The organism is Amycolatopsis taiwanensis DSM 45107 (assembly GCF_000519205.1).
Taxonomy (GTDB): Bacteria; Actinomycetota; Actinomycetes; order Mycobacteriales; family Pseudonocardiaceae; genus Amycolatopsis_E; species Amycolatopsis_E taiwanensis.
Genome location: NZ_JAFB01000004.1, coordinates 112,055 through 169,725, shown reverse-complemented (window position 1 = coordinate 169,725; position 57,671 = coordinate 112,055). Strand labels below are relative to the sequence as shown.

52 protein-coding genes and 3 tRNA genes (2 of these 55 running past the window's edge) are annotated in these 57,671 nt (G+C 67.7%); 42 read left to right on the top strand and 13 right to left on the bottom strand.

Annotated features, from left to right (window positions below; all coding sequences use genetic code 11):
* Positions 1–89 carry the end of an FAD-dependent monooxygenase gene (locus tag A3CU_RS0103240; RefSeq protein ID WP_027941045.1) on the top strand. Its footprint begins 1,048 nt before the window's first position, so only the last 89 of its 1,137 coding nucleotides appear in the window; the start codon falls outside the window, past its left edge; the stop codon is at positions 87–89.
* Between the two features lie 9 nt (positions 90–98).
* On the opposite strand, the gene A3CU_RS0103235 is transcribed toward A3CU_RS0103240, so the two are convergent.
* Entirely contained in the window at positions 99–650 is a 552-nt protein-coding gene (locus tag A3CU_RS0103235; protein ID WP_027941044.1) for an RNA 2'-phosphotransferase, read from the bottom strand.
* Between the two features lie 158 nt (positions 651–808).
* On the opposite strand from A3CU_RS0103235, the gene A3CU_RS0103230 reads away from it, so the two are divergent.
* Both A3CU_RS0103230 and ligD read left to right on the top strand, forming a co-directional pair.
* On the top strand, positions 809–1,882 hold the full coding sequence (locus tag A3CU_RS0103230; RefSeq protein ID WP_027941043.1) for an ATP-dependent DNA ligase: 1,074 nt from the start codon (positions 809–811) through the stop codon (positions 1,880–1,882).
* An 85-nt stretch (positions 1,883–1,967) separates the two neighbouring features.
* On the top strand, positions 1,968–2,969 hold the full coding sequence (gene ligD / locus A3CU_RS0103220) for a non-homologous end-joining DNA ligase (protein WP_027941042.1): 1,002 nt from the start codon (positions 1,968–1,970) through the stop codon (positions 2,967–2,969).
* 511 nt (positions 2,970–3,480) lie between these two features.
* Here ligD and A3CU_RS0103210 read toward each other — a convergent pair.
* The 3 genes from A3CU_RS0103210 to A3CU_RS0103195 all read right to left on the bottom strand — a co-directional run bounded on the left by A3CU_RS0103210 (position 3,481) and on the right by A3CU_RS0103195 (position 8,606).
* On the bottom strand, positions 3,481–4,542 hold the full coding sequence (locus tag A3CU_RS0103210) for a threonine aldolase family protein (RefSeq protein ID WP_245616859.1): 1,062 nt from the start codon (positions 4,540–4,542) through the stop codon (positions 3,481–3,483).
* A 98-nt stretch (positions 4,543–4,640) separates the two neighbouring features.
* Complete coding sequence (gene lon / locus A3CU_RS0103205; protein ID WP_027941039.1) at positions 4,641–7,028, bottom strand: endopeptidase La; 2,388 nt, start codon at positions 7,026–7,028, stop codon at positions 4,641–4,643.
* Positions 7,029–7,667: 639 nt separating this feature from the next.
* Entirely contained in the window at positions 7,668–8,606 is a 939-nt protein-coding gene (locus tag A3CU_RS0103195) for a GNAT family N-acetyltransferase (protein ID WP_027941038.1), read from the bottom strand.
* Between the two features lie 278 nt (positions 8,607–8,884).
* Here A3CU_RS0103195 and A3CU_RS0103190 point away from each other — a divergent pair, with 278 nt between their 5' ends.
* From A3CU_RS0103190 to rpmG, 4 genes are all read left to right on the top strand, one after another.
* Positions 8,885–11,518 (top strand): putative bifunctional diguanylate cyclase/phosphodiesterase, encoded by a 2,634-nt coding sequence (locus A3CU_RS0103190; RefSeq protein WP_027941037.1) that lies wholly within the window; start codon positions 8,885–8,887, stop codon positions 11,516–11,518.
* An 85-nt stretch (positions 11,519–11,603) separates the two neighbouring features.
* Positions 11,604–11,676: transfer RNA gene (locus tag A3CU_RS0103185), tRNA-Thr, on the top strand.
* Between the two features lie 139 nt (positions 11,677–11,815).
* Positions 11,816–11,888 (top strand) — tRNA-Met (locus A3CU_RS0103180).
* Between the two features lie 161 nt (positions 11,889–12,049).
* On the top strand, positions 12,050–12,214 hold the full coding sequence (rpmG, locus tag A3CU_RS0103175) for a 50S ribosomal protein L33 (RefSeq protein ID WP_005453176.1): 165 nt from the start codon (positions 12,050–12,052) through the stop codon (positions 12,212–12,214).
* A gap of 70 nt (positions 12,215–12,284) precedes the next feature.
* Here rpmG and A3CU_RS0103170 read toward each other — a convergent pair whose 3' ends face one another.
* Entirely contained in the window at positions 12,285–13,466 is a 1,182-nt protein-coding gene (locus tag A3CU_RS0103170) for an ROK family transcriptional regulator (protein ID WP_027941036.1), read from the bottom strand.
* 122 nt (positions 13,467–13,588) lie between these two features.
* On the opposite strand from A3CU_RS0103170, the gene A3CU_RS0103165 reads away from it, so the two are divergent.
* The 5 genes from A3CU_RS0103165 to A3CU_RS43295 all read left to right on the top strand — a co-directional run bounded on the left by A3CU_RS0103165 (position 13,589) and on the right by A3CU_RS43295 (position 19,847).
* Positions 13,589–14,983 (top strand): APC family permease, encoded by a 1,395-nt coding sequence (locus tag A3CU_RS0103165; RefSeq protein ID WP_027941035.1) that lies wholly within the window; start codon positions 13,589–13,591, stop codon positions 14,981–14,983.
* The gene (locus A3CU_RS0103160) at positions 14,980–17,712 is read left to right on the top strand and encodes a glycoside hydrolase family 2 protein (protein ID WP_052371414.1); all 2,733 of its coding nucleotides are present in this window, start codon (positions 14,980–14,982) and stop codon (positions 17,710–17,712) included. Before A3CU_RS0103165 ends, A3CU_RS0103160 begins: the two co-directional genes overlap by 4 nt.
* Positions 17,713–17,714: 2 nt before the next feature.
* Positions 17,715–18,650: an ROK family protein gene (locus tag A3CU_RS43300; RefSeq protein ID WP_052371448.1), complete on the top strand. Its 936-nt coding sequence runs from the start codon at positions 17,715–17,717 to the stop codon at positions 18,648–18,650.
* 142 nt (positions 18,651–18,792) lie between these two features.
* Positions 18,793–18,948 carry a hypothetical protein gene (locus A3CU_RS52155; RefSeq protein WP_156960207.1) on the top strand — a complete coding sequence of 52 codons (156 nt, stop codon included), beginning with the start codon at positions 18,793–18,795 and terminating at the stop codon, positions 18,946–18,948.
* 143 nt (positions 18,949–19,091) lie between these two features.
* Positions 19,092–19,847, top strand: coding sequence for an NAD(P)H-binding protein (locus A3CU_RS43295; RefSeq protein ID WP_211246329.1), 756 nt, complete (start codon positions 19,092–19,094; stop codon positions 19,845–19,847).
* Between the two features lie 97 nt (positions 19,848–19,944).
* Here A3CU_RS43295 and A3CU_RS0103140 read toward each other — a convergent pair whose 3' ends face one another.
* The 4 genes from A3CU_RS0103140 to A3CU_RS0103125 all read right to left on the bottom strand — a co-directional run bounded on the left by A3CU_RS0103140 (position 19,945) and on the right by A3CU_RS0103125 (position 23,226).
* Positions 19,945–20,376 carry a MaoC family dehydratase gene (locus tag A3CU_RS0103140; protein WP_052371413.1) on the bottom strand — a complete coding sequence of 144 codons (432 nt, stop codon included), beginning with the start codon at positions 20,374–20,376 and terminating at the stop codon, positions 19,945–19,947.
* A gap of 70 nt (positions 20,377–20,446) precedes the next feature.
* Positions 20,447–20,896, bottom strand: coding sequence for a MaoC family dehydratase N-terminal domain-containing protein (locus A3CU_RS0103135; protein ID WP_027941032.1), 450 nt, complete (start codon positions 20,894–20,896; stop codon positions 20,447–20,449).
* 73 nt (positions 20,897–20,969) lie between these two features.
* On the bottom strand, positions 20,970–21,872 hold the full coding sequence (locus tag A3CU_RS0103130; protein ID WP_027941031.1) for an SGNH/GDSL hydrolase family protein: 903 nt from the start codon (positions 21,870–21,872) through the stop codon (positions 20,970–20,972).
* 118 nt (positions 21,873–21,990) lie between these two features.
* Positions 21,991–23,226: a pyridoxal phosphate-dependent aminotransferase gene (locus tag A3CU_RS0103125; RefSeq protein ID WP_027941030.1), complete on the bottom strand. Its 1,236-nt coding sequence runs from the start codon at positions 23,224–23,226 to the stop codon at positions 21,991–21,993.
* Between the two features lie 236 nt (positions 23,227–23,462).
* On the opposite strand from A3CU_RS0103125, the gene A3CU_RS0103120 reads away from it, so the two are divergent.
* From A3CU_RS0103120 to rplA, 6 genes are all read left to right on the top strand, one after another.
* Positions 23,463–23,535 (top strand) — tRNA-Trp (locus A3CU_RS0103120).
* 86 nt (positions 23,536–23,621) lie between these two features.
* Positions 23,622–24,053: a preprotein translocase subunit SecE gene (secE, locus tag A3CU_RS0103115; protein ID WP_027941029.1), complete on the top strand. Its 432-nt coding sequence runs from the start codon at positions 23,622–23,624 to the stop codon at positions 24,051–24,053.
* Between the two features lie 53 nt (positions 24,054–24,106).
* The gene (gene nusG / locus A3CU_RS0103110; RefSeq protein WP_027941028.1) at positions 24,107–24,844 is read left to right on the top strand and encodes a transcription termination/antitermination protein NusG; all 738 of its coding nucleotides are present in this window, start codon (positions 24,107–24,109) and stop codon (positions 24,842–24,844) included.
* Between the two features lie 146 nt (positions 24,845–24,990).
* Entirely contained in the window at positions 24,991–25,422 is a 432-nt protein-coding gene (rplK, locus tag A3CU_RS0103105) for a 50S ribosomal protein L11 (protein ID WP_027941027.1), read from the top strand.
* A gap of 21 nt (positions 25,423–25,443) precedes the next feature.
* Positions 25,444–25,500, top strand: a complete 57-nt coding sequence (locus tag A3CU_RS55535; RefSeq protein WP_425388221.1) for a hypothetical protein — start codon at positions 25,444–25,446, stop codon at positions 25,498–25,500.
* 121 nt (positions 25,501–25,621) lie between these two features.
* On the top strand, positions 25,622–26,344 hold the full coding sequence (gene rplA / locus A3CU_RS0103100) for a 50S ribosomal protein L1 (RefSeq protein ID WP_027941026.1): 723 nt from the start codon (positions 25,622–25,624) through the stop codon (positions 26,342–26,344).
* Between the two features lie 61 nt (positions 26,345–26,405).
* On the opposite strand, the gene A3CU_RS0103095 is transcribed toward rplA, so the two are convergent.
* The gene (locus A3CU_RS0103095; protein WP_027941025.1) at positions 26,406–27,260 is read right to left on the bottom strand and encodes a hypothetical protein; all 855 of its coding nucleotides are present in this window, start codon (positions 27,258–27,260) and stop codon (positions 26,406–26,408) included.
* Positions 27,261–27,419: 159 nt separating this feature from the next.
* Here A3CU_RS0103095 and A3CU_RS0103090 point away from each other — a divergent pair, with 159 nt between their 5' ends.
* The 18 genes from A3CU_RS0103090 to A3CU_RS0103005 all read left to right on the top strand — a co-directional run bounded on the left by A3CU_RS0103090 (position 27,420) and on the right by A3CU_RS0103005 (position 49,606).
* A complete protein-coding gene (locus tag A3CU_RS0103090; RefSeq protein WP_027941024.1) occupies positions 27,420–27,644 on the top strand; it encodes a hypothetical protein in 225 nt (74 codons plus the stop codon).
* Positions 27,641–27,976, top strand: a complete 336-nt coding sequence (locus A3CU_RS50845) for a type II toxin-antitoxin system PemK/MazF family toxin (protein ID WP_084143064.1) — start codon at positions 27,641–27,643, stop codon at positions 27,974–27,976. Before A3CU_RS0103090 ends, A3CU_RS50845 begins: the two co-directional genes overlap by 4 nt.
* 249 nt (positions 27,977–28,225) lie before the next feature.
* Complete coding sequence (rplJ, locus tag A3CU_RS0103080; protein WP_027941023.1) at positions 28,226–28,774, top strand: 50S ribosomal protein L10; 549 nt, start codon at positions 28,226–28,228, stop codon at positions 28,772–28,774.
* Positions 28,775–28,812: 38 nt separating this feature from the next.
* On the top strand, positions 28,813–29,202 hold the full coding sequence (gene rplL / locus A3CU_RS0103075; protein WP_027941022.1) for a 50S ribosomal protein L7/L12: 390 nt from the start codon (positions 28,813–28,815) through the stop codon (positions 29,200–29,202).
* A gap of 231 nt (positions 29,203–29,433) precedes the next feature.
* Positions 29,434–30,594, top strand: a complete 1,161-nt coding sequence (locus A3CU_RS0103070; RefSeq protein ID WP_027941021.1) for an ABC transporter ATP-binding protein — start codon at positions 29,434–29,436, stop codon at positions 30,592–30,594.
* Positions 30,595–30,632: 38 nt separating this feature from the next.
* Positions 30,633–31,385: an MlaE family ABC transporter permease gene (locus tag A3CU_RS0103065; RefSeq protein ID WP_156960228.1), complete on the top strand. Its 753-nt coding sequence runs from the start codon at positions 30,633–30,635 to the stop codon at positions 31,383–31,385.
* Between the two features lie 67 nt (positions 31,386–31,452).
* Positions 31,453–32,292, top strand: a complete 840-nt coding sequence (locus A3CU_RS0103060; protein ID WP_027941019.1) for an MlaE family ABC transporter permease — start codon at positions 31,453–31,455, stop codon at positions 32,290–32,292.
* Between the two features lie 80 nt (positions 32,293–32,372).
* Entirely contained in the window at positions 32,373–33,704 is a 1,332-nt protein-coding gene (locus A3CU_RS0103055) for an MCE family protein (RefSeq protein ID WP_027941018.1), read from the top strand.
* Positions 33,705–33,750: 46 nt separating this feature from the next.
* Positions 33,751–34,782: an MCE family protein gene (locus A3CU_RS0103050; protein ID WP_027941017.1), complete on the top strand. Its 1,032-nt coding sequence runs from the start codon at positions 33,751–33,753 to the stop codon at positions 34,780–34,782.
* Positions 34,779–35,765, top strand: coding sequence for an MCE family protein (locus A3CU_RS0103045; protein ID WP_027941016.1), 987 nt, complete (start codon positions 34,779–34,781; stop codon positions 35,763–35,765). The genes A3CU_RS0103050 and A3CU_RS0103045 overlap by 4 nt, the downstream gene beginning before the upstream one ends.
* Before the next feature lie 203 nt (positions 35,766–35,968).
* Complete coding sequence (locus A3CU_RS0103040; RefSeq protein ID WP_245616858.1) at positions 35,969–37,099, top strand: MCE family protein; 1,131 nt, start codon at positions 35,969–35,971, stop codon at positions 37,097–37,099.
* The gene (locus A3CU_RS0103035) at positions 37,096–38,280 is read left to right on the top strand and encodes an MCE family protein (RefSeq protein WP_027941014.1); all 1,185 of its coding nucleotides are present in this window, start codon (positions 37,096–37,098) and stop codon (positions 38,278–38,280) included. The genes A3CU_RS0103040 and A3CU_RS0103035 overlap by 4 nt, the downstream gene beginning before the upstream one ends.
* Positions 38,280–39,536, top strand: coding sequence for an MCE family protein (locus A3CU_RS0103030; RefSeq protein WP_027941013.1), 1,257 nt, complete (start codon positions 38,280–38,282; stop codon positions 39,534–39,536). The genes A3CU_RS0103035 and A3CU_RS0103030 overlap by 1 nt, the downstream gene beginning before the upstream one ends.
* 36 nt (positions 39,537–39,572) lie before the next feature.
* Positions 39,573–40,160: a hypothetical protein gene (locus tag A3CU_RS0103025; RefSeq protein ID WP_027941012.1), complete on the top strand. Its 588-nt coding sequence runs from the start codon at positions 39,573–39,575 to the stop codon at positions 40,158–40,160.
* A gap of 17 nt (positions 40,161–40,177) precedes the next feature.
* The gene (locus A3CU_RS0103020) at positions 40,178–41,086 is read left to right on the top strand and encodes a hypothetical protein (RefSeq protein WP_027941011.1); all 909 of its coding nucleotides are present in this window, start codon (positions 40,178–40,180) and stop codon (positions 41,084–41,086) included.
* A 20-nt stretch (positions 41,087–41,106) separates the two neighbouring features.
* A complete protein-coding gene (locus tag A3CU_RS49620; RefSeq protein ID WP_052371412.1) occupies positions 41,107–41,634 on the top strand; it encodes a hypothetical protein in 528 nt (175 codons plus the stop codon).
* Between the two features lie 472 nt (positions 41,635–42,106).
* Entirely contained in the window at positions 42,107–45,613 is a 3,507-nt protein-coding gene (gene rpoB, locus A3CU_RS0103010; protein ID WP_027941010.1) for a DNA-directed RNA polymerase subunit beta, read from the top strand.
* A gap of 78 nt (positions 45,614–45,691) precedes the next feature.
* Positions 45,692–49,606: a DNA-directed RNA polymerase subunit beta' gene (locus tag A3CU_RS0103005; protein WP_027941009.1), complete on the top strand. Its 3,915-nt coding sequence runs from the start codon at positions 45,692–45,694 to the stop codon at positions 49,604–49,606.
* Between the two features lie 325 nt (positions 49,607–49,931).
* On the opposite strand, the gene A3CU_RS0103000 is transcribed toward A3CU_RS0103005, so the two are convergent.
* Genes A3CU_RS0103000 through A3CU_RS0102990 form a run of 3 tightly spaced genes read right to left on the bottom strand, consistent with a single transcriptional unit; the run spans position 49,932 to position 52,571 of the window.
* Positions 49,932–50,810 carry a nitrilase family protein gene (locus A3CU_RS0103000; RefSeq protein ID WP_027941008.1) on the bottom strand — a complete coding sequence of 293 codons (879 nt, stop codon included), beginning with the start codon at positions 50,808–50,810 and terminating at the stop codon, positions 49,932–49,934.
* A 16-nt stretch (positions 50,811–50,826) separates the two neighbouring features.
* Positions 50,827–52,179 (bottom strand): amidase, encoded by a 1,353-nt coding sequence (locus A3CU_RS0102995; protein WP_027941007.1) that lies wholly within the window; start codon positions 52,177–52,179, stop codon positions 50,827–50,829.
* A 5-nt stretch (positions 52,180–52,184) separates the two neighbouring features.
* Positions 52,185–52,571 (bottom strand): winged helix-turn-helix transcriptional regulator, encoded by a 387-nt coding sequence (locus tag A3CU_RS0102990; protein WP_027941006.1) that lies wholly within the window; start codon positions 52,569–52,571, stop codon positions 52,185–52,187.
* Positions 52,572–52,731: 160 nt separating this feature from the next.
* Here A3CU_RS0102990 and A3CU_RS55060 point away from each other — a divergent pair, with 160 nt between their 5' ends.
* The 6 genes from A3CU_RS55060 to tuf form a co-directional block, all read left to right on the top strand.
* Positions 52,732–52,854: a hypothetical protein gene (locus A3CU_RS55060; protein WP_281174082.1), complete on the top strand. Its 123-nt coding sequence runs from the start codon at positions 52,732–52,734 to the stop codon at positions 52,852–52,854.
* 334 nt (positions 52,855–53,188) lie between these two features.
* Complete coding sequence (locus A3CU_RS53385) at positions 53,189–53,335, top strand: hypothetical protein (RefSeq protein WP_169739587.1); 147 nt, start codon at positions 53,189–53,191, stop codon at positions 53,333–53,335.
* A 477-nt stretch (positions 53,336–53,812) separates the two neighbouring features.
* Positions 53,813–54,187, top strand: coding sequence for a 30S ribosomal protein S12 (gene rpsL, locus A3CU_RS0102975; protein WP_003102113.1), 375 nt, complete (start codon positions 53,813–53,815; stop codon positions 54,185–54,187).
* Positions 54,187–54,657 carry a 30S ribosomal protein S7 gene (rpsG, locus tag A3CU_RS0102970; RefSeq protein WP_027941005.1) on the top strand — a complete coding sequence of 157 codons (471 nt, stop codon included), beginning with the start codon at positions 54,187–54,189 and terminating at the stop codon, positions 54,655–54,657. Before rpsL ends, rpsG begins: the two co-directional genes overlap by 1 nt.
* A gap of 64 nt (positions 54,658–54,721) precedes the next feature.
* Positions 54,722–56,821, top strand: coding sequence for an elongation factor G (gene fusA / locus A3CU_RS0102965; RefSeq protein ID WP_027941004.1), 2,100 nt, complete (start codon positions 54,722–54,724; stop codon positions 56,819–56,821).
* A gap of 111 nt (positions 56,822–56,932) precedes the next feature.
* Positions 56,933–57,671, top strand: partial view of an elongation factor Tu gene (gene tuf / locus A3CU_RS0102960; RefSeq protein ID WP_027941003.1) — the 5' portion only. Its footprint extends 455 nt past the window's final position; only the first 739 of its 1,194 coding nucleotides appear in the window; the start codon lies at positions 56,933–56,935; its stop codon lies off the right edge, out of view.

Here is a 57,671-nt window from a genome sequence, read left to right as displayed (position 1 = left end):
TGTTCAACCGCAGCCTCCTGTTCGGCGCGATGATGAAGATGACGGACAAGTTCGCCACCGACATCAAGCTCCCCGAGTACACCGGGTGAACCGGCCCGTTAGTCCGTGTCCACCACGCGGAGATAGCCAGGCGGCACCGCGTCGGTGAGCCAGACACCGTTGTCCGAGCGGTAGAAGACGTGGCCGTCGGCGTGCATCCGGCCGGCGTCGACCAACAGCACGACGGGACGGCCGTGGCGGCGGCCGACCGTCGTGGCCGTTTCGACGTCACTGGACAGGTGCACGTGATGACGGTCGCGCGGATCGATCCCTTCTCTGCGGATCGCTTCCACGAAACGATGACCGGTCCCGTGGAACAGCTCTTCCGGTGGACGGAGCGGGGCCAGCCCGAGGTCGACGTCGATGCTGTGCCCTTGATTCGCGCGGATCAGGTTGCGCTCGGAGTTCAGTGCGAACCGTTGCTTGTTGTTCTGTTCGACGACCTGTAGCAGGGTTTCCCGCGTGATCGGTGTCCCGGCGGCTGCCGCTTTGTCCAGCAACTCGTCGATATCCGCCCAGCCGGCCGGATCGAGGCGTAACCCGATCCGAGCCGGATCGTGCCGCAGCACCAGGCTCAGAAACTTGCTGATGCGGACGAGCGAAGGCGTCATGTCTCCATCTTGGCGACTCGCCGAGCCAACCCGGCGGCCAGGAGCTGTCTGCGCGATCGGGTGAACGCGCAGTGATGGGCCTGTTCGCGCTGGTCACGCTTGTCGAAACGAGCGCGAAGCCGGCCCGTTGTGTCGGTGGGGCCATCTAGTATCGGGCTGTGGACCTGCCTGTAATGCCACCGGTCAAACCGATGCTCGCCAAGGCCGTGCACGAGGTTCCCCGCGCCGGAGACCTGCGGTACGAGCCGAAATGGGACGGCTTTCGCTGCATCGTGTTCCGCGACGCCGACGAGGTCGAGCTCGGTTCCCGCAATGACCGGCCGCTGACCCGGTACTTCCCGGAGCTGATCGACCTGATCAAGGATGCGCTGCCGGAGCGCTGCGTGGTGGACGGCGAGATCGTGATCGTGACCGCGCGCGGCCTGGACTTCGACAGCCTGCAGCTACGGCTGCATCCGGCCGCCTCGCGGGTGCGGAAGCTGGCCGCCGAGACACCGGCCAGCCTGGTCGTCTTCGACCTGCTCGCGCTCGGTGACCGCGACCTGATGAACGAGCCGTTCGGACAGCGGCGCCGGCTGCTGGAGGGCGTCGTGGACACCCGGCTCGCGCGGGTGCACCTCACCCCGATGACCGAAGACGCCGAGGTGGCCGAGGACTGGTTCAACCGGTTCGAGGGCGCCGGTTTCGACGGGGTGATGGCGAAGCCGGCCGACGAGCCGTACCAGCAGGACCGGCGCGTCATGTGGAAGGTCAAGCACGAGCGCACCGCCGACTGCGTGGTGGCCGGATTCCGGTGGCACAAGGACGGGAAGGGCGTCGGGTCGCTGTTGCTGGGCCTGTACGACGAGGACGGAACCCTGCATCACGTGGGCGTGGCGAGCAGTTTCACCGCGGCACGCCGCCGTGAGCTGGTGGGTGAGCTGGAACCGTTGCGGCACAACGCGCTCGCCGGGCACCCGTGGCGTGACTGGGCCGAGGCGGAGGCGCCCGCGGGCCGGATGCCGGGCATGCAGAGCCGGTGGAACGCGCAGAAGGACCTGAGCTGGGAGCCGTTGCGCATCGAGCGGGTCGCGGAGGTCCGCTACGAACACGTGCAGTCGGGACGGTTCCGGCACGGCACCCGGCTGGCCCGGTTCCGGCCGGACCGGCAGCCGGAGTCGTGCACGTACGGCCAGCTGGAAGAGGTGGCGCCGGCCGAGCTGGCCGCGCTGTTCGAGGAGGCCCGATCATGACTCGGAGCCGGATGGAGCGCCCCGTCGACCGGATAAAGGAGCCCCCACAGGACACGGTCGCGCGCGAACTCGTGGAGGAATAGCGATGAGCGAGTCCGTCACGCTGGAGATCGACGGCCGTGAAGTCACAGTGTCCAATCCGGACAAGGTCTTCTTCTCCCGGCGTGGCGAGACGAAGCTCGACCTCGTTCGCTACTACCAGGCGGTCGCGGAGCCGCTGCTGAGCACGCTGGGTGGGCGCCCGCTGCTGATGGAGCGGTATCCCGAGGGCGCGGGCGGCAAGTCGTGGTTCCAGAAGCGGGTACCGAAGTCGACCCCGTCCTGGGTCAACACGACGGTGGTGGCCACGCCCAACGGGACCACGAGCGACGCGCTCGTCGCGGCCGACCTGGCGCACATCGTCTGGGCGGTCAACCTCGGTTGCCTCGGCTTCCACGTATGGCCGATCCACGCCGCGACCCCGGAGGTCACCGACGAGCTGCGGATCGACCTCGACCCCTCGCCAGGTGTGGTGTTCTCCCAGGTCCGGGAGACTGCCGTGCGCACGAAGGCGCTGCTGGACGAGCTCGGGATCCAGTCGCTGCTGAAGACGACGGGTTCGCGGGGCCTGCACATCTACGTCGGGCTGCAACCCAAGTGGGACGGCTACCAGGTGCGGGCGGCCGCGGTGGCGCTGGCGAGGGAACTCGAACGCCGCCACCCCGACCTGATCACCGCCCAGTGGTGGAAGGAAGAACGCGGCAAACGGGTCTTCGTCGACTTCAACCAGAACGCGCCGCACAAGACCGTTTTCGGGGCCTGGTGCGCGCGGCCTCGGGTCGGCGCGCAGGTGTCGGCGCCGATCGGCTGGGACGAGCTTTCGACGGTGGAGCCGGACGAGTTGACCATCGCGACCGTCCCGGCCCGGCTTGCCGAGCGTGGTGACCCGTGGGCGGCGGCGCAGCCGCAGTCGATCGAGCCGCTGCTCGAGTGGTCGCGCCGGGATCTCGACGCCGGTCTGATGGACGCGCCGTGGCCGCCGGTATATCCCAAGCAGCCGAACGAACCACCGCGCGTCGCCCCCAGCCGTGCCCGAAAAGATTCCTAACCGCCACGCCCCGAAATCTCCCGCCCATCGCCCCAAGCGTCCTGACCAGTACCCCAAAACTCTCCCGCCAGTCGGCCCAAAGCAACCTGACCAGCGCACCCGAAAGTCTCCTGCCCAGACTGTCCTCAATAGACACGTACCCAAGGAACCCGTGTCCCCGCCCCAGGCAACCGAGTTCCCGCCCCAGGCGGCCGAGTTCCCGGTTCAGGCGACCGAGTTCCGGGTTCAGGCGTGCGAGTTCCTGGTTCAGGCGATCGAGTTCCGGGTTCAGGCGTGCGAGTTCCTGGTTCAGGCGTGCGAGTTCCTGGTTCAGGCGACCGAGTTCCGGGTTGCGGCGGCCGAGTTCCCGCTCCAGGCGACCGAGTTCCGGTTCCGGAAGGCGTGTCCCTGGTTAGGTCGTGCGATTCCCAGTTCAGGAAAGTGTGTTCCCGGTTGGGGCGGGCGAGTTCCGGGTTGAGGCGACGAGCAAGCGTCCTACCGCAGCCCGCCCCAGCCAACGGGTCACGCGGCGTTAGGCTCGCGCACGTTTCACCAGTTGCCGCACGAGTTCCACCACTTCCTTGGGGTCGAACTCCATCGCGTTCTCCCCGACCGTGACTTCGAAGGCGCACCGTGACGGGTCCGGGGACGAACGGACTCGCAGGAACATTTGCGTGCCGTGTTCGGCGATCATCTCCTCGCCGACTCGCTCGACCGCGGCCTTGGGAGCGGGCACGTGGACGTGGAACAGCGGGGTCTGCGGCGGGTCCGGGAACACGCGCACGGTCCCGTCGGCGTTGAGCGCGGCGGCGATCGCCACCGCGTGGTCGCGGAACTCTGCCATGCGCGGCACCAGCCGGTCCAACCCCACGAGGGCACCCAGGGCGAGCGGCCAGGCGTCCGGGATCGCGCCACCGAGACGCCGCCGCCACACCGCGGCCTCCGCCATCGTCGCCTCATCTCCGGCCAGCACGGCGCCCCGAGTGCCCTGCAGTCCTTTGTAGAGGGACACGTACACCGTGTCGAACAGTCCCGCGATCTCCGCGTGCGGCCGATCGTAGAACGGCTGTGCCTCGAAGATCCGCCCACCGTCGAGATGCGCTGCCGCACCTCGGGAACGGGCCAACTCGACCTGTTCACACAGCTGCGCCCATTCCGGCAGGAGACCGCCGAGGTCTCGCTGGGGCAGTTCCCACACCACCGCGGCCAGCGGCTCGCCGATCGCCGCCACATCCGCCGTGCTGAGCAACTCGTGCCGGTCCCCGGCGGGGTGGAACCGAAGACCATGCACCGCGTTGTAGCCCTGCAGTTCCCAGTTGTCCAGATGCAGGTAGGGGTGCCCGGCAAAGGTCCACCGGCCCCGTCGCTCGGCGTGCACCCGCAGCGCCACCTGCTGCGCCATGGTGCCGCTCGGGAAGAACAACGCCGCCGGGGTACCCAGCAGTTCGGCGAAGCCGGCCTCCAGCCGCTCCACCGGTTCCTCGGGCGAGGTGTCCGGACCGACCAGGTCGGCCCACTGGCGCAGCAAGTCGAGTGGCTTGCGCCGGACAGGACCGTGCAGAGCCAGCGAACGCCGGATGGCAGGACTATTCACAATCTGCAGTGTGCCAGGTTGGTGGCGTCACGACCCGGCCAACCGCTGGCGGCTTGTGCGGGCCGCCCCCGGGTGCCGACACCCGGGGGCGGTTGCGGTCAGGCCGCCTGCGCGATGCGGGCGGGGGTGAGGGCGAGGTCCAGGACCTCGCGGACTTCGGTGACCGGGTGCACATCGAGCTCCGACAGGATCTCGGCGGGCACGTCGTCGAGGTCCGGTTCGTTGCGCGCCGGGATGATCACCGTCCGCAGCCCGGCGCGGTGCGCGGCGAGCAGTTTCTGCTTGACCCCGCCGATCGGCAGCACGCGTCCGGTGAGCGAGACCTCGCCGGTCATGGCCACGTCCGCGCGCACGACGCGGCCGGACAGCAGCGAAGCCAGCGCGGTGGTCATGGTGATCCCGGCTGACGGCCCGTCCTTGGGCACCGCGCCCGCGGGCACGTGCACGTGGATGCCGCGCTGGGCCAGGTCACCGACCGGCAACTCCAGCTCCGCGCCGTGGGAACGCAGGTAGGACAGCGCGATCTGAGCGGATTCCTTCATCACGTCGCCCAGCTGCCCGGTCAGGGTCAGCCCGGACGCGCCGGACTCCGAGTCCGCCAGCGATGCCTCGACGTAGAGCACGTCGCCGCCCGCGCCGGTCACCGCCAGGCCCGTGGCCACACCGGCTGTCGCGGTCCGCTGGGTGGATTCGGGCAGCGACGACTCCGGCAGGTGCCGGGGACGGCCGAGGTAGTCCGCGAGGTCCGGCGCGTCCACCGTGATCGGCAGCGTCGCCTCGCCCAGCGCCACCCGGGTGGTGACCTTCCGCAGCACCTTGGCGATGGTCCGGTTCGCGTTCCGCACACCGGCCTCGCGGGTGTACTCGGCGGCGATCCGGCTCAGCGCGGCGTCGGTCAGCGAAACGTCGTTCGGACCGAGGCCGGCCCGCTCCAGCTCGCGCGGCAGCAGGTGGTCCCGTCCGATGATCACCTTCTCGTGCTCGGTGTAGCCGTCGAGGGTGACCAGCTCCATCCGGTCCAGCAACGGTCCGGGAATGGTCTCCAGCGCGTTCGCCGTCGCCAGGAACACCACGTCCGACAGGTCGAGCTCGACCTCCAGGTAGTGGTCGCGGAAGGTGTGGTTCTGCTCGGGGTCCAGCACTTCCAGCAGCGCTGCGGTCGGGTCGCCGCGATAGTCCGCGCCCACCTTGTCGACCTCGTCCAGCAGCACCACCGGGTTCATCGACCCGGCTTCCTTGACGGCCCGCACGATCCGGCCCGGCATCGCGCCGACGTAGGTGCGCCGGTGACCGCGGATCTCCGCCTCGTCCCGCACGCCGCCGAGCGCGACCCGGACGAACTCGCGCCCCATGGCCTTGGCGATGGACTCGCCGAGCGACGTCTTGCCGACGCCGGGCGGGCCGACCAGGGCCAGCACGGTGCCGCCTCCCCGCCGGCCGCCACGCTCGGCGGCCTTCTCGCTTTCGGCGCGCCGGGACCGCACGGCCAGGTACTCGATGATCCGCTCCTTGACGTCGTCGAGACCGGCGTGGTCGGCGTCCAGCACGGCCCGCGCCCCGGCGATGTCGTGCACGTCGGTGGTCCTGGTGTGCCACGGCAGGTCGAGCACGGTGTCCAGCCAGGTCCGGATCCAGCCGCCCTCCGGCGACTGGTCGGAGGTCCGCTCCAGCTTGTCCACTTCGGACAGCGCGGCCTTGCGCACGTGGTCGGGCAGGTCGGCGGCCTCTACCCGGGCGCGGTAGTCGCCGGAGTCGTCGCCACCGTCCAGTTCGCCGAGTTCCTTGCGGATCGCCTCCAACTGGCGCCGCAGCAGGAACTCCTTCTGCTGCTTTTCCACGCCTTCCGCGACGTCCTTGTTGATGGTGTCGGTGACCTCCTGCTCGGCCTGGTGCTCGCGGCTCCATTCGAGCGCGCGCTCCAGCCGCGCCGAGACGTCGGTCAGCCGCAGCAGTTCGAGTTTCTGCTCGACGGTCAGGTACGGCGCGTTGCCCGCGAGGTCGGCGATCTCCGACGGGCTTTCGAGTTGCTGCACCGCGTCGATCATCTGCCAGCCACCGCGCTGCTGGAGCACGGCGATCACCGCCGACTTGTACTCCGCGGCCAGTGCGGTGGAACGCTGGTCGGTGACCTCGGCGATCTCCTCCGCCCGCACCCAGCGCGCCGTTCCCGGGCCTTGCCCGGTCTCGCCGACGCGTGCGCGGCGCTGGCCGCGCACGAGTGCAGCGGCCTTGCCGCCGGGCATCCGCCCGACCCGCTCGATGGTGGCGATCGTGCCCAGTTCGGCGTACTCGCCGGACACGCGCGGGACGAGCAGAACTTCGGCGTTGTTCGTCGACCTGATGCCGGGCAGCGCGGGCGCCTTCGCCTGCGCGGACTCGACCGCGGCGCGGACCTCGGTTGCGGAGAGGTCCAGCGGAACGATCATGCCGGGCAGCACGACGTCGTCGTCCAGGGGCAGCAGGGGGAGCAGCCGGTATTCGGTCATGTTCTCGCTCCAAGGGGGTCTGGGGGCTTGCCCCCAGTCGGGGTGTGGGAGCTGGGCCCCCACAAGGAACAGTTGAGCCTGTCATGCTCAACTTTTTCGCCAGCGAGTTTGTTTCCCCAGCTCGTTCGCCTACAGCGGACACCTGAACCGGCAACTCACGTCCCTGGACCCGCAACTCACTCGCCTGAACCAGGAACTCGCGCGCCTGGCCCGGCAACTCACGTCCCTGGACCGGGAACTCGCGTGCCTGGCCCGGGAACTCGCGTGCCTGAGCCCGGAATTCACGCGCCTGGACCGGGAACTGGCGTGCCTGGCCCGGGAACTCGCGTGCCTGAGCCGGGGACACGCCGGGGTCCGGTGTGTCCCCGGTTGGGGAGGGTGAGTTCTGGGTTCAGGTAGCACGGTTACCGGTTCGGTGCGGCGAGTTGCGCGTTCACGAAGTCAGATTCCCGGCGGCCGTTGTCGACGACGCGCCAACCATCCATCGTCGACAACGGCGGTAGCACCATCGTCGACGATGCGCTAACGACCAGCGTCGACACCGCGCTGTAGCGTCAGCGTCGACAACGCGCTGTGGCGCCAGCGACGCGCTGTAGCGGAAGCGTTGACGATGCGTTATTGCATCCTCGTGGAGAACTGCTAGCGCACCGCGGGGCGGCGTTGCCAGTAGGTCCACAGCGGCCGGTACCCCTGCGAGCACCAGAACGGCGTCGAGCGCGGGTTGGCCAGCGCGTGGTGCAGTAGCACGGCTTCCGCCCCCGCCTCGTCGAACAACTGGTGGGCGTGGGTGGCCAGCGCCGAGCCGACACCGGAGGACCGTGCCTGTTCCGCGACGCTCAGCGTGGTCAGGTATCCGACCCGGTCGGCGCGGGTGTACGAGGAGACCCAGTCGGACTCCGGCGGCAGCTGGATCTGCAACAGGCCGAGCGGCCGGCCGTAGAGCTCCGCGATCCACAGCGTCGGGTTGCCGCGCCCGATCTGCCCTGCCACCTCGGCGGCCAGGATCTCGGTCGCGCTCGCGCGCACGCTCACCCCGCCGAACTCGGCGTCGTAGCGCAAAAGTTCGGTATGCAGCCGGACGGCCGTGTCGTGGTCGGCCGCCTCGGCCGGCCGGATCCGGACACCGGGCTCGGCGGGCGGACCGGATGCGGCGAGCCGGTCGGCCGGGCGTACCGCGAGCACGCGGACCGGCGCGAAGCCGTGGCGAAGCAGCTCGGCGGAGCCGATGGTGTCCCGGCTGGGCCGGACCACCACGGCCGCGGTGTCCCAGTCGCCGGGTGCGGCCACGCTGGTGAGGTACTCCTCCCACCTGACGAGAAGATCACCGAGGAGTTCATCGGATTGTGATCCGGCCAATCGCACGCTCAACCGGTGTTCTTTCAAGGCTCGCCACAGAGAGTAACTGATATCAGGAGTGACCTCGGTGTGGGTGGCCCTGCCGGTCGCCCCGGAATCGCCTTTCGTCACCTCGAAGACCGGACCTTCGGCGAAGGTGTCAAGGGGTTCTGACAAGGGCAGCAACGAGTCGGCGGCGCTCAGCCGTGCGGCGTGCTCCGTTGCGATGGCCTCTGCGTTCATCTCCGTATTGAAACCCTTCATGCAGCGGAAAGCACGGTGGGGTCGGTTACCGCACGCAATCACAAGGAATATGAAAGTTTGTCAAGTTTCACCCGTGGGTCGCGTGAGGTCAGCCGAGTTGGCCGTTTGTTCACTATGGGGTGATCTCATGCCGCGTGGAAAGAGGCTCAAGTACGCCCTCCGGGGTACAGTGATGCCCTCATTCGTGCGGAGATCATCCGCGGGGATGACTTGGGTGAGGTGCACACCTGGGGGCGAATGGGCGGGAAGGAGGTTGCATGCCGGACACCGGTGGCGGTCCTGTCACTCCCGTTCCGGCGACAGCCCGGAATTCCGGGGCCGCGCGGCGGCCGACCGGCCAGGCGGACGCCGACGAACGACGTTTCCGGATTTATACGCTGACCGTGCTCACCTTCGGGATCGCGGCGGCCGCGGCGGTCTCGGTGCTGTGGTTGCCTTTCCACGGCAGTGCCGAACTGTGGTGGATCGGACCTGTGCTCGCGCTGGCCTTCCTGCTCGCCGAGCAACTGGGCATCAACGTCGATGTGCGCAGCGGAATCTCCTGGACCATCTCCTTCACCGAGATCCCGCTCGTCATCGGATTCTTCGTGGCCCCGTTCGAGGTCGTGCTCGCCGCCCACCTGGTCGCGGGGATCAGCACTCTGCTGGTCCGGCGCGTCTCCGGCCGAGTGCTCTACAACGCCGGCGCGTTCCTGCTGGAGATCACCGGCGCCTTCGCCGTGGCTGGTCTGGTCCAACATTTCCTCGGCGGCACGGAGTTGACCTGGCCGGCCGCGCTCGCCGGCACGCTGACCGCACCGCTGGCCAGCACGCTGCTCGCGCTGGCCGCGGTTCGGGTGCTGCGCCGCCGCATGCGGGTCGGTACCGCGCTGCGGCTGATGGGCCGGATTCTGGTCGTCGGATTCGTCAACGCCTCAGTGGGATTGAGCGGATACCTGGTCATCACCGGGACTTCGCAGGCGTGGCCGCTCGTGCTCGCGGTCTTTCTCGGACTTTCCGCGCTTTACTGGGCGTATTCGGATTTGCTGCGTGAACAGCGCGATATGGAAGCGCTTTCTGACGTCAGCCTGATGGTGGCGCGTTCCGGTCATCAGGCGGTGGCCCGGCCGGCCAGCCGGATCGACGACCTGGCCAGCGGAGTGAATGTCGGGGAATGGGGCGCGATTGCCGAGCGGATCAAGGATCAGCTCTCCGCTGCCCGGGTCGTGTTGCGGCTCCGGCTCGAACCGACCGCCGCCATGCGCACCGTCGTCGGCGGAGAACCACTGCCCGGCACGGATGCCACCGGCGACGACCCGCTGGTGCGGCTGCCCGGCTCGCACGTCCGGCACTTCCGCATCACCGAGGCGAACTCCGACGTGGCCGCCGCGCTGCTCGACCGGGGTGCGCAGGAGGCGCTCGTCGTCCCGTTGCGCAGCGCGAACCAGTTGCTCGGTGTAGTCGAGGCGCACGACCGGTTGTCCCGCTGGCGCGGCTTCGGCAAGTACGACGTCCAACTGCTCGGCACCATGGCCAGCCACCTGGCGACCGCGCTCGACAACCGCCGCCTGCTCGCCACCCTGCGGCACGACGCGTACCACGACCCGCTTACCGGCCTGCTCAACCGGCCCGGTTTCCGACAGGTCATCCGCGAGCCCGTGCGCGAGCGGCGGGACATCGCGGTCCTCCGGGTCGACCTGGACGTCGTGTCCACCGTGAGCGACGCGCTCGGCTATGTGTGGGCCGACCGGTTGGTGATCGCCGCCGGCCGCCGGATCCGGGACACACTGGGCGTCGATGTGCCGCTGGCACGCCTGGAGGGTGCGTCGTTCGCGATGCTGCTGAGCGGCCTCGACACACCCGGGGTCCACAGGACGGCCGAGCGGCTGCGCGCCGAGTTGTCCGCGCCCTACCCGGTGGACCGGCTCACCGTCGAGGCGAACACGATGGTCGGCTACGCCATGCCCGGCGAGGAGGACGACGGCGAGGACGGTGACGTCGACACCCTGCTCCAGCACGCGGATGTGGCGGTGCGGGCCACGCGCGGCGGCGAGGAGGTGCGCGCCTATGTGCCGAGCATGGGGCAGATCTTCCTCCGGCGGTTCCAGATGGTCACCCAGTTCCGCCAGGCCATCGAGGAGGGCCAGGTCAGCGTCCACTACCAGCCCAAGGTCTCCCTGCCCAGCAAACAGGTGCTCGGCGTCGAGGCGCTGGTGCGCTGGCAGCATCCGGAGTTCGGCCGGCTCGACCCCGACGAGTTCGTGCCCGCGGTCGAGGCCGCCGGGCTGGTCGGGGTGCTCACCGGGTTCGTGCTGAAGGAGGCGCTGATCCGGGTCCGCAAGTGGATGGACGAGGGGCTGCGGATGTCGGTGGCGGTGAACCTGTCGGTACGCTGCCTCGCCGACGAGGACTTCCCGGCCAAGGTGACCAAGGCGCTGCAGGAGTTCGAGGTGCCGCCGGAGTTGCTGACCTTCGAGCTCACCGAGTCCGGGGTGATGGCCGACCCGCAGAAGGCCCTGCCGATCCTGCGGGAGCTGCACACGCTGGGGATCGTGCTGGCCGTCGACGACTTCGGCACCGGTTACTCGTCGCTGGCCTACCTGCGGCAGCTACCGGTCGATGAGGTCAAGATCGACAAAAGTTTCGTGCTGGGCATGGGCACCGATCTCGGGGACCTCGCGGTGGTCCGGTCGATCGTCGAGCTGGGGCACTCGCTCGGGCTGACCGTGGTCGCCGAGGGGGTCGAGGAGGACATCGCCCGTGACCAGCTGGAGGCGATGGGCTGCGACGTGGCGCAGGGCTACCTGATCTCTCGGCCGCTGGCCGAGGACCGGCTCGATGCCTGGCTGCAGGCGCGAACGGCCCGCTCGCCGGGACGGCACACGGAGATGGTCCTGACGCTGCTGACCTGATGGCGAGGCGAACCGACCCCCCGCTGTCGTCCGCCTCGCCCGCGTTGTGTAATCTTTCCAAGGCTTCAAGGTAGAACCTTGATCCGCCCCTTTAGCTCAGTCGGCAGAGCGTCTCCATGGTAAGGAGAAGGTCTACGGTTCGATTCCGTAAAGGGGCTCGCGAGTGGGTGTAGTCTGTCCAGAGCAAGCGTGGACTTGACTCGCTTCGCTGTGTCCTCTGGGGGTCGAACCCCCAGACTCCCGCCAGGGGGCTAGCCTCCTGGGCCCCCAAAGGGTAACGGGGTTGGGCACGAACATGGCGGTGTAGCTCAGTCGGTAGAGCAAGCGGCTCATAATCGCTGTGTCGCCGGTTCAAGTCCGGCCACCGCTACGCGAGTGGGCGGTCTATGTCCGCAGGGAAGCGCGGACCGGACTCGCTCCGCAGTTACACTGGGGGTCGAACCCCCAGACCCCCGCCAGGGGACCAGCCCCCTGGACCCCCACCCGGGGGCCGCCTCGTGGGCGGGCAAGCTTTAGAGAAAGGCTCAAGCAGTGGCTGCCACCGACGTACGACCGAAGATCACGCTGGCGTGCGAGGTTTGCAAGCACCGCAACTACATCACCAAGAAGAACCGGCGCAACGACCCGGACCGCTTGGAGATGAAGAAGTTCTGCCCGAACTGCGGTACGCACCGGGTCCACAAGGAGACCCGCTAACCCCTGGTTTCGCCGAAAGGCCGCTCCCGGTCCCGGGAGCGGCCTTTCGGCTGTGCGGTGACGGCCCGGGCTAGTTGCCACCGGCCGCGCGGCGATCGAAGACGACATCCCGGGCGGTGCGCACGGCGATGGTGATGGCGCCGGTGAGGGCGGCCTCCTCGCCGAGCTGGCTGGGCACGATCTCGGGCCGCAGCGGGGTGGCGTTGGCGAGCGCTCGGTTGAGCGGTTCGGCCAGCAGGTCGATGTTCTTGCCGATGCCGCCGCCGAGCACCACCAGTGCCGGGTCGATCACGGCGGTCACCGAGGACACCACGAAGGCGAGCCGCTCCGCCTCCTCCTCGACCACCCGCAGTGCCCGCGGGTCGCCCTCGCGCGCCAGCTCGAAGACCCCCTTCGCGGTCGGGACGGAAAGCCCCTGCTCCGCGGCCAGCGCCACGACGGAATCCGCTGCGGCGGCGGATTCCAACCTGCCCTGCCGGGGTGGGGTGCCGGGCGGTGGCCAGCCGTAGGGGAGGTAGCCCACCTCGCCGGCCGCGCCGTGCGCGCCCCGGAACAGCGACCCGTTGACCACGATGCCCATGCCGATTCCGGTGCCGACGGTCAGGCACACGAAGACGTCGACCCCGCGGGCTGCACCGGCCTCGTGCTCGCCGATCGCGGCGAGGTTCGCGTCGTTCTCCACGATCAGGTCCGTGCCCATGACCAGGCGAAGTTCGTTGAGCAGGCCGGTGCGCTCCCAGCCCGGCAGGTTCGGCGCCTGGTGCAACGTGGCTGACGACGGGTCTGGAACGCCGGGCGTGCCGACGACGGTGGCCACCAGTTCGGGCAGGCGCAGGCGCGCGGCACCCACCGCCTCCTCTGCGCAGTCACGGACGGTGCGCAGGAGCGCGCTCGACGACCGGGCCTCGTTGGGCCGGTCAAGGCGGGCCACCACGTCGCCGGAGAGGTCCGCTACCGCGGCCCGGATCAACCCGCGCCCGATGTCCACGCCCAGCACGTACCCGGCCGCCGGATTGACTTCGTAGACCACGGCCGCGCGGCCCGGCCCGGCCACCGTGCGGCCCGCGGTGCGGACCAGCCCATGCTGCTCCAGGTCGAGCAGGGCCTGACCGACGGTCGGTTTGGACAGGCCCGTATCCGCGGCGATCCGTGGCCGGGTCGCGGCGCCGCCCGCGCGCAGCCGTTCGAGCACGACGCGCTGGTTCAGCTCGCGCATGCTCGCCGGCGTGCCTACCCCCGGCGCTTTGGGCATACGCGTACTCCCGTCCCTCCGGTTCCCGCCGCGAGGCGAGTGACCACCAGTTTACGGATACGTCTCTTTACCCTGCGTGTGATCTATGTTAAGAAAGTTTCTTAACAAAAGGGAGGCGTGCCATGAGTTCACCCGCCCGAACCGACCCCGGCTTCGACCGGCAGATCGGGCCCCTCCAGGCGACCGCGATCAACATGACCCAGATGTGCGGCATCGGGCCGTTCGTGACCATTCCCGCGATGGTCGCCACAATGCAGGGGCCGCAGGCGATGTTCGGCTGGATCGTCGGCGCCCTCATCGCGCTCGCCGACGGCCTGATCTGGGCCGAGCTGGGCGCGGCGATGCCCGGCGCCGGTGGAACCTACCTCTACCTCCGTGAAGCGTTCCAGTACCGGACCGGCCGGCTGATGCCGTTCCTGTTCGCCTGGAGCGCGGTGCTGTTCATCCCGCTGATCATGTCGACCGGCGTGATCGGCCTGGTCAGCTACCTCGGGTACCTGGTGCCCGGCGTGGTCGACGCCGACGGTGCGACCACCTGGCTCGGCCACCTCATCGGGATCGGGATCGTGGTGGTCGTCGTGTTCGCGCTGTACCGCAAGATCAGCCAGATCGGCAAGCTGACCACCGTGCTGTTCGGGGTCATGCTGTTCTCGGTGCTCGCGGTCATCCTCGCCGCCTTCACCCACTTCGACGCCGGGCAGGCGTTCGGCTTCACGCCCGGCGCGTTCGGCTCCGGTGGCGCGTTCTGGACCGGGCTGGGCGCCGGGCTGATCATCGCCGTCTACGACTACCTCGGTTACAACACCACCGCCTACCTCGGCGCGGAGATCCGCCAACCGGGCCGTAACCTCCCGCGGTCCATCGTCTACTCGATCCTCGGCATCATGACGCTGTACTTCCTGCTGCAGGTCGGCGTGCTCGGCGTAGTGCCGTGGACCGAGGTCAAGGATTCCAGCTCGATCGCCTCCCTGGTGCTGGAACGGACCTGGGGGAGTACGACCGCGAAGATCCTCACCGTCGCGATCGTGATCACCGCGTTCGGCTCGATCTTCGCCGGCCTGCTCGGCGGTTCGCGGGTGCCCTACGAGGCCGCGCGCGACAAGTTGTTCCTGCCCTGGTTCGGCCGCCTCCACCCGCGGTTGCACTTCCCGACGGTCGGCTTGCTGGCGATGGGCGTGATCACCGCGATCGGCTCGCTGTTCAGCCTCACCGAGGTCATCAATATGGCGCTGGCCGTGCTGGTGATCGTGCAGTCGGTCGCGCAGGCCGCCGCGATCGTCGTGCTCCGGCGGCGGCAACCCGAGCTGAAGCGGCCGTATCGGCAATGGCTCTACCCGCTGCCGACGATCATCGCGCTGGCCGGCTGGATCTACCTCTATGTCTCCGGGAGTTGGCTGTCGATCTGGCTCTCGCTGGCCTGGGTCGCCGCGGGCGGGCTCGCCTTCCTCGCCTGGGCGAGGGCCGAGCGCACCTGGCCGTTCGGGCAAAAGGAGATCCGGGGGGTGTTCGTCGCATGAATCGCCCGGTGTCAAGCCGCGGAAAAGGCAGGAGGACGTTCTTCGCGGCCGTGCTGTTGCTGATCTCGGGTCTGCTCACCGCGCCGGCAGTCGCCGCGGCGGGTTCGCCAACGGGTTTGGTCACCCTCGGCCTGCGGGGCTGGCAGGTGCAAAGCAGTGCGGTCGCCACCGAATCCCCCGCGGAGATCTCCAGTCCCGGCTTTGACCCGAAGGGCTGGCTGCCGGTGAAGCCGGACGACGCGGGAGCGCCCGGGACGGAGATCAACGCGCTGCTGCAGAACGGTGCGTGCCCCAACGTCTTCTACAGCGACAACATGCGCAAGTGCTTCGGCTATACCGACCAGCTCGGCCCGGTCACCGTGGCCCGGTTCGCGGTGCCTTGGTGGTTCCGCACCGACTTCACCGTGCCGGCCGGGAAGGACGCGAAACTGATCGTCCCGGGCGTCGTCGGCGAGGCGGACGTCTGGGTCAACGGAACCATCGTCGCCGGGCGTGACGTGGTCAGCGGGGCCTTTGCCGGCCACACCTTCGACCTCACGGCACTGCTCCGTCCGGGCAGGAACGTCCTGGCCATCGAGATGTACCCGAACGACCCGACCAGGATGTACACGCTGGACCACGTCGACTGGTCTCAGATCCCGCCGGACAACGACACCGGCATTCAGTACCCGGTCCAGCTTCAGCTCTCCGACGCGTTGACCGGCTCGAACGCGCACGTCGTGCAGCAAAACGCGGCGGATCTGAGCAGTTCGACGCTAACCGCGAAGCTCGACGTCACGAACAATTCGAACCGGGCGCAGGACGGTGAGGTCAGCGCGACGATCATGCCGCCGGACGGAGGCGCCCCGATCCTGCTGCGGCAGGCCGTCAGCGTTCCGGCGTCGAGCACGAAAACTGTCTCGTTCACGCCGGTGACCCTCGAACACCCGCGCCTGTGGTGGCCGTACTCGATGGGCGACCAGCCGCTTTACACGTTGACCACAACGGTTTCCCAGCACGGCGAGGTGTCCACGACGTCGCGGGAAACCTTCGGCATCCGCACGGTCAGCACTCGCCTGGTCGGCAAATCACCCCAGGCCCCCGACGGTGCGCGGATCTTCGCCGTCAACGGCAAGGAGTTCGTGTTCCGGGGCGGCGGGTACGCGCCGGATCTGTTCCTGCGCTACTCGCAGGCCGATGTGGCACACCAGATCACGCTGATCAAGAGCCTCGGGTTGACCGGCATCCGGCTGGAAGGCCACGACATGCCGGACGATTTCTACCAGCAGATGGATCGCGCGGGGCTGCTCGTGCTGGGCGGGTTTCTCTGCTGTGACGCCTGGCAGCCGGATTCGGAGCAGAACCTGACTGACCGGGATTTCCGGATCATGCACGATTCGGCGCTGGGCATCGGTGAGCGCGAGCGGAACCACCCGAGCGTGATCACCTATGGCTGGAGCGACAACGAGCCCCTGCCCCGGCAGGAAAGCGTCTCACTGGCCGGGTTCGCCGAAGCCGACTTCCAGGTGCCGATCATCGCGTCGGCGGAGTACAAGAGCACGAAGGTACTCGGGCCCTCGGGTGAGAAGGAAGGCCCGTACGACTGGGTTCCGCCGAGTTATTTCTACGACAGCACGCATTTCGACACAGGCGACCCCACCCGGACCAACGTGGGTGGCGCCTGGGGTTTCGCCAGCGAGCAAAGCGCCGGTGACACCGTGCCGACGCTGGATTCGATCCGCCGTTTCCTTTCCCCGGACGAGCAGGCGAAACTCTGGCAGGACCCGGAATACAACCAGTACCACGCCAATTTCGAGCCCGGCCACGGTGGGTACGCGTTCGGCACGCTCTACACCTTCGATACCGCGCTCGCCGCGCGTTACGGCACCTGGTTCGATTTGGACAGTTACGTGAAGCTGGCACAGCTGGCGAACTATGAGAACACCCGTGCGCAGTTCGAGGCATTCCTCGACCACTCCGTCGATCCGGACAACCCGTCGACGGGCGTGGTGTACTGGAAACTCAACACCGGTTGGCCGAGCCTGCTGTGGTCGCTGTACAACTACGACGGCGACCAGCCAGGCGCCTTCTATGGCGCGCAGAAGGCGAACAAACCGCTGCACGCCTTGCTCAGCTACGACGACAACACCGTCGCGGTGGACAACCTCGGGCCGGGAACCCAGCGCGACCTTTCCGTCGAAGTCAAGGTCCACGACCTGAGCGGGAACGTCCTCGACGACCGGCAGGCGAGCGGAATCTCGTTGAACAGCCAAGAGGTCCGCACCGGTGTGCTGAAACCGGCACTGCCCGCCTCGGGACCGGTGTACTTCGTCGAGCTGATACTCAGCCAGCACGGCAAGGTCGTCGACCGCAACGTCTACTGGCGCTCCACTCAGCCCGATGTCGTCGACTGGCCGGCTACGCAAGGGGAGCCGCAGGCGACGATGAAGCAGTACGCGAACCTGCAAGGGCTGCGGACGCTGCCCGCTTCGCAGGTCAGCGTGACGGCCACGACGCCGGTGAAGGGCCGGACCTCGGTGACCATCACGAACACCTCGAATGTGGTCGCGTTCTTCGTCCGCGCGGACCTCACGCAGGCGCGATCGGCGACCTGGGACGAAAACGACATCGTGTTGTGGCCAGGACAGTCCCAGGTGATCACCGCCGGCTACGACGCCGCGGAGCTGCCCGGCGCGAAACCGGTGGTCACTGTGTCCGGGTTCAACACGGCCACGGTGACCACCGGGTGAGGTTGCCGGACGGCGTCGTGCTGGGGATCGACTTCGGCGGGACGAAGATCGCGATGGGGATCGCCGGGCGGGACGGTGAGATCCGGCGCCGGCTCCGGTTGAGCACGGACGCCGGCTCCGGGGCCGAGCGGGTCGTCGCGCGGGCGCTGGCCGCCGCGCGTGACCTGCTCGGCGATCGGGACCCGGTCGCGGTGGGGGTGGTCAGCCCCGGGATCGTGCTGCCGGAGAAGATCCTGCTCGCGCCGAACGTGCCGGGGTGGGAGCGGCTGCGGTTGCGGGAGATGGTCGCCGCCGAGTTCGGTTCCCGGGTGGCCGTGGGCACCGACGTCAAGGCGGCCGCGCTCGCCGAATCGCGCTGGGGCGCGCTGGCCGGAGCCGACCCCGCGGTGTTCCTGTCGCTGGGCACCGGCATTGCTGCCGCGACCCTGGTCGGTGGGCAGGTGCTGGCCGGAGCGAACGGGGCGGCCGGGGAGATCGGCTACAACCTGCGTGGCACCCGCGAAACCGCGTCCTTCGCCACCGGGTCGGCGCCGCTCGAGGAGGCCGTCGGTGGGCGGGGGCTGGGCCGGCGGGCCAGCGAACGCTTCGGCCGCCCGGTCACCACGGCCGAGCTGTTCGCGCTGGCGCGGCACGACCCGGTGGCCGAGCGGCTGGTGTCGGAGGCCTTGGACGAATTGGCGACGCACGTGGCGAACCTGGCGATCGCCATCGACCCGCGCCGGATCGCGGTCGGTGGCGGTCTCGTCCGCTCGGCGGCGATCGTGTTGCCCGCGCTGCGGAATCGTCTGTCCACCGCGGTACCGTTTCCGCCCGAACTGGTTTCGGCGCGGTTCGGCCAGGACTCGGCGTTGCGCGGCGCCATCGCGCTGGCCAGCGGCGCTCTCGACGCCCCAGCCGAGGGTGGGTGTCGGTATGAGGAAACGTTGCCGCTGCCGTAGGGCGCGGCCGGCCCGAAACCAACCGTGGTAGCTTCTTGATCGTAAGGTGCAGCGCTCGTTCACGAGCGTGTCGGGACATCCGGCCAGCACGACAACCTCAGTACAGGTTGTCTGGATCTCTCATCGGAGAGCGTGCTCTGCCATGTCCAAAACCTTTTCCCCGCGCGCCTGGGCAATCTTTTTGCTCGTGGTCGCCGCCGATGTACTCGACCTGCTCAGCACCACGGTGACCAACGTGGCCGCGGCCTGCGCGATGAGCATCCCGCTGCTTCCCCGCCGGGGAGCGCATCTCCACTGAGCTTTCCGCGCTCCCGGAAGGCATCCGCATCCATGTCCGTACCAATCACCGGAGTATTTCCATGATCCTCATCACCGGAGGCCGCGGTGCGGTCGCCGCCCACCTGCTTTCCTTGCTGCTCCAGGCGAATCGCCCCGTACGGAGTGGCCTCCAGCAATCCTGGAGCACTCCAGGCTCCCGACGGCGTCGCAGCCGCCAACTGCAACCTCAGAAACCCTGCCACCTTTCCGGCCGCTCTCTCCGGCGTCACCGAGGTCTTCCTTTACGCCGAGGCTTCGCACATCGCCGAGTTCATCGACGCCGCCGTCGCGGCCGGCGTCAAGCATGTCGTCCTGCTGTCCTCCGCCGGCGTGCTCAATCCCGACGCGGCCAGTGATCCACTGGCCAGGTCCCATCTCGACGTCGAGACCGCACTGCTTGCTTCACCGCTCGCCACCACGCTCCTGCGTCCCGGCTCATTCGCCGGGAACGCGGCCGGCTGGGCCTGGGCCATCAAGGCCGGCCGCCCGGTGAGCCTGCCCTACCCGGGCTCCTACACCGACCCCATCCACGAACAGGACATCGCCGAGGTGGCCTTCACCGTGCTCACCGAACCACGCCACCAGGGCCGGCACCTCCACCTGACCGGTCCGGAGAGCCTCACGTTCAGCGAACAGATCGACCAACTCGCCGAGATCACCAATCGGCCGATCACCGTCAACCACGTCACCCGTGCGGAATGGAAACAGGAAATGGCCGATTACCTTCCCGGCCATTACGCGGATGCCCTGCTCGACTACTGGCAGGCCCATGACGGCCGTCCTGGGCCCCTGACCGACACCGTCGAACAGCTCACCGGCCACGCTCCCCGCACCTTCGCCACCTGGGTCCGCGACCACGCCACGACCTTCATCGAGTAACACCCACGGGACATCCCCACAGCAAGCGGGTATGTCGGGCCGGGCACGTCCTCACCACAGGTGCCCGGCCACCCAACGGTTTCCGCCCGTGAGCGGTTCAGCGAACGACGGCGGTGGCCTTGCCGAGGACGGTCTTGCCGTCGAACTTCGCGGTGATGTCCACGCGTGCCGTGCCGTCGTCGCGCACCTCGCCGACCTTGCCGCTGAACTCGACCAGCGCGCCCTTGTCGTCGTCCGGCACCACGACCGGCCGGGTGAACCGGACGCCGTAGGACACCAGGCGCCCCGGATCGCCGAGCCAGTCGGTGACCAGACGCCCCGCCAGCGCCATGGTGAGCATCCCGTGCGCGATCACGTCCGGCAGCTCGACCTGCTTGGCGAAGCGCTCGTTCCAGTGGATCGGGTTGAAGTCCAGGGACGCGCCGGCGTACCGGACCAGCTGGCTACGGGTCACCCGGACCTGCAGCGGCGGCAGTTCCGCACCCACGGTGTACACGCGTTGTTCCGTGTTCTGCGAGAGGCCGCTCATGCGCCCTCCTGTGTTTTGCGGGACACCCGCACCCGGTCGGGCCGCATGAGTGAAGCTTCGCAATTGTGTCTCATGCGCCCTCCCCCCGGACCACCAGCTGCATCCGGGCCGTGCACACCGGCTCACCGTCCACCGTGCTGATGTCGGCGCGCAGGTTCAGAAAGTCGTTCCCGGCGCGGGTCATGATGTTCTCGACCTGCGTGGCCAGGCGCAGCTCGTCGCCCGCGTGCACGGGGCGGGTGTAGCTGAAGCTCTGGTCGCCGTGCACCATGCGCGAGTAGTCCAGACCGAGCTCCGGGTCATCGGCGATCTTGTTGATCGCGGGCAGGCTGATCACGGTCAGGAAGGTCGGGGGAGCGATGACGTCCGGGTAACCGGCCGCGCGGGCCGCAGCGGAGTCCCGGTAGAGCGCGTTCTCGTCACCGATCGCGTCGGCGAACTCCCTGATCTTCTCGCGGGCCACCACATAGGTGCCCCTCGGCGGATAGGTCCGCCCGATGAACGACTGATCCAATGGCACGCAAGCAGGCTACCGTCCGCCGGCTGCGAAAACCCGCCCGCGGGTGCCCATCACGCCATCGGAGCGCCTCGGTTCACCTGGCCAGACCGAGAACCGCGTTCGCCATCGCCCGCTCGCCGTTGGCGTTGGGATGCAACGACTGGGCGCGTGAGGTCGGCACCAGGTCCTCCACCCACTTGGTGCCGGTCTTGGCGCACATGTCGTGCCCCCTGCTCGGGGCCGCAGTGTCGGCGAACCCGGCCCGGTGCGTCCTGGCCTGCGTGGCGAGCATGTGGTTCAGCTTGGCCTCCGAGTTGCGCAGGTAAGCCACGTCGTCGGCGCCGAGCGGAAGGAACGGCCAGCAGCCGGGGCCGTCGGGCAGGGCGGTCGGGTAGCCGACCACGATCACGCGCGCCCTGGGCGCCCGGGCGTGTATTCGCGTGAGCACGTCGGCGATCTTCGGCGCCGCCGCCTCGATCCGCTCGGCGAGCTGGTCGTGCCCGCCCGCGGTCATCTTCGCCTTGCACGGCGAGCTGTTGTGGTTCAGTGTCGCGCATTCCTTTGCCAGGCCGATGAATCCCACGTCGTTCCCGCCGATGCCGAGGGTCACCAGCGTGGTAGCGGAGTTCAGCGCGTCCAGCTGCGGCGGGTTGGTCCCGTTCGTGGTCTTCTGCGCCGCGGTCATGTTCGCCGTGGTCGCCCCGCTGCAGCTCACGTCGACGAACTGGGCCGGCTTGATCGAGGCCGCGACCAGGTGCGGATAGTTGTTGTCAGACCGGTCGCAGCCCGCCGGCGTCCCCGCCTGCTTGCCGGTGCGGGGCGACGACGTGTAGGAGTCGCCGAGCGCCACATAGCGCCCGGTGCCGCCGCTCGTTCCCGGATCTCCAGCCGCGGGTGGTGCCGCCGAGTAACCCTGCTGCGATCTGAGGTAACCGAAGCCGATCAGGCTGAAGATGATCACAGCCACGACCATCCCGCCGCTGCCTTTGCTCGCCACGGTTTACGTTTGTACGCTATCCGTAGCCGGCCGATCACTATCCGTTCGAGTGACAGTGTTGTAGAGAACGCGTTCGGGTAGCCAGGCCGTGTCCTCGCGGTTCTGAACGGACCTCTGCCTATTTGGCTTCGGCGAGAAGATTCCCGACCCGGGTGACGCCTTCGATCAGGTCCGACTCGGCGAGCGCGTAGGAGAACCGGAAGTAGCCGGCGGTGCCGAACGCCTCACCGGGCACCACCGCGACCTCGGCTTCGCGCAGGATCAACTCGGCCAACTCCAGCGTGTCCGCCGGCCGTTGACCGCGGATTTCCTTGCCCAGCGTGGCCTTCACCGACGGGTAGGCGTAGAACGCGCCCTGCGGTGTCGGGCACTCGACGCCCGGGATGTCCGAGAGCATCGACACGATCGTCCGGCGGCGCTGGTCGAACGCCGCGCGCATCTCGTGCACGATGTCCAGCGGCCCGGCGACCGCGGCGAGCGCCGCCCGCTGGGAAATGTTCGCGACGTTGCCGCAAAGGTGCGTCTGGTAGCTGGTCGCGGCCTTGATCACGTCCAGCGGCCCGGCGATCCAGCCGACCCGCCAGCCGGTCATCGAGTAGGTCTTGGCGACGCCGTTGAGCACCAGCGTCCGGTCGGCCATCTCGGGCACCACGACCGGCAGGGAGTGGTTCTGGGCGCCGTCGTAGACCAGGTGCTCGTAGATCTCGTCGGTGATCACCCACAGCCCGTGCTCGTAGGCCCACCGGCCGATCGCCTCGATGTGCTCGCGCGGGTAGACGGCGCCGGTCGGGTTGGACGGCGAGTTGAACAGCACGACCTTGGTGCGCTCGGTCCGGGCGGCCTCCAACTGCTCGACGGTGACCAGGTAGCCGGTCGACTCGTCCGCGGTGACCTGCACCGGCACCCCACCCGCGAGCTTGATCGACTCGGGGTAGGTGGTCCAGTACGGCGCCAGCAGCAGGACCTCGTCACCGGGGTCGAGCAGGGTCGCGAACGCGGAATAGACGGCCTGCTTGCCGCCGTTGGTCACCAGGACCTGGGACGCCTCGATCTGAAAGCCCGAGTCGCGCAGGGTCTTGGCGGCGATGGCTTCCCGCAGTTCGGGCAGGCCACCGGCCGGGGTGTAACCATGGTTGGCGCGGTTACGTGCCGCTTCGGCGGCCGCTTCGACCACGTAGTCCGGGGTGGGGAAGTCGGGCTGCCCGGCGCCGAAGCCGATCACCGGCCGCCCCTCGGCCTTGAGCGCCTTCACCTTCGCATCCACGGCGAGGGTCGCCGACGGCGTGATGCCGGCGATGCGGGCCGAGACGCGCGGGCGGGTGTCTTTGGTGACGGTCGCGGAAGGGCTGCTCATGGTCACATCGTCGCATGTCCGTTATGTGATCAACGACGCAGGGCGGCGCTGGTGAGCCGGTGAAGAGGGCTCGGTTGCGGAGTTGTCCAGGGCTTGCCGTAGACTGCCGAACTTGGAACGTCCAGCACCGGAGCTCCACCACGAAGTGGAGTTGGTGAAGGGCGCCCAGCCAGCTGTGGAAGAGCGAAGCGAAGTCCTCTTCGGTTCGATCCTCCACAGGGCATGAGATTGCTCAAAGGGGTGTAGCTCAAATGGCAGAGCAGCGGTCTCCAAAACCGCAGGTTGCAGGTTCAAGTCCTGTCACCCCTGCGTAGAAAAGGCGGTGTAGTGGAAGCCGAGAGCGGGTCGGGGCGACCTGACCTTGGCGAACACACGGCAGACACGGAGGAGCGGTCGTGAGCGACAGCGACGCCACTGGCGAGAAGGGCCAGGATCGGGAGGCCAAGCGGACCTCCCGGCCGGTCACCGCCGCGGCTCGGCGTGAACGCCGCGCCTCCGCGCGCCCGACGGGCAAGACCTCGGCCAGGGAAGCCGACAAGGCGCGTCCGGCAGCGAAGGCGTCCTCCTCGACGGATACGGCCGAAACCGCCAAGAAAGGGCGGGCGACCCCGAAGCGGGATCGCCGGGACAAGAAGCCCTCGCCGCTGGCGAGGCTGGTGCGGTTCATCCGCGAAGTGTGGGCGGAGCTGCGCAAGGTCATCTGGCCGACGCGCAAGCAAATGATCACCTACACCACCGTGGTGCTGGTCTTCGTGGCCTTCATGGTCGCGTTGGTCTATTTGCTGGACTTCGCGTTCCGTAAGGGCGTGTTCTGGCTGTTCGGCTGAGCGCCAGGCGCGCGGGCCAGCACGAACACCACGAGCAACTGAGAGGACGGAACGTGACCTCCGAGAACGGCGTGGCAGCCGGCGACGAGTATGACGAGCCGGTCGAGGCACAGGCCGACCTCGAATCGACCGCGGCCGGCGACGAGGCTGCCGGTGAGCCCGAACCAGCCGAAGACGACCCGGTGGCCAAGCTCCGCAAGGAGCTGAAGTCGTTGCCGGGCGAGTGGTACGTGGTGCACTCGTACGCCGGGTACGAGAACAAGGTGAAGAACAACCTCGAGACCCGGACCCAGACCCTGGACGTCGAGGACTACATCTTCCAGATCGAGGTGCCCACCGAGGAGGTCACCGAGATCAAGAACGGCCAGCGCAAGCTGGTGCAGCGCAAGGTGCTGCCCGGCTACATCCTGGTCCGGATGGAGCTCAACGACGCATCGTGGAGCGCGGTCCGCAACACCCCCGGGGTCACGGGGTTCGTGGGCGCGACGTCCAAGCCGTCTCCGCTGACCATCGAGGACGTGCTGAAGTTCCTCGCCCCGAAGGTGGAGAAGGCCGCACCGGCGAAGGCGAAGGGCGAGGCCGCCGCGGCGGAGGCCGCGCTGGGCGGCACCCCGGTCGAGGTGGACTTCGAGGTCGGCGAGTCGGTGACGGTGATGGACGGCCCGTTCGCCACGCTGCCCGCGACGATCAGCGAAGTCAACGCGGACGCGCAGAAGCTGAAGGTGCTGGTGTCGATCTTCGGCCGGGAGACCCCGGTCGAGCTGTCGTTCAACCAGGTCTCCAAGATCTGACGGTCGCCGCGGCGACCGTTGGCCCCCGCTGCTGGCAGGTGCGCGGGGGACGAAGTGACGATGTTGCGAGGCGAGACGCGGCGGTCACGGCAGTTGCCGCGCTCGAGGAGATCGCAGCACGCCCCAGTAGGTGAATAGGAACAGGAATGCCACCCAAGAAGAAGAAGCTTGCGGCGATCATCAAGCTGCAGATTCAGGCGGGTGCCGCGAACCCGGCCCCGCCGGTCGGCCCCGCGCTGGGCCAGCACGGCGTCAACATCATGGAGTTCTGCAAGGCATACAACGCCGCGACCGAGTCGCAGCGCGGTAACGTGGTGCCGGTCGAGATCTCCGTGTACGAGGACCGCTCGTTCGACTTCAAGCTCAAGACGCCGCCGGCCGCGAAGCTGCTGCTCAAGGCCGCGGGCGTGGAGAAGGGCTCGGCGGAGCCGCACAAGACCAAGGTCGCCAAGGTGAGCTGGGACCAGGTGCGGGAGATCGCCGAGACGAAGAAGAGCGACCTCAACGCGCTGGACGTCGAGCAGGCCGCCAAGATCATCGCCGGTACCGCCCGGTCGATGGGCATCACCGTCGAGTAACGGCGTCGAGCAGGCCGCACAGTGTCAGTCAAGATGATCGCCGGTACCGCCCGGTCGATGGGCATCACCGTCGAGTGATGACGTCGATGGCTGTAGCCGTCGAACAGACCTTCATCGTCGCGCCGGCGCGCGGCGGTGTTCGAACCCCGTGGGAGGGCCAGGCGCTGGCCCGTCACCACACTGATCCGAAGGACAGAGCATGGCAAAGCGCAGCAAGGCCTACCGTCAGGCCGCCGAGCTGATCGACCGGGAGCGGCTGTACGCGCCGCTCGAGGCCGCGAGGCTCGCGAAGGAAACCTCCAAGACGAAGATGGACGCGACGGTCGAAGTGGCCATGCGTCTCGGCGTCGACCCGCGCAAGGCCGACCAGATGGTCCGCGGCACCGTGAACCTGCCGCACGGTACCGGTAAGACCGCCCGCGTGATCGTGTTCGCCGTCGGTGACAAGGCCGCCGAGGCCGAGGCCGCCGGCGCGGACGTGGTCGGCAGCGACGACCTGATCGAGCGTATCCAGGGTGGCTGGCTCGACTTCGACGCCGCGATCGCGACGCCGGACCAGATGGCGAAGGTCGGCCGGATCGCTCGCATCCTGGGCCCGCGTGGCCTGATGCCGAACCCGAAGACCGGTACCGTGACCCCGGCCGTGGCCAAGGCGGTCACCGACATCAAGGGCGGGAAGATCAACTTCCGGGTGGACAAGCAGGCCAACCTGCACCTGGTGATCGGCAAGACCTCGTTCGACGCCGAGAAGCTGGTGGAGAACTACGCCGCGGCGCTGGACGAGGTGCTGCGCGCGAAGCCGTCCGCCGCGAAGGGCCGTTACCTGAAGAAGGTCACCTTCACCACGACGATGGGCCCGGGCGTGCCGGTGGACCCGGCGCGTACCCGCAACCTCCTCGCCGAGGAAGCCGCGACCGCCTGACGTTCATCCCTGAAGGCCCGGCGACATGTCGACATGTCGCCGGGCCTTTTTGTGTCCGGGGTCAGGGCGTGGTCGGAATGGTTTTCGCACTGGTCCCGGCGCAGGTGGGCGGACCGGGCTCATGGCCGGTGATCAGCCACTGGCTCTTTTCGACCTTCGTGACCGTGAAGACGCCGAGAGCCGGACCACCACTGATCGAGAACGAACACGAGTCGATCCGGACCGTGTCGCCCTGTTGGTCGGAGACGTTGCTCGGAATGGATTCGGCATACTCGTTGAGGTTCTTCACCTCTGCCCTCAGTCCGTGCACCGCCTGCTCGCAGTCGGCATAGCCAAGGTCGGTCGCGAATTTCTGCTGAATCGGGATGTCGAAGTATCCGCAGGCGAGATCGGGGCGGTCCTGGGCGATCTGGGCGTAAACCTTTCGCACGGCCTCGTAGGGTTGCGTGGAGAGGATCTTGTTGGCGTGATAGGTGCCGCCGCCGGTTTCCGAAGCCGGGCGGTTGTCGTCGTTACTCGGGAAGAAGTGGTCGTAGGCAAGCTTTCCGGCGATCGCGAGCACGAGGAAGAAGAGGAACGCCGACAACAGCTTTCCGGCCAGCCGCTTGGCCCAGCGCGGGGCCCTGATCTTCGGGCGCGGCGCGGGCAGGTGTCGGGGTGCGGCGACCTGTAGCGACCCGCCCGGTGGGGGCGCGGGCGGTGCGCCCTGATTCGGCACGAGCTGGCCACCTGTCGCCGGCTGTTTGTGCTCGCCGTCCTGGCCTTGCGCCTCGCTGAACCGCAGAAAGTCCTGGAACTGCTGGAATTGCCGGAACTGCCGCAATTGCTCGGCGTCGAGTTCCGGCTGGGAGGGTTGCGCACGCGCTACTTCCCTGCCCGGCTGGTCCGGTTGCTCCCCTGGTCGCTGTTCCGCCACCCGCCCATGATGCCCGGCGTGGTCAAGCCACCGCACTTCGCGGTTTCTGGACAAACGGTGCCCGATCCCGGGCGGCCCCGTCGGAGAGCGTCCGGAATCGGTCAGCGGCGACCCTGTGGACCCGTTGCAGCCTTCGAATCCTCGACGCATACTGGAGCTATGCAAACTAGTATGCGGGTCGGCCAGGAGAATCGAGACAGGCTTGCCCGGATCGCCGAGTCCGAGTTGGGTGGTGGCACGCTTGACGACGCGCTTGGTGTGCTGCTTTTCGAGCACGAGTCGCGCCGAGCCCTGGCCCGGCTTGCCGCCGATCCGGAAATGGCCGATGACTACCTGCGAGAAAGCAGTGAACTGGCTGAGGTGGACACCGAGGTGGCCGAGTGACTCGGACGGTCTGGCCGTGGCAGGTGTGGTGGGCGGACTTCGACCCTCAGATCGGCCGTGAGCAGGCAGGCCAGCGGCCTGCGGTGGTCGTGGGGTCAGCGTTCGCTTGCGAATTGCCTAACGATCTCGTTTTTGTTGTGCCCTGCACGACGAAGGATCGAGGGCTTCCGTTTCATCCTCGACTTGACTCGCTAGGTAAACCGAGTTTCGCGATGTGTGATCAACTCAAGTCGATCAGTCGTCGTCGTCTGGTGCGGCAGCACAGTGCTCGTCTCGACAAGTCGGAGATCGACGCGATCCGGTTCGTGCTGCGCCGGATGATTGAGGTTTGAGGCATCCCCCGCGGTGTCTCTCAAGGCGTGACGTACACTAAATGACGGTTCTACCGAAGACCGCTGGTTTCCCTGAGCGTCAGCGAAGGGACGAAGGTTCCGCAAACGGCGGACGGCCCGCGCAGGAGGAACGAGGTTGGACGCGTCATCGCACGCGTACACGCCCCGGCGCCTGCTGCGCATGGGGCGTTTCGTCTTTTACGGGCCCCTCGACGGCTGGCGGTCACCAGCCAAGAGAGGAGGCGACGCATGGCGAAGCCCGACAAGGCGGCGGCTGTCGCCGAGATCGCGGATCGGTTCCGCACCAGCTCGGCCACCGTCGTTACGCAGTACTCCGGCCTCTCCGTGTCCCAGCTGTCCCAGCTGCGCCGCGCTCTCGGCACCAGTGCCAAGTACCGGGTCGCGAAGAACACCCTGGTCAAGCGGGCCGCCCAGGACGCTGGCATCGAGGGTATGGACGAACTCTTCATCGGCCCGACCGCGATCGCCTTCGTCGAGGGCGAGCCGGTCGACGCCGCGAAGGCGCTTCGTGATTTCGCGAAGGACAACAACGCGCTCGTGATCAAGGGCGGCTACATGGATGGCCGCCCGCTCAGCATCGACGAGATCAACCAGATCGCCGATCTCGACAGCCGTGAGGTCCTGCTCGCCAAGGCGGCGGGCGCGTTCAAGGCGAAGCTGTCCCAGGCCGCCGCGCTGTTCCAGGCGCCGGCTGCCCAGGTCGCCCGCCTCGCCGCGGCGCTGCAGGAGAAGCAGAGCGAAGCGTCCGAATCCGGCGAAGCACCTGCCGAGAGCTGAAACCAACTCACCGAACCCCGTAAGGAAGGAACGCCATCATGGCGAAGCTGAGCACCGAAGAACTGCTCGACGCGTTCAAGGAGCTGACCCTGCTCGAGCTCTCGGACTTCGTGAAGAAGTTCGAGGAGACCTTCGACGTCACCGCCGCTGCGCCGGTCGCCGTCGCGGCCGCCCCGGGTGCCGCCGCTGCCGCCGCCCCGGCCGAGGAGGAGAAGGACGAGTTCGACGTCGTCCTCGAGTCCGCCGGTGACAAGAAGATCCAGGTCATCAAGGTCGTCCGTGAGGTCGTCTCGGGCCTGGGCCTGAAGGAGGCCAAGGACCTCGTCGAGAGCGCGCCCAAGGCGCTGCTGGAGAAGGTCGACAAGGAGGCCGCCGAGGCCGCCAAGGAGAAGCTCGAGGCTGCCGGCGCGAAGATCAGCGTCAAGTAGTCCCACCGTATTCCGGAAGAGGGCGAGCAGGCTGTGGCCTGCTCGCCCTCTTTTCGCTGCGCCGATTTTGCCGGATCGGCGTCGATCGCAACCACCTGGATTGAGCATTGCCAAACTCGTGAGTAACCTCTTCGGGGCGTCGCTCGTTGGCTGAAGACGACGCGACCGGGTTGACGGTTTGCGACCTGTTCGGGTGTGCTGGCCGACACCGTGAGAACTCCGGGAGGTGCGATGGGTGCCGAGGTGGTCGTCGAGGGTCTCACGAAGTCGTTCGGCAGACAGACCATCTGGCGGGATGTCACGCTCACGCTGCCGCCCGGTGAGGTCTCGGTGCTGCTGGGACCGTCGGGTACCGGCAAGTCGGTCTTCCTCAAGTCGATGATCGGGCTGCTCAAGCCGGACCGCGGCAAGTGCGTGGTCAATGGCGTGGACATCGTCCGCTGCGGTGAGCGCAAGCTCTACGAGATCCGGAAACTGTTCGGGGTGCTGTTCCAGGACGGCGCGCTGTTCGGGTCGATGAACCTCTACGACAACGTGGCGTTCCCGTTGCGTGAGCACACCAAGAAATCGGAAACCGAGATTCGCCGGATTGTGCTGGAAAAGCTCGAAATGACCGGTCTGGCGGGTGCGGAGAAGAAACTACCCGGCGAGATCTCCGGTGGTATGCGCAAGCGCGCGGGACTGGCCCGTGCACTCGTGCTCGACCCCGAGATCATTCTCGTCGACGAGCCCGACTCGGGTCTGGACCCGGTTCGCACCACCTACATCTCGCAGCTGTTCCTGGACGTCAACGCGCAGAGCGACGCGACGTTCCTCATCGTCACGCACAACATCAACCTGGCCCGCACCGTGCCGGACAACCTGGGCATGCTCTTCCGCAAGGAGCTGGTCATGTTCGGGCCGCGCGAGGTGCTGCTCACCAGCGAAGAGCCGGCGGTCAAGCAGTTCCTCAACGGCCGCATGGACGGCCCGATCGGGATGTCCGAGGAGAAGGACTCCGCCACGATGGCCGCCGAGCGCGCGATGTTCGACGCCGGCCACCACGCGGGCGGGGTCGAAGAGGTCGTCGGCATCCCGCCGCAGATGCAGCCCGCGCCTGGCCTGCCGGTGCGGCAGGGCGCGATCCGGCGCAAGGACCGGGTCATGCAGATCCTCCACACCCTGCCGTCCGCCGCGCAGGAGGGCATCATCGAGTCCCTGACCCCGGAGGAGCAGGCGCACTACGGCGTCCACCCGCACCACCGCGTGGAGACTCCGTCGTGGGACCGGACCGTGGAGATGACCTCGGTGCCGCGCCACCACCAGGGCGAGCTGCCGGCCGATCAGGTGGCCCGGCTGCCCAGACCGGGTGGCCACCGCCGGGGCGATCCGGGGCCGGAGCAACTCCCATGAGTTCGACGACCACCCGGGCCAGGATTCCTGGCGGGGGAATGCTCCGCGAGACCGGGAAGCTGTTCGCGCTCGGGCTGGACGTCATCCGCGGGTTCTTCCAGCGGCCGTTCCAACTGCGGGAGTTCATCCAGCAGTCCTGGTTCATCGCGAGCGTGACGATCCTGCCGACCGCGCTGGTGGCGATCCCGTTCGGCGCGGTCATCTCGTTGCAGTTCGGTTCACTGGCCCGGCAGCTGGGCGCGCAGTCCTACACCGGCGCCGGCAGCGTGCTCGCGACCGTGCAGCAGGCCAGCCCGCTGGTGACCGCGCTGCTCGTCGCCGGCGCCGGTGGCAGCGCCATCTGCGCGGACATCGGCGCCCGCACCATTCGCGAGGAGATCGACGCGATGGAGGTGCTCGGCGTTTCCGCCGTGCAGCGCCTGATCGTGCCGCGGGTACTCGCGTCGATGCTGGTCGCGTTGCTGCTCAACGGTATGGTCAGCGTGATCGGCGTGCTCGGTGGCTACTTCTTCAACGTCACGCTGCAGGGCGGTACGCCGGGCGCGTACCTGGCGAGTTTCTCCGCGCTGGCCCAGTTGCCCGACCTGTGGGTGGGTGAGGTCAAAGCGCTGATCTTCGGGTTCATCGCCGCCGTGGTGGCCGCCTATCGCGGGCTGCACCCGGCCGGTGGGCCGAAAGGCGTCGGAGACGCGGTGAACCAGTCGGTGGTCATCACGTTCCTGCTGCTGTTCGTGGTCAACTTCGTGATCACGCTGGTCTATCTCCAGATAGTGCCCGGAAAGTTGAGCTGATGCGCGGCGACATCTTCGCGGTCGCGACGGCCGGCTGGGCGCGCCGGCCAGAGACGGGGAGCTGAGCATGGCGACGTTGCGCCAGAACGTGAAACGGATCGCGAACCGACCACTCGAAGTGCTGGACGACTTCGGGGACCAGATGTCGTTCTACGCGCGCGCCATCGCCTGGACGCCGCGCACGATTCGTCGCTACAGCAAGGAAATCCTGCGGTTGCTCGCCGAGGTCAGCTTCGGTTCCGGGTCGCTGGCGGTGATCGGCGGGACGGTCGGCGTGATGATCGGCCTGACCCTGTTCACCGGTGTGCTGGTCGGTCTGCAGGGATATTCGGCGCTCAATTCGATCGGTACCTCGGCCTTCACCGGGTTCTTGACCGCGTTCTTCAACACGCGGGAAATCGCCCCGCTGGTGGCGGGGCTGGCGTTGTCGGCGACGGTGGGCGCGGGCTTCACCGCCCAGCTCGGCGCGATGCGGATCAGTGAGGAGATCGACGCGCTCGAGGTCATGGGCGTGCCGAGCCTGCCGTACCTGGTGACCACGCGGATCATCGCCGGATTCGTCGCGGTGATCCCGCTTTATGTGATCGGGCTGCTTTCGTCCTATCTCGCCTCGCGGGTGGTGGTCGTCTACGTCTATGGCCAGTCCGCCGGCAACTACGACCATTACTTCAATCTTTTCCTGCCACCACTGGACGTGTTCTATTCCTTCGTCAAGGTGCTCATCTTCAGTATTGTCGTCATTTTGACGCACTGCTACTTCGGTTACCGGGCCTCCGGCGGCCCGGCGGGGGTGGGCGTCGCGGTCGGCCGTGCGGTGCGGCTGAGTATCGTGACGGTCGCCATCATCAATTTCTTCATCGGTTTCGCCATCTGGGGAACGTCGACCACGGTGAGGATCGCGGGATGAACACGCTGTGTTATTCAAAACGCGCGACCTCCGGCGGCGCGTCTTCCACTCACTCCTGCACGAACACGGACTGTTGAATGATGCTCAGGTTACGGCGCAGATTGTTGGGCCTGCTGCTGGTCGTCGTGCTCGCGGGCGGTGTCACGTTGAGCATCGCGTTGTACAACAAGGCGTTCAGCTCGTTCGTGACGGTGAAGCTCGAAGCGACCGACATCGGCAACCAGCTGCTGCCGCAGTCCGACGTCAAGGTGCGTGGGCTGATCGTGGGGACGGTGCAGTCGATCAAGGCCACCGACCAGGGCGCCGAGCTGACCCTGGTGCTCGACCCGGCATCGGCGAAGGAGATTCCGGCCAACGTTTCCGCCCGTTTCCTGCCGAAGACGCTGTTCGGTGAGCGGTACGTTTCCCTGGAGATTCCGCAGGATCCGGTGTCGTCGAGCTTGCGCGACGGCGCCGTGATTCCCGAGGACCGCTCGTCGCCGGCGGTCCAGCTGTCCAAGGCGATCGACGACCTGCTGCCGGTCCTGCAGGCCGTGGAGCCGCAGAAGCTGTCGGCCACGCTGACCGCGATCTCCACCGCGCTGCACGGCCGGGGTGACCAGGTCGGCGAAACGCTGTCCAATTTGGGCACCTACCTCGGCGACCTCAACCCGCACCTGCCCGAACTGCAGCAAAACCTGCGGGACCTGGCGAAGTTCTCGGACAACCTGAGCAACTCGGCGCCGGATCTGGTGCAGACCCTGGACAACCTGTCGACCACGACCAGGACCGTGGTGGACGAGCAGCAGAACCTGCATGCGCTCTACACCAACCTGACCGGCGCCTCGCAGACCCTGGAGTCGTTCCTGCGCGCCAATTCGAGCAACCTGATCGGCCTCGCTTCGACCGCCCGGCCGACGGCCGAACTGCTCGCCGAGTACGCGCCCGAGTACCCGTGCCTGCTCGGCTCGATGAGCGAGTTGGTCGGGTATCTGGACCAGGCGTACGGCAAGGGCACCAACGAGCCCGGCCTGCACGCGACCATCGAGATCACGGTCAACCGGGGCGCCTACAAGCCGGGGCGGGACGAGCCGCGATACGCCGACACGCGCGGCCCCCGCTGCTACAACGTCAAGGACTATCCGATGCCGTTCCCGCAGTACCCACCGGAAGGGCCGATCAATGATGGCAGCACCGCGCCGCCCGGGTCGCGTGCGGTCTCGGCGGGCCTTCAGCCGGCGAACACCACCGCGGACGCCGGGGGCTACAACGGCGGCGGCGCCAGCGGCAGCGTCGTGAACAGCGCGGCCGAGCAGGACTTTCTGGCACAGCTGGTCGGGCCGCAGGTGGGTATCGCGCCCGCCGAGGTGCCGGGGTGGGCCGATCTGCTGGTCGGGCCGCTGTACCGGGGAGCGGAGGTGACGGTGAAATGACCACGACGCTTCGCCGCGCCGCGCGCGTCCGGAGGGGAGGACCGCGGTGAGGGGAGTGGCCGCGCCGCTGATCAAGCTGTCGGTCTTCATCGTGGTGACCGTGTTGGTCACCACGATCCTGGGGATCAGCATCGCCAACATCAACACCGCGAACACCGACGGCTACAGCGCCCGGTTCACCGACGCGACCCTCGTGATGCCGGGCGACGACGTCCGGATCGCGGGCGTGAAGGTCGGCCAGGTGACCCGGGTGAGGATCGTCGACCGCCGGCAGGCCCAGATCGACTTCGACGTGGACTCGGGGCGCCGCCTCCCGGCGAACGTGATCGTGACCATCAAGTACCGCAACCTGGTCGGCCAGCGTTACCTCGCGCTGAGCCAGGGCACCGGCGACGAGGCCGCGACGCTCGCGCCCGGCACCACGATCTCACTGGACCAGACCCGCCCGGCGCTGGATCTGGACGAGCTGTTCAACGGCTTCAAGCCGCTGTTCACCGCGCTCAACCCGGACGACGTGAACAAGCTGTCCTACGAGTTGATCCAGGTGCTGCAGGGAGAGGGTGGCACCATCGACAGCCTGCTCGCCCACACCGCCTCGCTGACCTCCACCATCGCGCAGAAGGACCAGGTGATCGGGCAGGTGATCACCAACCTGAACGGCGTGCTGGACGCGGTGAACGCGCACACTCCGCAGCTGTCCGACCTGATCGTCCGGTTGCAGCAACTGGTCTCCGGGCTGGCCGCCGATCGCAAGCCGATCGGGGACGCGATCACCGCGCTGGGCGGGCTGGCCGACACGACTTCGGGCCTGCTGTCCCAGGTACGGGATCCGCTGAAGAACGACATCTCCGCGCTCGGGCTGCTTGCCGACAACCTCAACGACAACCAGTCCCTGGTGGAGCACTTCATCCAGTACCTCCCGCAGAAGGTGACCCAGCTGAGCAGCCTCGCGGACTACGGTTCGTGGTTCAACTTCTTCCTCTGCACGGCCAATGGCCAGGTGTCCATCCCGGGCCTGGTCAACGAACCGGTGAACCTGCCGCTGGCGCCGGTGACCAGGGATCGGTGTAGCGCATGAGGAGCTTCCAGTCCCGCAACCCGGTGCCGATCGCGCTCGTCGGCCTGGTGGTCATGGCACTCGGGGTCGTCGTCGCACTCAACGCCGACAATCTGCCGATCGTCGGCGCCGGCACCACGTACTCGGCCGATTTCACCGAGGCCGCCGGGCTCAAGGACGGCGACGAGGTGCGGGTCGCCGGGGTGAAGGTCGGCAAGGTCACCGACGTTGCCCTCGACGGGGCGCAGGTGAAGGTGTCGTTCAAGGTCAAGGACACCTGGCTCGGCGACAAGACCCAGGCGACCATCAAGATCAAGACCTTGCTCGGACAGAAGTACCTCGCGCTGGATCCGCTCGGCGACAAGACGCTGGACCCGGGCATCACGATCCCCAAGGAGCGCACGGTTGCACCGTACGACGTGCTCGACGCGTTCCGTGACCTGTCCACGACGGTGAACCAGATCGACACACAGCAGCTGTCGAAGTCGTTCGAAACCTTGTCGCAGACCCTTTCCGGGACACCCGACGAGGTGAGAAGCGCGCTGTCGGGGCTTTCGCAGCTGTCGGACACCATCGCCAAGCGGGACGACCAGCTGTCCCAACTGCTGGCCAACACCCGGCAGATCAGCCAGACCCTGGCCGACCGGGATGCCGAGCTGACCAAGCTGCTGAGCGACGGGAACCAGTTGCTGGCCGAGATTTCCGATCGGGAGCAGGCGATCTCGACGTTGCTGTCCGGCTCGCAGGAGCTGTCGACGCAACTGCAGGGACTGGTGAACGACAACGACGGGCAACTGGGGCCGGTGCTGGCCTCGCTGGACCAGTTGACCGGGATGCTGCAGCGTAACCAGGACGCGCTCGCCCAGGGCATCAGTCGCTTCGCGCCCTACATCCGGTTGTTCACCAACGCCGTCGGGAGCGGACGCTGGTTCGACAGTTACGTCTGTGGTCTGATCCTGCCGTCCGTGGGCCCGCTGAACGAACAGGGGTGCAACGCAAAGTGAGTTGGAGCCTGTTCCGGAACCGCAAGATCCCTGGTCAAGGTGAGTCCTCGAACCCGCCGTCCGAAGGTACCCGATCTTGGGGGCAGGGCTCCAAGCAGGAAAGACGTGAGCAACGCACTCAGGAGAGCCCTGTCCACGAGATCGGGTGGGCGGGTTCTGAAACTAGCACTGACACCCGCTTCGGACAGAGCCTCGTGCGTGGCGTGACGATCGCCTGTGTGCTCGCGCTCGTGGTGGCCGGCGCGTTGTGGTGGACTCTCTCCGACGCCGGCAAGAAGCGCCTCACCGCGTACTTTTCCAGCGCGATCGGCTTGTACGTGGGCAACAGCGTGCGGGTGCTGGGCGTCGACATGGGCACGGTGACCGCGGTCGAACCGATGGGCAACCAGGTGAAGATCGAGATGTCCTACGACCGTACGGTCCGGATCCCGGCCGACGCGCAGGCCGCGATCGTCGCTCCCTCACTCGTCAGCGACCGGTACGTGCAGCTCGCCCCGGCCTACACCGGCGGCAGCGTGATCGACGACGGGGCGGTCATCCCGCTCGACCACACCGCGGTCCCGGTCGAGGTGGACGAGCTGTACGCGAGCCTGGACAAGATCAGCCAGTCGCTGGGGCCCAACGGGGTGAACAGCAACGGCTCGCTGTCGGACCTGTTGACCACGCTTGCGAAGAACCTCGACGGCAACGGACAGGCGTTGCACGACACCATCACCAAGCTGAGCCAGGCGGCCGACACGCTGTCCGGCAACCGGGACGACCTGTTCGCCACCATCAGCAACCTGGCGGACTTCACCACGGCGCTGGCCGACAGCGACAAGCAGGTGCGCCAGTTCGAGGACCAACTCGCCGACGTGAGCGGGTTCTTGGCGGGGGAGAAGGACAACCTGGTCGCCACGGTGCAGCAGCTGGGCACGACGCTGGCGCTGGTGCAGGACTTCATCAACCGCAACCACGATCGGCTCCGGTCCAATGTGGACAAGCTGGCGAGCGTCACCAGGGTACTGGTCGACCAGCGCGCCGCGCTCGCCCAGATCCTCGACGTGGCGCCGACGGGCCTGGGCAACGTGATCAACGCCTACAACGGGGCGTCGGGCACGCTGGACACGCGGGCGAACATCAACGAGCTCACCCAGCCGCCGATCATGATGATCTGCAGCCTGCTCAAGCAGACGCCGGGCGCGCTGGCCAAGGTCGGCAACCTGTGCGACTCCGTCGAACCGTTCCTCGACGGCACGCTCAAGGCGCCGTCGGTCGCGCAGACCGTCAACGCGCTCCAGCACGGTGAGCCGCCGCCGTTGCCGCTGCCCCTGCTGACGGGGGGTTCGCGATGAGGAAGTTGGCGCTGGCCGGCGTGGGCGCCGCCGCGATGCTGGCGTTGAGTGCCTGCTCCTTCGGCGGTATCTACGACCTTCCACTGCCCGGCGGTGCGGATCTCGGCGACCATCCATACACCGTCCGCGCGCAGTTCCGGGACGTGCTGGATCTGGTGCCGCAGGCCGGGGTGAAGGTCAACGAGGTGCCGGTCGGCCGCGTCGAGTCGATCGGTCTCTCGCCGGACGGTTGGAACGCCGAGGTGACCATGCGCGTCAACGGCGACGTGCACCTGCCGGCCAACGCGCTCGCCAACATCCGGCAGTCCAGCCTGCTCGGCGAGAAGTACGTGGAGCTGGCGTCGCCGGGTACGGACCTCGCGAACGGCGCGCTGACCGACAACGCCGAGATCCCGCTGGCCCGAACCAACCGCAGCGTCGAGGTGGAGGAGGTGCTCGGCGCGCTGTCCATGCTGCTCAACGGGGGCGGTGTGGACCAGATCGACAACATAGCCCGTGAGCTGAACGCGGCGACCTCGGGCCGTGAGGTGGACATCCGCAACCTGCTCTCCAACGCCGAGGGACTGGTATCCACTTTGGACGCGCAGTCCGGCGACATCACCCGTGCCCTGGACGGGCTGAACCGGCTTTCGTCCACTTTGAACAGCCAACGGGACCAGTTGGTCAACGCGGTGGACAACCTCGGGCCGGGGTTGCAGGTGCTCGAGGAGCAGCGCGGTCAGCTGGTGACCATGCTGCAGGCACTGCAGAACCTGTCCGGGATCACCGAGAGCACGGTTCATGCCAGCCAGGCCGACCTGGTCGCCGACCTGCGCGCGCTGCTGCCGACCCTGCAGAAGCTCGGCGAGGCGGGCGCGGACCTGCCGAAGTCGCTGGAGCTGCTGCTCACCTACCCGTTCACGGACTCGGCGCTGGCCGGCGCCAAGGGCGACTACTTCAACCTCTACGCGAACATCGACCTCAATCTCAAGGACGCGCTGGACAACCTCAGCCGTAGCCAGATCAACCCGCTCAGCGGGATCCTGCCGGACAGCCTGACCGGCGGTTCGGACGGGCCGCCGCTGCCGCTTCCCGGGCCCAGCGGCGGCAAGCCGGCCGCGACCGGCGGCGCGGGGGGCGGCACGCCGCAGCAACCGGGCGGGCTCGGCGGCATCCTCGGCCAGCTGTTAGGGGGCCTGTGATGTTGGTACGCCGGACGAAGATCCAGCTCGTCGCGTTCGGAGTGGTCTCCCTCGTCGCGATCGTGTACGCGCTGATCCGGTTCGCCGGGCTCGGCCAGGTGTTCGGCCAGGGCGGATACACGGTCAAGCTGGAGCTGACCACCTCGGGCGGCATCTTCACCGGTGCCGAGGTGACCTATCGCGGGTACAACATCGGCCGGGTCGGGCAGCTCCGGCTCACCGCGAGCGGGCTGGAAGCCGATCTCGACATCGACCCGGACACCCCGAGCGTGCCGCGGAACCTGCAGGCGGTGATCGCGAACCGGTCCGCGGTCGGGGAGCAGTTCGTCGACCTGCGGCCGATCACCGCGGACGGGCCGTACCTCACCGCCGGCTCGGTCATCCCGGCGTCGGTGACGAAGACGCCGCTGGGCACCGACTCGTTGATCACCGATCTCGACGGTCTCGCCTCATCGGTGCCCACGGACGCGCTGCGGACCGTGGTGGACGAGTCGTACCAGGCGTTTTCCGGTACCGGGCCGGACCTTCAGGTGCTGCTGGACACCACCCGGGACTTCACCGCCTCCGCACAGCAGTACCTGCCGCAAACCCTGCAGCTGCTCGACTCCGGGGACACGGTGCTGCGGACGCAGAACGCGAAAGCATCCTCGATGGCCGAGTTCAGCAAGAACCTCAACGAGCTGACCGCCGCCTTGAAGGGTTCGGACGCGGACCTGCGGAAGCTGATCGAGATCACCCCACCGGCCTCGGCGACGATCAACAGGCTGATCACCGACGCCGGGCCGGGCCTGGGTGAGCTGTTCGCGAACCTGCTCACCACGTCGAACCTGCTGGTGACCCGTGAGGCGGGCGTCCGGCAGGTGCTGATCAGCTACCCGGTGCTCGCGGTGGGCGCCCGCAGCGTCGTGCCCGGTGACGGGACCGCGCATCTGGGCCTGGCGCTCAACCTGTTCAACCCGCCCGCGTGCACCAAGGGCTACCTCAGCCCGAACACCTACCGGCCGGGCACCGACACCTCGGCGGGTGCCCCGGACTGGAACGCCTACTGTGCGGAGCCGGAGGGCAGTCCGATCGCCGTGCGCGGGGCGCAGAACGCGCCGTACAACGGCGTTCCCGTCGCACCGACCCAGGGCGACGTGAACGCGAACGCGAACCGGGAGCAGCAGAGCCTGGCCGAACTCGCCACCCCGGGTGCGGCCGGCGGGCCCGCGGTGACCATCAGCAGCCTGTCCGAACTACTGGGGCTGACCGGCTGAGTCCCCCTCCAGACCGACTATCTACCTTGGAGTGCCATGACTTCCGACGAGCCAGTCGACGAGGTCGAGCCCGGCGTGGACCCGGCAGCCGCCGAGCGGGCCGAGCCCTGGTTCCAGCGCTTTCTGCTGCCCGGCTCGGCCGCGCTGGCCGTCGCCGCGCTGATCGTGGCGGCGGTTTTCGGTATCCAGCGGTGGGGGACCTCCAGTGACGGCAACGTCGTGCTGGCACAGGCGCGCGAGGAGGTCACCAAGGCCGGCACGAACGCGGTGATGGCCTTCATCAACGCGGATTACACGCAGGTCGACGCCTATTTCCAGCGGCAACTCGACATCGCCGACCCCACGTTCGGGGCTCAGCTCAAGTCGTCACAGTCGGCCGTTCGGCAGGGCCTGATCGACTCGAAGACGAAGATCACCGACACGACGGTGGAGATCGGCGTCGAGGAGTTGAACGAGCACGACGGCAAGGCCACCTTGCTGGCCGCGGTCGGCTACGTGGTCAACCACGAAGGGCAGCCGCCGGCTCCCAAGCAGCAACGACTGGAGATCGGCATGACCCGGATCGACCAGGGCTGGAAGGTGACCGGGCTCGAGGACGTGCCGACCATCACCAGCGGACAGTGAGCGCGTAGGAGGACGCCTTGCCCACCATTCCCCGTCAACCGCCTCCCGCCCGCCGGTCCCGCGCGGCCGGGATCCGCCGCCCGTCGCCGACGCCCCGGCCCAAGGGGAAGGTCGAAGACGAGACCACGCCCATGGGCACGGAGCCGGAACCACCCGAGGCGGCAGCGCCCGAGGCAGCAGCACTTGAGACAGAACTACCCGAGGCAGGGGCATCCGAGGCGGCAGCGCCCGAACGGGAACGACCCGAAGAGCCCAGCCGGAAGCCGAGCCCGCGTCCGAAGCGCCGGGACGGCGGCGTCGCCAAGCCGGTCGGCTACGAGCCTGCCGTGACCGCCGTCATCGCGCCGGCCGATCCCTGGCGTGCTCCGGCCCGGACGCGGCACAGGATCTGGCCGGCGACCGTCCTGCTCGGGGTGGCGGCGGTCTTCATCGGGCTCGCCGTGTGGTTCAAGCTCGAGGACAACCAGTTCGGCGCCCCGGCCGCCAACACCGCGCTGCTGGACGTGGCCCGCACAGCACAGGTGAACCAGGCCGCCACCAGCGCGGTGGAGACGCTGTTCTCCTACGACTACAACAACATCGCCAAGACCCAGGACGCGGCCAAGGACCTGCTGCTCAACAACGAGGTCCGCGACACCTACAACCGTCTGATGGGCGACGTCGAGCGCCTCGCGCCGCAGCAGAAGATGGTCCTCACGGTCAAAACCAGCCGGAGCGCGGTGATCAGCATCGAGGGCGACCGCGCCCGGGTGATGGTGTTCGTCGACCAGACCGCGACCCGCACCGATCAGAACAAGTCCAACGGCGGCAGCGCCATGCTCTGGGTGAACATGCAGTTCTCGGACGGTAAGTGGAAGATCACCGGCCTGGACACCTACAAGGCCCCGCAACCCGCCGCCACACCGCCTGCGAAACCAGGTAACTGACCCAACGCGAGGAGAGGGCAGTGGGGGATCCGTTCACCGGCGCGGTGAGCTGGGACAGCCACGGCGAGGACCGGATCGGGGTCTTCCACCCCGTCTGCATCGCCCTGCTGCGGGTGCACGTGCGGGGACTGCGCGACATCGCGGCCAGCCGCCTCGAAGAGCATGTGGTGGGCGGCGAACTGGGCCCGCTCGACCGCCGGCTGGACTCCGTGCTGTGGATGCGCCGGCTGGGCGAGAACGTCCTCGCCGCCTCCGAGCTGGAGGTACTGGTCCCGGCCGCCAACCGCTTCGACGCGGTCATGGACCTGCTGCCGGACACCGGCGGTGTGGTCGTCCTCAAGGGCTGGCGGGACCGTTTTCTGATGGGCACGGTCGCGCTGGACATCAAGGTCGCGATCGAGGCGTGGCTGCGCGCCTGGTGGTCGGGCGAGCTGGTGGACGGCGCCGATTGCCCCGACGAGCCCACCCAGCAGGTCTGGCGCGGCCAGTGCGAGTGGCTTCGCGAGCAGATCATCGAGCCGCTCCGGCCGGAGGCCGCGGCGGCCTGAGGACGCCACCTCGGCCACTTCCGTCGCACCGTCGTTCCCGGCAACTACTGCCCTCGCGCGGAGCTGTCCGTTGCGGGTGGTGGAGGGCGCCGGGTAGGCCTTGACCTGCAGGTCGTGTCGTGTTCGGGCACGCATGCGCACGGACGCGATGACGTTGCGCCAACTGGCGGGTTAGAGGCGTGGCATCTTGACTCTGGCGCGCTGTGGGTTCACGCTTACTCCGTGCGGCAACGCCCTGCGGGAGGGCGAGGCCGGGAGGCATACTTTAAGACGTCGTGATCGGGATCTGGGCCCCATTCGGGCGTGCCCCTCGACAATCCACGGCGTTAGGGCTAGACTGCTTCTTTGCGCTGCCCTCTTTCGGGCTGCTCGGGCACGGCAGCTAGGATGGGGCATCACGGCACCCTTGACAGTCGCATTAGTAGTTGCTAACGCGGCTGCTCACCGCTCATTGTCCCCGGAAGGACGCATCTTGGCAGTCTCTCCCGCGAACCAGGCCACTGCTGCGACCACCTCGGCTGTATCCAACTCGAACTTGAACTCCTCGGGTATCCCGGGGGCCCCGAAACGGGTCTCCTTCGCGAAGATCCGCGAGCCGCTGGCCACTCCCAACCTGCTCGACGTGCAGATCCGGTCCTTCGAATGGTTCACCGGTGACGAGAAGTGGTTCCAACGCCGCGTCGACGAGGGTGAGGAGCACCCGGTCGGCGGCCTGGAAGAGGTCCTCAACGAGATCTCTCCGATCGAGGACTTCTCGGGTTCGATGTCGCTGTCCTTCTCCGACCCGCGCTTCGACGAGGTCAAGGCCTCCGTCGAGGAGTGCAAGGACAAGGACATGACCTACGCCGCGCCGCTGTTCGTGACCGCGGAGTTCGTCAACAACAACACCGGCGAGATCAAGAGCCAGACGGTCTTCATGGGCGATTTCCCCGTGATGACCGATCGGGGCACCTTCATCATCAACGGCACCGAGCGTGTCGTGGTGTCCCAGCTCGTCCGCTCGCCGGGCGTGTACTTCGACCAGACCGTCGACAAGACGACCGACAAGGACGTGTTCAGCGTCCGGATCATCCCCAGCCGCGGCGCGTGGCTGGAGTTCGACGTCGACAAGCGTGACACCGTCGGCGTGCGCATCGACCGCAAGCGCCGGCAGCCGGTCACCGTGCTACTCAAGGCGCTCGGCTGGACGACCGAGCAGATCCGCGAACGTTTCTCCTTCTCCGAGACGCTGCTGGCCACCCTCGAGAAGGACCACACCGCGGGCACCGACGAGGCGCTGCTCGACATCTACCGCAAGCTGCGCCCGGGCGAGCCGCCCACGAAGGAGAGCGCGCAGACTCTGCTGGAGAACCTGTTCTTCAAGGACAAGCGGTACGACCTGGCCAAGGTCGGCCGCTACAAGGTCAACAAGAAGCTGGGCCTGTCGATCCCCTACGACACCGGCACGCTGACCGAAGAGGACATCGTCACCACCATCGAGTACCTGGTCCGGCTGCACGCCGGTGAGGAGAAGATGGGCGAGGGCGAGGCCGCGGTCCCGGTCGAGACCGACGACATCGACCACTTCGGCAACCGCCGCCTGCGGACCGTCGGCGAGCTGATCCAGAACCAGATCCGGGTCGGCCTGTCGCGGATGGAGCGGGTCGTCCGCGAGCGGATGACCACCCAGGACGTCGAGGCGATCACGCCGCAGACCCTGATCAACATCCGCCCGGTGGTGGCGGCGATCCGGGAGTTCTTCGGCACCTCCCAGCTGTCGCAGTTCATGGACCAGAACAACCCGCTGTCCGGGCTGACCCACAAGCGCCGCCTCTCGGCGCTCGGCCCCGGCGGTCTGTCCCGTGAGCGCGCCGGCATGGAGGTCCGCGACGTGCACCCGAGCCACTACGGCCGGATGTGCCCGATCGAGACCCCGGAAGGCCCGAACATCGGCCTGATCGGGTCGTTGTGCTCCTACGCGCGGGTCAACCCGTTCGGCTTCATCGAGACGCCCTACCGCAAGGTGATCGAGGGCCAGGTCACCGACCAGATCGACTACCTGACCGCGGACGAGGAGGACCGCTTCGTCAAGGCGCAGGCCAACGCGCCGCTGACCGAAGACGGGTACTTCGCCGAGGACCGCGTGCTGGTCCGGCGGAAGGGCGGCGAGGTCGAGCTGATCGACCCGATGGACGTGGACTACATGGACGTGTCGCCGCGCCAGATGGTGTCGGTCGCCACGGCGATGATCCCGTTCCTGGAGCACGACGACGCCAACCGCGCGCTGATGGGCGCGAACATGCAGCGCCAGGCGGTGCCGCTGCTGCGCAACGAGGCTCCGCTGGTGGGTACCGGCATGGAGCTGCGCGCCGCGGTCGACGCCGGTGACGTGCTGGTCGCCGAGCAGGCGGGCGTGGTGGAGGAGCTCTCCGCCGACCTGGTCACGATCATGCACGACGACGGCACTCGCAAGAGCTACGGGCTCTACAAGTTCCGCCGCACCAACCACGGCACCTGCTTCAACCACCGGCCGATCGTCTCCGAGGGTGACCGGGTGGAGAAGGGCCAGGTCATCGCGGACGGGCCGTCCACCGAACTCGGTGAGATGGCGCTGGGCAAGAACCTGCTCGTCGCGATCATGCCGTGGGAGGGCCACAACTACGAGGACGCGATCATCCTCTCCGAGCGGCTCGTGCAGGACGACGTGCTCACCTCGATCCACATCGAGGAGCACGAGATCGACGCGCGTGACACCAAGCTCGGCGCCGAGGAGATCACCCGGGACATCCCGAACGTCTCCGAGGAGGTGCTGGCCGACCTCGACGAGCGCGGCATCATCCGGATCGGTGCGGAGGTCCGCGACGGCGACATCCTGGTCGGCAAGGTCACGCCCAAGGGCGAGACCGAGCTGACCCCCGAGGAGCGCCTGCTCCGCGCGATCTTCGGCGAGAAGGCTCGCGAAGTCCGCGACACCTCGCTGAAGGTGCCGCACGGCGAGACCGGCAAGGTCATCGGCATCCGGGTGTTCTCCCGGGAGGACGATGACGAGCTGCCGCCGGGCGTCAACGAGCTGGTGCGCGTGTACGTGGCGCAGAAGCGGAAGATCCAGCCGGGCGACAAGCTCGCCGGCCGGCACGGCAACAAGGGTGTCATCGGCAAGATCCTGCCGGTCGAGGACATGCCGTTCCTGGAGGACGGCACCCCGGTCGACATCGTGCTGAACACCCACGGTGTGCCGCGACGGATGAACATCGGCCAGATCCTCGAGCTGCACCTGGGCTGGCTGGCGTCGCAGGGCTGGCAGGTCGAGGGCGCTCCGGAGTGGGCGAAGAGCCTGCCCCAGGAGCTCTACGACGTGGAGGCCGGCACGAACACCGCGACCCCGGTCTTCGACGGCGCGAAGGAGGAGGAACTCACCGGCCTGCTGGCCTCGACCAAGCCGAACCGCGATGGTGACCGGCTGGTCGGTCCGGACGGCAAGGCGACCCTGCTCGACGGTCGTTCCGGTGAGCCGTTCCCGTACCCGGTGGCGGTCGGCTACATGTACATCCTCAAGCTGCACCACCTGGTCGACGACAAGATCCACGCCCGGTCCACCGGCCCGTACTCGATGATCACCCAGCAGCCGCTGGGCGGTAAGGCGCAGTTCGGTGGCCAGCGCTTCGGTGAAATGGAGTGCTGGGCGATGCAGGCCTACGGCGCGGCGTACACGCTGCAGGAGCTGCTCACGATCAAGTCGGACGACGTGGTCGGTCGCGTGAAGGTGTACGAAGCGATCGTCAAGGGCGAGAACATCCCCGACCCGGGTATCCCCGAGTCGTTCAAGGTGCTCCTCAAGGAACTGCAGTCGCTCTGCCTGAACGTGGAGGTGCTCTCCAGCGACGGGGCCGCGATCGAGATGCGCGACTCCGATGACGAGGACCTGGAACGCGCCGCGGCCAACCTCGGCATCAACCTGTCCCGCAACGAGTCGCCCTCGGTGGACGACGTCGTTCAATGACCCAGCCACCGGGGGCCGTCGCCCGGCCCCCGGTAGCCGACCCCTCTGTCCCGAAACAACCCAAGGGGATGCAAGGACGTGCTGGACGTCAACTACTTCGATGAGCTCCGGATCGGCCTGGCCACGGCCGACGACATTCGCCAGTGGTCCTTCGGCGAGGTCAAGAAGCCGGAGACCATCAACTACCGCACGCTGAAGCCCGAGAAGGACGGCCTGTTCTGCGAGAAGATCTTCGGACCGACTCGCGACTGGGAATGCTACTGCGGTAAGTACAAGCGGGTTCGCTTCAAGGGCATCATCTGCGAGCGCTGTGGCGTCGAGGTGACCCGCGCCAAGGTGCGTCGTGAGCGGATGGGCCACATCGAGTTGGCCGCCCCGGTCACGCACATCTGGTACTTCAAGGGCGTGCCCTCGCGCCTGGGCTACCTGCTCGACCTGGCCCCGAAGGATCTGGAGAAGATCATCTACTTCGCGGCCTACGTGATCACGGGTGTGAACACCGAGCTGCGGCACAACGACAAGCCGACGTTGGAGAACGAGATCGGCGTCGAGCGCAAGAACATCGAGGCCAAGCGCGACGCCGACATCGAGGAGCGGGCGCAGAAGCTCGAGGCGGACCTGGCCCAGCTCGAGGCCGAGGGCGCCAAGTCGGATGTCAAGCGCAAGGTCAAGGAGGGTGGCGAGCGCGAGATGCGCCAGCTCCGCGACCGGGCCCAGCGCGAGCTGGACCGGCTCGAGGAGGTCTGGACCACCTTCGACAAGCTGGAGCCCCGTCAGCTGATCGCGGACGAGCAGCTCTACCGTGAGCTCTACGACCGCTACGGCGAGTACTTCACCGGCGGCATGGGCGCGGAGGCCATCCAGAAGCTGGCCACCGAGTTCGACGTCGCCGCGGAGGCGGAGAACCTGCGCGACACCATCCGCAACGGCAAGGGGCAGAAGAAGCTCCGCGCGCTCAAGCGGCTCAAGGTCGTCGCCGCGTTCCAGGCCACCGGCAACGACCCGCGCGGCATGGTGCTCGACGCCGTGCCGGTCATCCCGCCGGACCTGCGGCCGATGGTGCAGCTCGACGGTGGCCGGTTCGCCACCTCCGACCTCAACGACCTGTACCGCCGGGTGATCAACCGGAACAACCGGTTGAAGCGGCTGATCGACCTCGGCGCGCCCGAGATCATCGTCAACAACGAGAAGCGGATGCTGCAGGAGGCCGTCGACGCGCTGTTCGACAACGGCCGCCGCGGCCGTCCGGTGACCGGTCCCGGCAACCGGCCGCTGAAGTCGCTGTCCGACCTGCTCAAGGGCAAGCAGGGCCGGTTCCGCCAGAACCTGCTCGGTAAGCGGGTTGACTACTCGGGCCGTTCGGTGATCATCGTCGGTCCGCAGCTGAAGCTGCACCAGTGCGGCCTGCCCAAGGACATGGCGCTGGAGTTGTTCAAGCCGTTCGTGATGAAGCGGCTGGTCGACCTCAACCACGCGCAGAACATCAAGTCCGCCAAGCGGATGGTGGAGCGCGCGCGGCCGCAGGTGTGGGACGTGCTGGAAGAGGTCATCACCGGGCACCCGGTGCTGCTCAACCGGGCGCCGACCCTGCACCGGCTGGGTATCCAGGCGTTCGAGCCGCAGTTGGTCGAAGGCAAGGCCATCCAGCTGCACCCGCTGGTCTGCGAGGCGTTCAACGCGGACTTCGACGGTGACCAGATGGCGGTGCACTTGCCGCTGTCCGCCGAGGCGCAGGCCGAGGCGCGGATCCTGATGCTGTCGGCGAACAACATCCTGTCGCCGGCGTCGGGCCGCCCGCTGGCCATGCCGCGGCTGGACATGGTCACCGGCCTGTTCCACCTGACCAGGCTGGACGAGAACGCGGACGGCGCCGGGCAGGCGTTCTCCTCGCCGGCCGAGGCGATCATGTCCTTCGACCGCAAGGCGCTGAGCCTGCACGCCCCGGTCAAGATCCGGATCTCCGACCGGCAGCCGAGCAAGGCCGACGAGGCCAAGCTCGCCGAGAACGGCTGGGAGCCGGGTCAGCCGTGGCTGGCCGAGACCACCCTGGGCCGGGTGATGTTCAACGACCTGCTGCCGCCGGACTACCCGTTCGTCAACGAGCCGATGCCGAAGAAGCGGCAGGCGGCGATCGTGAACGACCTGGCCGAGCGGTACTCGATGACGCAGGTCGCGCAGACCCTGGACCGCCTCAAGGATGCGGGCTTCTACTGGGCCACGCGCTCGGGCGTCACGGTGTCCATCAGCGACGTCGTGGTGCCGGCGGAGAAGAAGGTGATCCTGGACCAGTACGAGGCCAAGGCCGACCAGGTCGAGAAGCGCTACCAGCGTGGTCAGCTGTCGCACGCCGAGCGCAACAACGAGCTGGTCAAGGTGTGGACCCAGGCGACCGACGAGGTCGCGAAGGTCATGGAGGACCACTTCCCCGAGGACAACCCGATCTCGATGATCGTGAAGTCCGGGGCGGCGGGCAACATGACCCAGGTCCGGTCGCTGGCCGGTATGCGTGGTCTGGTGTCCAACCCGAAGGGTGAGTACATCCCGCGCCCGATCAAGGCGAACTTCCGCGAGGGCCTGTCGGTGGCGGAGTACTTCATCGCCACGCACGGTGCCCGGAAGGGTCTGGCCGACACCGCGCTGCGGACCGCCGACTCGGGTTACCTGACCCGGCGTCTGGTGGACGTGTCGCAGGACGTCATCGTGCGCGAGGTGGACTGCGGCACCAGCCGTGGCATCAACATGCCGATCGGCGAACGCTTCACCGCCGATGCGCCGATCACGCGTGCCCCGCACGTCGAGACCAGCGCCTACGCGCGCACCCTCGCGACCGACGCGGTGGACGCGCAGGGCAACGTGGTGCTCAACGCCGGTGACGACCTCGGCGACCCCGCGATCGAGAAGCTGCTCTCCAGCGGGATCCTCAAGGTCAAGGTCCGCAGCGTGCTCACCTGCGAGTCCGCGATCGGTGTGTGCGCCACCTGCTACGGCCGCTCGATGGCGACCGGCAAGCTGGTGGACGTCGGCGAGGCCGTGGGTATCGTCGCGGCGCAGTCGATCGGTGAGCCGGGTACCCAGCTGACCATGCGTACCTTCCACCAGGGTGGTGTCGCAGGTGACGACATCACCACGGGTCTGCCCCGGGTCACCGAGCTGTTCGAGGCCCGGGTGCCCAAGGGCAAGGCGCCGATCGCCGACGTCGACGGCCGCGTCCGCATCGAGGAGAGCGAGCGGTACTGGAAGATCACGCTGATCCCGGACGACGGTAGCGAGGAGATCGTCTTCGACAAGCTGTCGAAGCGGCAGCGCCTGGCGAACACGCCGACCGGTCCGTTGCAGGACGGCGACCACGTGTCGGTCGGCCAGCTGCTGCTGGAAGGCACGCCGGACCCGCACGAGGTGCTGCGTGTGATGGGCCCGCGCGAGGCGCAGATGCACCTGGTGGACGAGGTCCAGAAGGTGTACCGGGCGCAGGGTGTGTCGATCCACGACAAGCACATCGAGGTGATCGTCCGGCAGATGCTGCGCCGGGTCACGATCATCGACTCCGGGACCACCGACTTCCTGCCCGGCGAGCTGCCCGAGCGCACCAAGTTCGAGGCGACGAACCGGGCCTCGGTGGCCGAGGGCGGCGAGCCGGCTTCGGGACGCCCGGTGCTGATGGGCATCACGAAGGCGTCGCTGACCACCGACTCGTGGCTGTCGGCGGCGTCGTTCCAGGAGACCACGCGGGTGCTGACCGATGCGGCCATCAACGGCCGTAGCGACAAGCTCGTGGGCCTCAAGGAGAACGTGATCATCGGTAAGCTGATCCCGGCCGGCACCGGCATCAACCGGTACCGCAACATCCAGGTCCAGCCGACCGAGGAGGCGCGGGTGGCGGCCTATGCCATCCCGTCCTACGACGACGGCTACTACACCCCGGATGTGTTCGGCACCGGCACCGGCGCCGCGGTTCCGCTCGACGACTACGACTTCGGTCGCGACTTCCGCTGATCTCGTAGCCGGTCAACCCGAAGGCCCCGGACGCCTCCCGCGTCCGGGGCCTTCGTCATGTCGATGCCTGGTCGTCGGGCAGGAGGTGCTTGAGCAGCGTGGTCGGGCGTCAGGACGTCGATCAGGTGGGCGCGGACGCTTTCGATCCACCCTTACGGCGCTGCTGGCGTCGTAGCAGCGCCGAGATCGTGCTTGTCGACGGCGGCAAGCCGGTTGAGACATGCGGGATTCCGGCTCCGGCATCGACGGCTCCGGAATCAAGACTGAGCTTCTGCGGGACTGATGACCTATTGGGTCCGGTACATCCGCCGGCCGGTCGCCGCCGTCAGCGCGGGTAGGCCTGGCCGCCGCGGTAGCCGAGCAGGGGATCGTAGAGGTCGGTGCGGCGGTCACGCGGCAAATCGTTGAGTTCGTTCCAGATCGTGGCCGAGCGGCTGGCCATGAGGTCGAGGTTGGCGTAGATGATCGTTTCTCCTTCGGTGGCGGCGACCTCGCTCGCGGGCCAGCCATCGGTTCCGGTGATCAGTGAGCAGCCGAGGAACTTCGCACCGCGTTCCTCACCGACCCGGTTGGCCGCGACGATCGGCAGGTTGTTGACGTGTGAGGCGGTCATGGTCAGGTAGGCGGCCATGCACCGGCCGGTGTCGTCGAACAGCGGCGGCGGTGTCCAGACCCAGTTGTTCGCACTGCAGACGACGTCGGCGCCTTGCACCGACAGCAGACGTGCCACTTCGGGGAACCAGATGTCCCAGCAGACCAGTAGTCCGATCCGGCCGATGCGCGTGTCGAACACCGGGAAGCCAAGGTCCCCGGGCGTGAAGACGAGCTTTTCCCGTTGCCACAAGTGAGTTTTGCGATAGTGACCGATGAGCCCGTCGGGTCCGATGAGGACGGCCGTGTCGAACAGGCGCACCCCGTCGAGCTCCGCCAAGCCACCGACGAGGTGGATGCCACGTGCGCGGGCGAGGTCGGTCCAGGCCTGCACGGTGGGCCCGGTGAGCTCCTCGGCGTGGGCATAAGCCTCGTCGCGGGTGGCGAAGGAGTATCCGGTGTTGACGAGTTCCGGCAGCACGACGAGGTTGGCGCCATGGTCGGCGGCTTCGGTGACCAGTTCGAGGGTTCGGGCGAGGTTCTTGTCCTTGTTCTCCAGCCCGACCTGGGGGTCGCACTGGATGGCTGCGGCGACGACGGCGCTGGTGGACATACCGGCTACTTTCCTTTCAGGAACTGGTGTTCTGCAGGTACTCGGCCACGGTCAAGAGGCGGTGTTCGGTGCCGGGCGGACCGACGAGCTGCAGGCCGACGGGTAACCCGTCGACGAGGCCGGCGGGGACGGTGACGGCGGGCAGACCCAGGACGCTCCACGGGCTGGTGAGGGCGAGCAGCGCCGCACGAACGTCGACGGCCTCCCCGCCGATCGTTTCGTCGCGACTGTCCAGAGTGGGCGGAGACAGCGGGATGGTCGGCAGGGCAAGGAAATCCTGCTGTCGAAGGAGGTCCGTGACGGCCCCGCGAACACGGTCGCGGAGTTCCAGGGCCCGGACATATTCCCAGCCGCGGGCCTGACCCCCCGTGCGGAGGCGGTCACGGACCTCGTCGCCGTAGAGTTCCGGCGCGGTGGCCAGGCGCTCGGCGTGCACGGCGTAGGCCTCGCTGCCCTGGATGGTTCGATACGCGGCGCGAAGTTCCTTCACCGCTGGGACGGTGACCTCACCGATGATGAGGTCTTTCGTGAGGTCTCGTGCCAGGCTCGTGATTTCGGGTGCCGTGGGGTGGATCGAGTCGGGAGGTACCCAGCCGATCCGTGGCGCGGCAACGGGTTGCCGGTGGCCGGCGGTCATGACTGTCCACAGCAGACGGCAGTCGGCGGCGGTGCGGGCCAGCGGGCCGACGGTGTCGAGGGACGGGGCCAGGGGGAAGACGCCGGTGGTGGCCACCGCACCGTGAGTGGGCTTGAGGCCGACGACACCGCAGCAGGCGGCGGGAATACGCACCGAGCCACCGGTGTCGGTGCCGAGCGCCAGGCCGACGATGCCGGCGGCGACCGCGGCGGCGGATCCACTGCTGGAGCCGCCCGCCATGTGGCCGGTCGCGTACGGGTTGCGTGTCGGGCCGCTCGCGGAGCGGTCGCCGGTCGGGCCGCAGGCGAACTCGTGTGTGGTGGTCTTGCCGAGAATGACGGCCCCGGCCTCCCGCAGCGGTCGTATGCAGTCCGCGTCCCGGGAGGCGATGTGTCCGGCGAAGTGGCGGGCACCAGCGGTCGTCGGCAGGCCATGGACGTCGATGATGTCCTTGACCGCGATGGGGAGGCCGTGCAGCGGACCGCGGTCCACCCCGGCGGCCAATTCCCGGTCCGCCTTCTCCGCCGCGGCCCGGGCGCCTGTCTCGTCGATCGTGACGAACGCGTTGAGCACCGGCTGCCATCGCGCGGCCTCGCCGAGCGCGGTTTCGACCAGGTCGCGAGAAGACACCCGGCCCGCCCGTAGTTCCGTTGCCAGCTCGGCGACCCCGACGCGGGCGAAGTAACCGGCGCCGGGCGGCGGGTCGAGGCTGGTCTCGAGGGATGACGACATGCCGGTTACCGCGCCGCTGCTGTGGTGTCGTAAGCGGCTCGGGCCCGGACGATGGCACCGCGGTGCCGCTCGGCCCAGTCCACCAGGCCGGTCAGGTACGAGTACAGCTCTTGCGCCATGGAGGTGAGGCCGTACTCGACCTTCGGCGGCACGGTGGGATGAACGGTCCTGGTCAGCAGACCGTCGCGTTCGAGTCTGCGCAGGTTCAGGGTGAGCATTCGCCGGCTGATGCCCTCGATGGCGCGTTCCAGTTCGGTGAACCTGACGGGGCCGCGCGCGGCGGCGACCAGGATGCTGATGCTCCACTTGCCCGCCACGTGGTCGATCACCTCGACGAGCGGGCACGCCTCGTCGGTGACCTCTTTGGACACACGTGTGTGGCTGCGTGACATAAAAGCGCCTCCTTCCCCGGCGCTTCATGGTTACAGAAGATGGCAGCTGTAACAAATCGTGCACCAAGGGAAGGGTCGACAATGCCCCTGCCCGCTGTGCGGGCAAGTACATCGCCGTGGCTGACCGTCGTCCCGCTCGCGCCGGCCAGATGTGATCGTCTTGGACCAGAACATCGTGAACGTGGCGCTGCCCGCTGTGCAGCGGAGCCTCGGGTGCTCCACCGAGAACCTCGTCTGGGTGGTCAACGCCTACGTCATCCCGTTCGGCGGCCTACTGCTGTAGCCGGACGGCCGCAGGCGGTGCGCGACAAAACAGTGCATCGTCCGAACAGGACGTCTCGGTCTCCCGACATTTTGTGCCAGGGCCTCTTTGTCAGCATCAGCAGTGCGGCGCCCTGCCGTCCACAAGGGAATCCCGAACTGTCCTCACTCCGGTGCTGTGGCGTTGACTTCGTCGCGGTGGCAGATGAAACCGTCGTCACTGAATGCGCATGCCGTGTCGCCGGAGACCATGACTCCCCGTGTGTCAGGCCGCCCGTTCCGGGCACGGAGAGCGAGGGAGAAGGCGGTTGGGTAGCGTGTCTGTTGGCGGCACACGAGCGAACTGAGGAGGCGTTGTGCACGCAGAAGAAAACGAGCCGGGAGAGGCGCCTTCGACGGGGCGGCACGCCGCGCCGGAGGGCGCACCGCGGCATCCGGCCATCGACCTTTCCCGCGATCCGACCCCCGGCAAGCCGGATCACGCCAAGCCGGACGACGAATAGGCCAACGGCATCGGCGCCGGAGCGCACGGGGCCGGGCACGCCGGCCGGAACGGGTCCTCCTTGTCCGGGAATATTCGCGCTCGACCAGGAGTTTGACTCGTCGTGGGTGTGCCAGGCGAGCCGATCGCGGACACCACCTCACTCCATTTACATATGGCCTGTTCCCGGGGTGGATCGGGTAGAGTCGGCGGTGATCCCCCCGGCCGCCGAGCTGAGATCGACCCCGATGTGGTCGCCCCCGGAACGGGCGGGTATCTTTGACGACGGTGCCCGGCACGCGCTGGGCCACTCTGCGCGCCATTCGGTCCGGCAGGGTGCTCGCAGCACCTCCGTCGGCCGCCTCGGCGAGGCGGGGATCCACGGAAAACCCGAGGAAACGTTACCGGCCGTGAGGTCGAGACGCGGGGCGACACGCCCGACCTCGGGGGCCGGGGAAGCAGACAGAACACAAGCCAGACGCGACAGAAAGCTGGTCCATTGCCCACGATCCAGCAGCTGGTCCGCAAGGGCCGCCAGGACAAGGCTGCCAAGCAGAAGACCGCGGCGCTCAAGGGGAGCCCGCAGCGGCGCGGCGTGTGCACCCGCGTGTACACCACTACGCCCAAGAAGCCGAACTCGGCGCTGCGCAAGGTCGCGCGTGTGAAGCTGACCAGCGGCATCGAGGTCACCGCCTACATCCCGGGCGAGGGCCACAACCTGCAGGAGCACTCCATGGTGCTTGTGCGTGGTGGTCGTGTGAAGGACCTGCCCGGCGTCCGCTACAAGATCATCCGCGGCTCGCTCGACACACAGGGCGTGAAGAACCGCAAGCAGGCGCGCAGCCGGTACGGCGCGAAGAAGGAGAAGAGCTAATGCCCCGCAAGGGTCCGGCCCCCAAGCGGCCATTGATCTCCGACCCCGTCTACGCCTCACCGTTGGTGACCCAGCTGGTGAACAAGGTGCTCACGGACGGGAAGCGCTCTCTCGCCGAGCGCATCGTCTACGGCGCGCTGGAAGGCGCCCGGGAGAAGACCGGCACCGACCCGGTGGTCACGCTCAAGCGTGCGCTCGACAACGTGAAGCCCACCATCGAGGTGAAGAGCCGTCGCGTCGGTGGCGCGACCTACCAGGTGCCGATCGAGGTCAAGCCCGGTCGTTCGACCACCCTTGCCCTCCGCTGGATCGTCGCGTTCTCCCGGCAGCGCCGCGAGAAGACCATGGTGGAGCGCCTGCAGAACGAGCTGCTCGATGCGAGCAACGGCCTCGGGGCCAGCGTGAAGCGCCGCGAGGACACCCACAAGATGGCCGAGTCCAACAAGGCGTTCGCCCACTACCGTTGGTGATCGCAGCCCGGCTGCCGACGAAAGCCTGGCCGGGCCCCACGCTTCTAGACAGGGGAACACTGCAGTGGCACGCGAAGTGCTGACCGACCTGAACAAGGTCCGCAACATCGGCATCATGGCCCACATCGACGCCGGTAAGACGACTACGAGCGAGCGGATCCTGTACTACACCGGGATCAACTACAAGATCGGCGAGGTGCACGACGGCGCCGCGACGATGGACTGGATGGAGGAGGAGCAGAAGCGGGGTATCACCATCACCTCGGCTGCCACCACCACCTTCTGGAACGACTACCAGGTCAACCTGATCGACACGCCGGGCCACGTCGACTTCACCGTCGAGGTGGAGCGCAACCTGCGCGTGCTCGACGGGGCCGTCGCCGTGTTCGACGGCAAGGAGGGCGTCGAGCCGCAGTCCGAGCAGGTGTGGCGCCAGGCCGACAAGTACGAGGTCCCCCGGATCTGCTTCGTCAACAAGATGGACAAGCTGGGCGCGGACTTCTACTTCACCGTGCGCACCATCTCCGAGCGCCTCGGCGCCCGGCCGCTGGTCATCCAGCTGCCCATCGGCGCGGAGAGCGAGTTCGAGGGCGTCATCGACCTGGTCCGCATGAAGGCGCTGACCTGGCGTGGCGAGGTCAAGAAGGGCGAGGACTACGAGGTCGAGGACATCCCGGCCGCGCTCGCCGAGAAGGCCGCCGAGTACCACGAAAAGCTCGTGGAGACCGTCGCCGAGGCGGACGACGAGCTGATGGAGAAGTTCCTCGAGGGCCAGGAGCTGACCGAGGCCGAGATCAAGGCCGGTATCCGCAAGCTCACCATCGCCCGCGAGGCCTACCCGGTGCTGGCCGGCTCCGCGTTCAAGAACAAGGGCGTCCAGCCCATGCTCGACGCGGTGATCGACTACCTGCCGTCGCCGCTCGACCAGCCGCCGGTGGAGGGTCTGCTGCTCGACGGCGAGACGAAGGCCACCCGCAACGCGTCGCTGGACGAGCCGTTCTCCGCGCTGGCCTTCAAGATCGCCGCTCACCCGTTCTTCGGCAAGCTGACCTACATCCGGGTCTACTCCGGCAAGGTCGCCGCGGGCACCCAGGTCGTGAACGCGACCAAGGACCGCAAGGAGCGCATCGGGAAGATCTTCCAGATGCACTCCAACAAGGAGAACCCGGTCGAGGACGCGCAGGCCGGCCACATCTACGCGGTCATCGGCCTGAAGGACACCACGACCGGGGACACGCTGGCGGACCCGCAGAACCCGATCGTGCTCGAGTCGATGACCTTCCCGGAGCCGGTCATCAAGGTCGCGATCGAGCCGAAGACCAAGGCGGACCAGGAGAAGCTGTCGACCGCGATCCAGAAGCTCGCCGAGGAGGACCCGACCTTCCGGGTCAGCCAGGACGAGGAAACCGGTCAGACGATCATCGAAGGCATGGGCGAGCTGCACCTCGAGGTGCTGGTGAACCGGATGAAGTCCGACTACAAGGTCGAGGCGAACATCGGTAAGCCGCAGGTCGCCTACCGCGAGACGATCCGCAAGACGGTCGAGAAGTTCGAGTACACGCACAAGAAGCAGACCGGTGGCTCCGGTCAGTTCGCGCGGGTGATCATCGCGCTGGAGCCGCTCGCGACGACGGACGGTGCGTTCTACGAGTTCGACAACAAGGTCACCGGTGGCCGGATCCCCCGGGAGTACATCCCCTCGGTGGACGCGGGCGCGCAGGACGCCATGCAGTACGGCGTGCTGGCCGGATACCCGCTGGTCGGGTTGAAGGTGACCCTGTTGGACGGTGCGTACCACGAGGTCGACTCTTCGGAGATGGCGTTCAAGATCGCCGGTTCGATGGCGCTCAAGGAAGCCGCGAAGAAGGCCAGCCCGGCACTGCTGGAGCCGATGATGGCGGTCGAGGTGACCACCCCAGAGGACTACATGGGCGATGTCATCGGTGACCTCAACTCCCGCCGTGGCCAGATCCAGGCCATGGAGGAGCGGGCGGGTTCTCGCGTCGTGAAGGCGCTGGTCCCGCTCTCGGAGATGTTCGGATACGTCGGTGACCTGCGGTCTCGTACCCAGGGCCGAGCGAACTACTCCATGACGTTCGACTCCTACGCCGAGGTTCCGGCGAACGTCGCGAAGGAGATCATCGCGAAGGCGACGGGGGAGTAACCCGGAGCACCAAACGGGCCTCCCCACAGGTCCGCATAACGAACCCGCAAAACGCTGTCCGACCAAGCCACGCCGGTCGGTGAGCAAGTAAGAGTCCAGGAGGACATTCCAGTGGCGAAGGCGAAGTTCGAGCGGAGCAAGCCGCACGTCAACATCGGAACCATCGGTCACGTCGACCACGGGAAGACCACTCTGACCGCGGCGATCACCAAGGTTCTGCACGACAAGTACCCGGAGCTGAACGAGTCCCGGGCGTTCGACCAGATCGACAACGCGCCGGAAGAGAAGCAGCGCGGTATCACGATCAACATCTCGCACGTCGAGTACCAGACCGAGAAGCGTCACTACGCGCACGTGGACGCCCCCGGTCACGCGGACTACATCAAGAACATGATCACCGGTGCCGCCCAGATGGACGGGGCGATCCTGGTGGTGGCCGCGACCGACGGCCCGATGCCGCAGACCCGTGAGCACGTGCTGCTGGCTCGTCAGGTCGGCGTCCCCTACATCGTGGTGGCGCTGAACAAGGCCGACATGGTCGACGACGAGGAGATCCTCGAGCTGGTCGAGCTCGAGGTCCGTGAGCTGCTGTCCTCGCAGGAGTTCCCCGGCGACGACGCCCCCGTGGTCAAGGTGTCCGGCCTCAAGGCCCTCGAGGGCGACGAGAAGTGGGCGCAGTCCGTGCTCGAGCTGATGGAGGCTGTCGACGAGAACGTGCCGGACCCGGTGCGTGACCTCGACAAGCCGTTCCTGATGCCGATCGAGGACGTCTTCACCATCACCGGCCGCGGCACCGTCGTGACCGGCCGGGTGGAGCGCGGCCAGATCAACGTCAACGAAGAGGTCGAGA

What these genes read in the sequence shown, in the direction of transcription:
- A3CU_RS0103235 (WP_027941044.1), bottom strand. Translation starts at nt 650, where the DNA reads ATGACGCCTTCGCTCGTCCGCATCAGCAAGTTTCTGAGCCTGGTGCTG.
- ligD (WP_027941042.1), top strand. Translation starts at nt 1,968, where the DNA reads ATGAGCGAGTCCGTCACGCTGGAGATCGACGGCCGTGAAGTCACAGTG.
- lon (WP_027941039.1), bottom strand. Translation starts at nt 7,028, where the DNA reads ATGACCGAATACCGGCTGCTCCCCCTGCTGCCCCTGGACGACGACGTC.
- A3CU_RS0103195 (WP_027941038.1), bottom strand. Translation starts at nt 8,606, where the DNA reads ATGAACGCAGAGGCCATCGCAACGGAGCACGCCGCACGGCTGAGCGCC.
- A3CU_RS0103190 (WP_027941037.1), top strand. Translation starts at nt 8,885, where the DNA reads ATGCCGGACACCGGTGGCGGTCCTGTCACTCCCGTTCCGGCGACAGCC.
- A3CU_RS0103170 (WP_027941036.1), bottom strand. Translation starts at nt 13,466, where the DNA reads ATGCCCAAAGCGCCGGGGGTAGGCACGCCGGCGAGCATGCGCGAGCTG.
- A3CU_RS0103165 (WP_027941035.1), top strand. Translation starts at nt 13,589, where the DNA reads ATGAGTTCACCCGCCCGAACCGACCCCGGCTTCGACCGGCAGATCGGG.
- A3CU_RS0103160 (WP_052371414.1), top strand. Translation starts at nt 14,980, where the DNA reads ATGAATCGCCCGGTGTCAAGCCGCGGAAAAGGCAGGAGGACGTTCTTC.
- A3CU_RS52155 (WP_156960207.1), top strand. Translation starts at nt 18,793, where the DNA reads ATGTCCAAAACCTTTTCCCCGCGCGCCTGGGCAATCTTTTTGCTCGTG.
- A3CU_RS0103140 (WP_052371413.1), bottom strand. Translation starts at nt 20,376, where the DNA reads ATGAGCGGCCTCTCGCAGAACACGGAACAACGCGTGTACACCGTGGGT.
- A3CU_RS0103125 (WP_027941030.1), bottom strand. Translation starts at nt 23,226, where the DNA reads ATGAGCAGCCCTTCCGCGACCGTCACCAAAGACACCCGCCCGCGCGTC.
- rplK (WP_027941027.1), top strand. Translation starts at nt 24,991, where the DNA reads ATGCCACCCAAGAAGAAGAAGCTTGCGGCGATCATCAAGCTGCAGATT.
- rplA (WP_027941026.1), top strand. Translation starts at nt 25,622, where the DNA reads ATGGCAAAGCGCAGCAAGGCCTACCGTCAGGCCGCCGAGCTGATCGAC.
- A3CU_RS0103090 (WP_027941024.1), top strand. Translation starts at nt 27,420, where the DNA reads ATGCAAACTAGTATGCGGGTCGGCCAGGAGAATCGAGACAGGCTTGCC.
- rplJ (WP_027941023.1), top strand. Translation starts at nt 28,226, where the DNA reads ATGGCGAAGCCCGACAAGGCGGCGGCTGTCGCCGAGATCGCGGATCGG.
- rplL (WP_027941022.1), top strand. Translation starts at nt 28,813, where the DNA reads ATGGCGAAGCTGAGCACCGAAGAACTGCTCGACGCGTTCAAGGAGCTG.
- A3CU_RS0103070 (WP_027941021.1), top strand. Translation starts at nt 29,434, where the DNA reads ATGGGTGCCGAGGTGGTCGTCGAGGGTCTCACGAAGTCGTTCGGCAGA.
- A3CU_RS0103065 (WP_156960228.1), top strand. Translation starts at nt 30,633, where the DNA reads ATGCTCCGCGAGACCGGGAAGCTGTTCGCGCTCGGGCTGGACGTCATC.
- A3CU_RS0103060 (WP_027941019.1), top strand. Translation starts at nt 31,453, where the DNA reads ATGGCGACGTTGCGCCAGAACGTGAAACGGATCGCGAACCGACCACTC.
- A3CU_RS0103055 (WP_027941018.1), top strand. Translation starts at nt 32,373, where the DNA reads ATGCTCAGGTTACGGCGCAGATTGTTGGGCCTGCTGCTGGTCGTCGTG.
- A3CU_RS0103045 (WP_027941016.1), top strand. Translation starts at nt 34,779, where the DNA reads ATGAGGAGCTTCCAGTCCCGCAACCCGGTGCCGATCGCGCTCGTCGGC.
- A3CU_RS0103035 (WP_027941014.1), top strand. Translation starts at nt 37,096, where the DNA reads ATGAGGAAGTTGGCGCTGGCCGGCGTGGGCGCCGCCGCGATGCTGGCG.
- A3CU_RS0103030 (WP_027941013.1), top strand. Translation starts at nt 38,280, where the DNA reads ATGTTGGTACGCCGGACGAAGATCCAGCTCGTCGCGTTCGGAGTGGTC.
- A3CU_RS0103025 (WP_027941012.1), top strand. Translation starts at nt 39,573, where the DNA reads ATGACTTCCGACGAGCCAGTCGACGAGGTCGAGCCCGGCGTGGACCCG.
- A3CU_RS0103000 (WP_027941008.1), bottom strand. Translation starts at nt 50,810, where the DNA reads ATGTCCACCAGCGCCGTCGTCGCCGCAGCCATCCAGTGCGACCCCCAG.
- A3CU_RS0102995 (WP_027941007.1), bottom strand. Translation starts at nt 52,179, where the DNA reads ATGTCGTCATCCCTCGAGACCAGCCTCGACCCGCCGCCCGGCGCCGGT.
- A3CU_RS0102990 (WP_027941006.1), bottom strand. Translation starts at nt 52,571, where the DNA reads ATGTCACGCAGCCACACACGTGTGTCCAAAGAGGTCACCGACGAGGCG.
- rpsG (WP_027941005.1), top strand. Translation starts at nt 54,187, where the DNA reads ATGCCCCGCAAGGGTCCGGCCCCCAAGCGGCCATTGATCTCCGACCCC.